This is a genomic window from Amycolatopsis ruanii (assembly GCF_003385175.1).
GTDB lineage: Bacteria > Actinomycetota > Actinomycetes > Mycobacteriales > Pseudonocardiaceae > Amycolatopsis_E > Amycolatopsis_E thermalba.
The window spans coordinates 1-57,340 of record NZ_PQHY01000033.1 but is presented as its reverse complement, the minus strand read 5'-3'; the positions used below and the strand labels follow the sequence as shown (position 1 = coordinate 57,340).

The following is a 57,340-nucleotide window of genomic DNA, read 5'->3' as shown; positions in this document are numbered from 1 at the left end:
CGTCGTCGACTTCGCGTTCGGCACGATGTGGTACCGCCTGCTCAGCCGCCACGCCCCGGTGGACGACCGGCTCGCCGCCGACATCACCGCCGCGATCGCGCGCCTGCTCGCCCGCTAACCTGCGCGGGTGCGATGGCTGTGCGCCGCCCTCCTGCTGATGACACCGCCGCTGCCGGCCCTGCCGAACAGCGCCGAGGTCGAGATGCGGCTCCAGCCCGACGGCTCGCTGTCGGTCGTCGAGGCGATCGACACCTGCGCCCGCACCACCCGCACCATCCCGCTGCGCACGCCGGCCGGAGGCGACCGCGACCGGGTCTACACGCTGCGTGACCTGAGCATCGAGGGCTCCGGCTCGGCCGAGCGGCGCGACGAGGCCGTCACCCTCCGCCTGAACCCCGGCACCTCGATCATCCGGTACACAGTGGACGGTGCCGTCCGGGACGCGGGTGACCGGCTCGAGGTGACCTGGACCCTGGACGGCTGGGACACCGCCCGCACCCTCGTCCGCGCGAGCTTCGCCGCGCCGCGCATCGCGATCGGCGTCCGCTGCACCGGGTGCGCCGCCGCCCAGAACGACCAGACCGGCCTGACCCGCTTCTCCGGTCAGCGCCTGGAGCCGGGCCAGACGCTGGACATCGCGGTCGATCTCCCGCCGGGCACGGTCCCGGCCAACGCCCGCCTGCTGCCCGCGAAGACCCTGGCCGGCGCGTTCGTCCTCACCGCACCCGTCGCCTGGGCGTGGGTCGCCTTCGGGCTCCTGCTCCTCGCCGGGGCGGTGTCGCTCGCGCTCGCCCGCCGTGCCCGCGCGCCGCTGCCCGCCGGGTTCACCGCCGAGCCGTTCGCGACCCCGGACGGCGTCCTGCCCGGGCACATCGCCTTGCTCCGCAACGAGAACCCGGCGGACGTCACCGCCGTCGACCTCGCGGTCCGCGGCTACCTCGGGCCGGACGCCGCACCGGTCCACCCGCCCGACGACCGGCTCACCGCGTTCGAGCGCCGCGTCCTGGCCGGCGAGGATCCCGGGCCAGCCCTGACCGCCGACGCGATCCGCCGCGGCTGGCTCCGCCCGCCCGGCCGCGCACGCCGCGCCGGCATCCGGATCGCCTGCTACGGGCTGTTCCTGACGATCGTGCTCGCGCTGACCACCGGGTACGCGCAACTCGGCGTGATCCTCACCCTCGCCGGGCTCGCCCTGGCGCTCGGCGCGCGGTTCCTCCCCGCGCTCACCCGGCGCGGCCGCACGCTGGACCGCCGCCTGCGCGACCCGGCCGAACTGCTCGCCGGTGAGCGGTTCGTCCCCTACGCGCTCGCCCTCGGACGGCCGGTGCCGGACACCGCGTTCGCTCTCGGTGAATTCCTCGCCGCCCTGCAGGACCGTCGGCGGACCCCGGCCCCGTGATGGCCGTATGGTGGGGCCCATGGCCGAGACCTCCCGCTTCACCCTGCACAACGGCCTGCGCGTAGTGCTCGCGCCGGACCCGACCGCCCCGGTGGTCGGCGTCGCCGTGCACTACGACGTGGGCTTCCGCTCCGAGCCGGAAGGGCGCACCGGGTTCGCCCACCTGTTCGAGCACCTGATGTTCCAGGGCAGCGAAAGCCTGGAGAAGCTCGCGCACTTCAAGCTCGTGCAGTCCAGCGGCGGCACCTTCAACGGGTCGACCCACCCGGACTACACCGACTACTACGAGGTCCTGCCCTCGGCGGCGCTGGAGCGCGCGCTGTTCCTCGAGGCCGACCGCATGCGCGCGCCGAAGCTGACGCGGGAGAACCTCGCCAACCAGATCGACGTGGTCAAGGAGGAGATCCGCCTCAACGTGCTGAACCGGCCCTACGGCGGGTTCCCGTGGATCCTCCTGCCGCCGGTGCTGTACTCGACGTTCCCCAACGCGCACAACGGCTACGGCGACTTCACCGACCTGGAGCAGGCCAGCCTGGACGACTGCGCGGCTTTCTTCGACACCTACTACTCGCCGGCCAACGCGGTGCTCACCGTCGCCGGGCACGTCGAGCCGGACCGGGCCCGCGAGCTGATCGAGAAGCACTTCGGCGACGTGCCGCACCGCCCGGCGCCGCCGAAGCGCTCGTTCGCCGAGCCGCCGCCGTCCGGTGAGGTCCGCGGCCACCACACCGACCCGCACGCGCCGCTGCCCGCGCTCGCCGTCGGGTACCGGTTGCCGGACCCGGTCGGCGAGCTGGACGCCTACCTCGCCAACCTGGTGCTGGCCGGGGTGCTGACCGACGGCGACGGCTCCCGGCTGCAGCAGCGGCTGGTGCACCGCGAACCGCTGGTCACCGACATCGGCGCGGGCGCCGGCCTGTTCGGCCCGTTCGAGGCGCGCGACCCGGACACCTTCTCGATCACCGCCATCCACTCGCCGGACGTCTCCGCGGAGCGGGTGCTGACCGCGATCGACGAGGAGCTGGAGAAGCTGGCGGCCACGCCGCCGGACGCCCAGGAACTGGCCAAGGTGACCGCGCGCTGGAGCGCGAGCCTGCACGCCGAGCACGACCGGCTGATGTCCCGGACGCTGTCGCTCGGCGCGTTCGAACTGCTCTACGGGGACCCGACGCTGGTGTCCCGGCTGCCGGACCGCATGGCGGCCGTCACCAGCGAGGACGTGGCCGCTGCCGCCAAGGCGCTGCGGCCCGACTCGCGCGCGGTCCTGCTCGTCGAGCCCGAAGGGGGAGCGAAGTGACAACCGCCGGACACCGCAGCGCCGAGGAGATCGGCCGCACCGCCACCGGGCCGCGCCCGGTCCCGGAGCTGGGTGCGCAGAAGGCCGCCGCGGACCTGTCCCATGTGGACACCGTGCTGCCCAGCGGCCTGCGCCTGCTCGCGGTCCGCAAGCCGACCGTGCCGCTGGTGGAGCTGCGCCTGCGGATCCCGTTCGGCGGCACCGCGCCGCTGCACGCGGCCACCGCGGAGGTGCTCGCCGAGACGATGCTCACCGGCACCGCCCGGCGCGACCGCATCGAGATCGACACCGAGCTGGCGCTGATCGGCGGCGAGCTGGACACCGTGGTCGACCCGGAGCGGCTGACCATCTCCGGCAACGGCCTGGCCGCCGGCCTGCCGACGCTGCTGGACGTGCTCGCCGACGCGCTCACCGCGGCGTCCTATGTGGACGACGAGGTGGCGCGCGAGTCGGCGCGGCTGGTCGAGCGGCTGGCCGTGTCCCGCACGCAGCCGCGGGTGATCGCCCGCGAGGCGCTGCTCAGGCACGTCTACGGCGACCACCCGGCGACCCGGGAGGTCCCGCAGGCCGCCGATGTCGAGCAGGTCACGCCCGAGGCCGTCCGCGCGCTGCACACCGCCGCGGTGCTGCCGCGTGGTTCGGTGCTGGTGATCGTCGGCGACATCGACCCGGAGAAGATCGCCGGGGACGTCGAGCGCGTGCTGGGCGGCTGGTCGTCGGAGGCGTCCGCGGTGGCGATGCCCGGCCTGCCCGAGGTGACCGGCGGTGACCTGCTGCTGGTGCCGCGGGCCGGGGCGGTGCAGTCGCAGATCCGGCTCATCGCGGAGTCCCTGCCGCGCACCGACCCGCGCTACGCCGCGCTGCAGCTGGCGAACCTGACCTACGGTGGCTACTTCTCCTCGCGGCTGGTGGAGAACATCCGCGAGGACAAGGGTTACACCTACAGCGCGCACTCCGGGTTCGAGTTCACCGGCGCCACCGCGACGGTCGGGGTCGACGCGGACACCGCGAACGAGGTCACCGCGGCCGCGCTGCTGGAGACCCGCTACGAGCTGGGCAGGCTGACGGTCGTGCCGCCGACGGCCGAGGAGGTCGAGTCGGTGCGCCAGTACGCCGTCGGCTCGCTGCTCACCGCGACGTCCTCGCAGGCCGGGCTGGCCAGCCAGCTCGCCGCGCTGACCGCGGCCGGCCTGGGCACGGAGTGGCTGGCCGAGCACCCCGAGCGGGTCGCCGCGGTCACCGTCGACGAGGTCGCGCAGGCCGCGCTGGACTTCTTCGCCCCGACCCGGTTCACCGGCGTCGTGGTGGGTGACGCCGAGACGCTCGCGCCGCAGCTGACCGCGCTCGGGGGCGTCGTCGTGGGGGAGCCCGGGAAGTGACCGTCGCACCGTTCACCCTGGGCCGCCTGCCGACCCTGTCCCGGTCCACTGTGGACCGTCAGGAGATGTTGCGGACCAACCCCGAGCGCCTGCGCACCCGCTGGCCGGACGCGCAGGTGATGCTGCTGGACCAGCAGTTGCGGACGCCGGTGCGCGAGGGGGAGGCGGTGCTGGCGACTCGCAAGGCCCTGGCCTTCGGCGAGGAGCCGCCCGCCGACGCGGTGTTCCTGGGCGAGTGGCAGGGCGTCGACTACTGGGCGCTGCCGGGTGAGCCGGAGGGCGAACCGGAGATCGTCGGGATGCCGGGCAGCTGGGGCGTGCCCGAAGAGGTGCCGCGGGCCGGCGGCGAGCTGTGGGTGACGCTGCGGGCGTACGGCGACCAGCTGGACGACACGGCGGCGGGGCTGTTCACCACGGCGCAGGCGCTGCGGGTGTGGCACCGGCAGGCGCGGTTCTGCGTGCGCGACGGCAGCCCGACGCGGCTGGTGCAGTTCGGGTGGGCGTCGCAGTGCGAGGCGTGCGGCCGCGAGGAGTACCCGCGCACCGACCCGGCGGTGATCTGCCTGGTGCACGACGAGGAGGGCGTCAACGGCGAGCACGTGCTGCTGGCGCGGCAGCCGGTGTGGCCGCCCGGGCGGTACTCGGTGCTGGCCGGGTTCGTCGAGGCCGGTGAGTCGCTCGAAGGCTGTTGCGTGCGGGAGATCCGCGAGGAGGTCGGCGCCGAGGTCCACGACGTGCGCTACCTGGGCAGCCAGCCGTGGCCGTTCCCGCGCTCGATCATGCTCGGCTTCACCGCGAAGGCCGACCCGTCCCGCCCGCTGGTTCCCGCCGACGGCGAGATCGAGGCCGCGCTGTGGGTGCCGCGCGCCGAGGTGCGCGCGGCGTTCGAGGCGAAGGGCGAGCCGGTCCCGATCCTGGACGGGGCGAGCGAGCTGATCCTGCCGGGGAACTCGTCGATCGCGCGCGTGATGCTGGAGGCCTGGGCGTACGCGGACCGCGGCTGAGCCTCAGCCGCGCACCAGGCGTTCGGCGTGGCCGGCCTCGGCCGGTGACACGTCGCTCGCCCGGCTCGCGCGGACCTGCCACCGCTCGGACAGGGCCCGGTCGATCCGGTGCCGGACCTCGCGTTCGGCACCGGGCTCGGCGGCGAACAGCACCCGGACGTGCAGCTCGTCGCCGCGCCGGTCGGCCCGCACGTGGTGCGGGGCCAGCGGACAGGGCGGCTCGTGCTCCCAGTGGCCGCACAACGCCACGGTCACTGCTGCGCCGGGAGCCCGCTCGTCGGCCCCGGGGGCCATCCCGAGCACCGCGTCGTGCGCGAAGACCTGCCGCATGAGACCAGTATGGCCCGGCATCCCGGTCGCGGCTCCGGTTGCCATCTCAGGCGAGCAGCGCCCCCAGCGGCAGGATGATCACGATCGCCACCACGGAGATCACCGTCTCCATGATCGACCAGCTCCGGATCGTCTGGCCGACCGACAGCCCGAAGTACTCCTTGACCAGCCAGAACCCGGCGTCGTTGACGTGCGAGAAGAACAGCGAACCCGCGCCGATCGCGAGCACCAGCAGCGCGGCCTCGGTGGGCGACATGGTGGCCGCCAGCCCGGACACCAGCCCGGCCGCGGACACCGTCGCCACCGTCGCCGAGCCCGTCGCGAGCCGGATCAGCACCGCGGCCAGCCAGCCGAGCAGCAGTGCCGGGATGTTGGCCCCCTCGGCGATCTGCGTGACGACGTTGCCCACGCCCGCGTCGACCAGGATCTGCTTGAACCCGCCGCCCGCGGCGACGATCAGGATGATCCCGGCGATCGGGCCGAGCGAGTCGCCGACCGTCGACGCCAGCCGGTCGCGCGTGAACCCGGCGGCGCGGCCCAGCGTGACCATGCCCAGCAGCACGGCGGCGAGCAGCGCGATCAGCGGGTCGCCGACGAAGTCCAGCACGCGGCGCACCGGGTTGCCGCTGCCGACGAGGATGTCCGCGATCGCCTTGCCCAGCATCAGGACCACCGGCAGCAGGACCGTCACCAGCGTCGCCCCGAAGCTCGGCCGCAGGCGCACGTCCTCGCTGCCGCCGCTGGCCGGGATCAGGTGCTCCGGCGCCTTCGCCTCGGGCACCCACCGCGCGGCGAGCTTGCCGAACACCGGACCCGCGATGATCACGGTCGGGATGGCGACCAGCAGGCCGAGACCGAGCACGATGCCGACGCTCGCGTTCAGCGCACCGGCCGCGGCCAGCGGACCGGGGTGCGGCGGCACCAGGCCGTGCAGCACGGACAGCCCGGCGAGCGCGGGGATGCCGACCAGCATCAGCGGTTTGCCGCTGCGCTTGGCGACCAGCAGCACGACCGGGATCAGCATGACCAGGCCGATCTCGAAGAACATCGGCAGCCCGATCAGGGCGGCGACCAGGGCCATCGCCCACGGCAGCGCCTTCGACGAGGTGCGGGACAGGATCGTGTCGACGATCTGCTCCGCCCCGCCGGAGTCGGCCAGCAGCTTGCCGAGCATCGCGCCCAGCGCGATCAGCAGGCCGACCGACGCGACGGTCGAGCCGACCCCGCTGGAAAAGCTCTTGATCACTTTGTCGACCGGCAGCCCGCCCAGCAGGCCGACCACCAGCGATCCGAAGATCAGGGACAGGAAGGCGTGCATGCGGGCCTTGCTGATCAGCACCACGATCAGGGCGATGCCGACCAGCGTCGCGACGACCAGCCGGGTGTCGGTCCCGGTCCAGGCGGCGGCGAGAGTACTCACGGCTGCTCCTTCGCCAGCTCGGTGAGCGCGCGGTCCACGATCGCCGCGGGGGATTCGAGGATGTCGGCGACCATGCCGCGCTCATCGGTTTCGAGGGGTTCGAGGTCGGCGAGCTGGGAGTCCAGCAGCGACACCGGCATGAAGTGCCCGGTCCGCCCGCGCATCCGCTCCGCCAGGACGTCCCGCGGGCCGTCGAGGTGCAGGAACCACACGTTCCCGCCGGTCCGCAGCACGTCGCGGTAGCGCCGCTTGAGCGCGGACGACGACACCACGCCGCCGGTGCGCTGGTGCTCGGCGATCCACGCCGCGATGGCGTGCAACCAGGGCCACCGGTCGTCGTCGTTCAGGGGATGGCCGGACGACATCTTCTCGATGTTGGCCGGCGGGTGGAAGGCGTCGGCCTCGGCGTATTCGACGCTCAGTCGCTCGGCCAACGCCGAACCCACCGTCGTCTTGCCCGACCCGGCGACACCCATCACGACGATGACCGTCATTGGCTTCGCTCCTCCGACCTCGCTGTCACTCGATCAGTGCAACGCAAAAGTACTACTTATTCAACCCACAAGTACTACTTAATCGAATCAGTGGTCTAGCGTCACCGGCGTGGCCGAGGGAATGCACGAGCGCATGCTCGACGCGGTGGGGACCGCGATCGCCTGTGGGGAACTGCCGCCGGGATCGGTGCTGCGGCTGGAGGAGCTGCAGCAGAGCTACGGCGCCTCGCGGACGGTGGCGCGCGAGGTGGTGCGCGCGCTCGAAGCGATGCGGCTGACCACGAGCAAGCGCCGCGTCGGCGTCACCGTGCGGGACTGCGCCGACTGGAACCACTACGACCCCCGGTTGATCCGCTGGCAGCTGGACAGCGAGCAGCGGCCCATCGCCCTGCGCAACCTGATGGAGCTGCGGTGGGCGGTCGAACCGAGCGCCGCGCGCTTCGCCGCGATCCGCGCGACCCCCGAGGAGCGCGGACGGCTGCGTGCACTGGGTGCCCGGCTGGAGGTCACCGCACACGCCCGGGACCTGCACACGTTCCTCGGGCACGACATCGACTTCCACCACCTGGTGCTCGCGGCGTCGGGTAATCCGATGTTCACGCAGCTGTCCGAGGTGGTGGCGGAGGTGCTGACCGGCCGCACCGAGCACGGCCTGATGCCGCCGGAACCACAGCCCGAGGCCGTCGCGCTGCACCTGGAGGTCGCCCACGCGATCGATTCCGCCGACGCCGACCGGGCCGAACGCGCGATGCGGGACATCATGGTCCAGGCACGCGACGAGGTGGCTTCCCAGTTCCAGTAGTCTCACGCCGGGATTCGACTTCGGGGGGCCACGAGTGAGTGCCGCACGGGCGATCGGACTGCTGCTGGGGGCGGCGGCGGACGGGGTGATCGGCGAGCCGAAGCGCGGCCGGCCGGTCACCGTGTTCACCCGCGCCGTCCGGACCACCGACGCGAACCTGCCCCAGCACCGCCTCGCCGGCGTCGCCTTCGCCGGTGGCCTGGCCGGTTCGGCCGTGGTGGCCGGGCTGCTGGCCGAGCGGTCGGTGCGGCGCAGCCCGGTCCTGCAGGCCCTCGGCACGGCCGTCGCGACCTGGGCGGTCCTCGGCGGCGCCGGTCTCGCCGCCGACGGCACCGAGCTGGCCCGCGGCCTGGAAGAGGGCGAGCTGGACGCGGCCCGCGCGACGCTGTCCGAACTGGACAACCGGCAGACCGGCGGGCTGAACGTGGTGGGTCTGTCCCGGGCGTCGGTGGAGTCGGTCGCCCAGCACACCGCCGATGCCGTCGTCGGGCCGCTGTTCTGGGGCGCGGTCGCCGGGATGCCCGGCCTGCTCGCCGCGCGGACGGTGTCGGTGCTGCGGACCCTGGGTGATCCGACGCGGCCGGCCGGCTGGTTCGCGCGGCGCCTGGACGACCTGGTCAACCTGCTGCCGACGCGGTTCGCGGCCGCGTTGACGGTGTCGAGCGCGCCGGTGGTCGGCGGTTCGGCGGCCGGGGCGTGGCGTGCGTGGCGGCGGGACACCGCGGCCCACCCGAGCCCCAACGCGGGCCGCATGGAGGCGGCGTTCGCGGGCGCGTTGGAGATCCGCCTCGGCGGCCGCACGGTCTACCCGCACGGCGTCGAGGAGCTGCCGGTGCTGGGCGACGGGCGGAACCCGGACGCCGGGCACGTGACCCGTGCGGTCGAGTTGTCCCGGGTGGTGGGGTGGCTGGCCGGGGTCAGTTCCGCCGTGCTGGCTGCTCTGTTCGGTCTGCGTCGCCGGAGTCGTCAGCCCCAGCCCTAGCCCTAGCCTCGTCTTCGGCGAGGATTTCCGCGACCGACTTCCGCTTGCGCTTGTTCTTCTCGGCCATCTCGTTGAGCACGCCGCCGGGTTTCATCTCGCGGACGGTGAAGTACACCAGGCCGGCGATGGCCATGATCCCGAACGCGATCCACTGCAGGGCGTAGGAGAAGAAGGGGCCGGCGTCGGTCTGCGGCAGGGGGAGCGCGTTGAGCACGCCCGGCTGGTCGGAGTCGAGCTGGAAGTAGCCGCCGCGGATGTCCAGGCCGCTCGACCGCGCCACGACGCGCGAGTCGACGCTGTAGCTCTGGAGCTTGCCGTGGGTGGAGGCGTCGGCGAAGGCGTCGCGGGTCTTCGGGTCGTTCTCGTCCGCCCGGATCCGCGCGACGATCGTCACGGTGCCCGCCGGCGGGGCGGCGTAGGGCGGGACCTCGGTGCGGGAGTCCGGCTGGAGGTACCCGCGGTCGACGAGGACGACCTGGCCGTCGGTGGTGCGGAACGGGGTGAGCACCTCGAAGGCGGGCTGCCCCTGAACGGTCCGCAACCGGGCGACGACCTCGTGCTCGGGGAGGTAGGCGCCGGTGATCTCGACGCGGGTCCACTCGGTGTTCGCGTCCGGCGCGGTGCCGGGCGGGAGAACGTCGTTCAACGGGCGCGGGTCGGCGGTGAGAGAGGCCTCGATGGCCCGGTTCTGGGCTTCGCGCTCGTCGTTGCGGGAGAACTGCCACGGAGACAGCAGCGTGAAGCAGGCGAACGCGAACGCGAGCACACCCACCACGAGGGCGAGCCAGCTCGGCCGGAGGAGGAACTTCAGCCGCACAGGTACACGGTAGGCCGTGCCCGGTGGGGGTGGTGTGGGGAGGTCAGCGCAGGGTGTGGCAGGTGACACCGGCTCCGGCCGGTGGGGGCTTCGGGCTCTGCCCCGCATGGGGCGTGCTCCCGCCTGGCGACCCCGGCGAGCCCAGGCGCCCTGCGGGCGCTTCGCGCCGCGCGCCCTGCGGGCGCTTCGCGCCGCGCGCCCTGCGGGCGCTTCGCGCCGCGCGCCCTGCGGGCGCTTCGCGCCGCGCGCCCTGCGGGCGCTTCGCGCCGCGCGCCCTGCGGGCGCTTCGCGCCGCGCGCCCTGCGGGCGCTTCGCGCCGCGCGCCCTGCGGGCGCTTCGCGCCGCGCGCCCTGCGGGCGCTTCGCGCCGCTCAGCCCGCCAGCGTCTCCGCCACCCGGAGCGCCTGCCGCGCGTACCCGGCCCCGAACACAGCGGCGTGCATGAGCAGCGGGAACAGCTGGTGCAGCTCCACGCGCTCCCGCCAGCCGTCGGCCAGCGGGGCGTCCAGATCCTTCGCCTCCTCCTCGTACGCGCCGAGGATGTGCTCCAGCAGCGGCGTCCCGAACAGGCGCAGCATCGCCAGGTCCGTTTCGCGGTGGCCGCCGTGCGCGGCGGGGTCGATCAGCCACACCGCGCCCCGCGCCCAGTGCACGTTGCCGCTCCACGCGTCGCCGTGGAGGCGGGCCGGGTGTTCGGCCGGGCCGCCCAGCTCGGGCAGCCGCGCGCACACCCGCTCGAACACCGCCGCCTGCCCGGCGTCGTACAGGCCCTGGTCCACGCACATCCGCACGTACGGCAGCACGCGGTACGAACCGTAGAACGTCGCCCAGTCGGCGCACGGCTCGTTGCGCATCGGCGCCAGGCCCATCCACGCGTCGGCCGGTCCGCCGGGCGGTGGCGATCCGTACGCGGGCGCGCCCCGCAGGTGCAGGCGCGCCAGGCCGCGTCCGAACGCCTCCGCCGCGGCGGTCTCGGGATACGTCGGCGGGACGTACTCCATGACGATCCACTCGTCGTCGTGCGCGTGGACCTGCGGGACCGGCACGTCGCCGTGCTCCCCGAGCCAGCGCAGCCCGGCGGCCTCGGCGTCGGTCGCGCCCGGGCCGCTGCCCTGCTTGGCGACCAGCACGCCGCGCCCCTCGGTCGTCACCAGGCACACCGCGCCGCCGCTGCGGCGCACCCCGGTGACCGGGACTCCCAGCAGCCGTTCGACGGCTTCGCGAACGCTCATGTCCAGCACCTTTTCGTCTGCCCGCCGCCACGGTATCCGCGCGCGGCGGCAACCGCATGGCCGCAGCTCAGAGCCGCGCCTTCGCCCAGTCCAGCAGCGCGGGGACGGTCCGTTCGACCATCGCGAGGACCTCGGGGAAGCCGTCGTCGCCGCCGTAGTACGGGTCGGGGACCTCGGCACCGTCGGGCGCCTCGGGGTCGAAGGACCGCAGCAGCCGCACCCGTGCGGGGTCGTCCACCATGCGCCGCAGCTCCCGCAGGTGGCCCCGGTCGGCGGCGAGGACCAGCGCGGCGGCCAGGTGATCGCTGTCGACCTGCGCGGCCACGTGCTTGCCGCGGTAGCCGGCCTCGCGCAGCGTGTCGCGGGCGCGCGGGTCGGCCGGTTCGCCGACGTGCCAGGGTCCGGTGCCGGCGCTGGTGACGCGGACCCGGTCGGCGAGCCCGGCTCGCTCCAGGTGCGCGCGGAAGACGATGGCCGCCATCGGGGAGCGGCAGATGTTGCCGGAACAGACGAAGCAGATGTGCAGGCTCGGCTCGGTCACACCCCGCAGTCTGCCCCACGGCACGTGCGAAGATCGCCCCATGCCCGCGCTCGCCGAAGTGATCGCCGCCCTGGAGGACGCCTATCCGCCCGCGCTGGCGGAGAGCTGGGACGCGGTCGGCCTGGTCTGCGGCGACCCCGCTGAGCCGGTCACCGACGTCCTGATCTGCGTCGACCCGGTCGCCGCGACCATCGACGAGGCGATCGAGACCGGTGTGCAGCTGGTCGTCGCGCACCACCCGCTGCTGCTGCGCGGCGTGCACGGCGTGCCGGCCGACACCCCGAAGGGCGCGCTGGTGCACCGGCTCATCCGCGCCGGCGTCGCCCTGTACTGCGCGCACACGAACGCCGACTCGGCGAATCCGGGCGTGTCCGACGCGCTCGCCGAAGCGATCGGCCTGCGCGTGCTCCGCCCGCTCGACCCGCACCCGGACGGCGGCACCGGCCTGGGCCGCATCGGCGAGCTGCCCGAGCCCGAACCGTTCGCCGCGTTCGTGCGCCGGGTCGCCGACGCCCTGCCGCGCACCGAGCCGGGCGTGCTCGGGGCAGGCGACCCGGATCGTCTGATTAGGACGGTCGCGGTGTCCGGCGGGGCCGGCGACGGCTTCCTGGGCGCCGCGACCGCGGCCGGGGTGGACGCCTACGTCACCGCCGACCTGCGCCACCACCCCGCCGGCGAGCACCTGGAGACCGGCGCGGACGCGCCCGCCCTGGTCGGCCTGACCCACTGGGCCAGCGAGTGGCCGTGGTGCGGGCAAGCCTCGGCGGTCCTGCGTGCCGCCTTTGCGGGTAACGTCAACGTGCACGTGTCCGCGCGCCGGACCGATCCGTGGACCATCCGCGCGTAATCCGAGGGAGTACCAGTGAAGGCAGAGCCAGCCGTCCAGCGTCAGCTGCTCGAGCTCGCGAAAGTGGATGCCGAGCTGTCCCGGGTCGAGCACCGCCGCCGCACCATGCCCGAGCTCGCCGAGATCGAGGGCATCCAGAAGACCCTGCGCGAGCTGCGCGACACCGCGATCCGGCACGAGACCGCGGCCTCCGACCTGGACCGCGAGATCGCCCGCCAGGAGAAGGAGATCGAGTCCGTCCGCGCCCGCGAGGACCGCGACCGCAAGCTGATCGACGGCGGCACGCTGCCGTCCAAGCAGGTCGCGGACCTGCAGCACGAGCTGGAGACCCTGGCCCGGCGGCAGAGCGCGCTGGAGGACGACCTGCTGGAGCTGATGGAGCGCCGCGAGGCGCTGGGCCTGGACGTGCAGCGCACCGGCGCCGAGGTGGACAAGACCGAGCAGGCGCTGGCCGACGTGGAGAGCCGCCGCGACGAGACGCTCAAGGACCTGGACACCACGAAGACGCGCCGCGAGGAGGACCGCGCCAAGCTGGTGCCGCGGTTCCCGGAGGGCCTGCTCAAGCTGTACGAGCGGGTCCGCGCGCACAAGGGCATCGGCGCCGCGCTGGTGCGGGCGCGCAAGTGCCTGGCCTGCAACATGGAGTTCGACCGCAACACGGTGTCCGAGCTCAAGGCGGCCGCGGAGGACGAGGTCGTGCAGTGCGAGAACTGCGGCGCGATCCTGGTGCGCACCGTGGAGTCGGGCCTGTGAGAGCGGTCGTCGAGGCCGACGGTGGCTCGCGGGGCAACCCCGGGCCGGCCGGCTACGGCGCCGTCGTCCGCGATGCCGCGACCGGTGAGATCCTGGCCGAGCGCCAGGAGGGGCTGGGCGTGGCGACGAACAACGTCGCCGAGTACTCGGGCCTGATCGCCGGGCTGCGCGCGGCCGCCGAGGCGGGGGCCACCGAGGTCGACGTGCGGATGGACTCCAAGCTGGTGGTCGAGCAGATGTCCGGCCGCTGGAAGATCAAGCACGAGGCCCTGAAGCCGCTCGCCGAGCGGGCGCGCGAGCTGGCCGCCGGGTTCGCGCGGGTGAGCTACCAGTGGATCCCGCGCGCGGAGAACGCGCACGCCGACCGGCTCGCCAACGAGGCGATGGACACCCAGGCCGGCAAGGACCCGGCGCCGGAGCGCACGACGCCGCAGAAGTGGACCGGCGCGCAGGGCACGCCGGTCCGGATGATGCTGCTGCGGCACGGTCAGACCGCGATGTCGGTGGACCGCCGGTATTCCGGCCGCGGTGACGTGCCGCTGACCGAGCACGGCGGGCAGCAGGCCGCGGCGGCCGCGAAGCGCCTGGCCGCGGTGTCCGAGCTGGGCACGGACACCGCGATCGTGGCCTCCCCGCTGACCCGGACGAAGCAGACCGCGCAGGCGGTGGCGGACGCGCTCGGCGCCCGCGTGGAGACCCACCCCGGCCTGCTGGAGACCGATTTCGGCGAGTGGGAGGGGCTCACGTTCGCCGAGGCCGCCCAGCGCGATCCGGAGCTGCACGGCCGCTGGCTGCGCGACCCGTTGGTGCCCGCGCCGGGCGGGGAGAGCTTCGACGCGGTGCACCAGCGGGTCCGCCGGACCCGCGACGAGCTGGTCGAGACCCACGCCGGGAAGACGATCGTCGTGGTCAGCCACGTCACCCCGATCAAGTCCCTGCTGCGGCTGGGTCTGGACGCGGGCCCGTCGCTGCTGTTCCGGCTGCACCTGGACCTGGCGTCGCTGTCGATCGTCGAGTTCTACCCGGACGGCAACGCCTCGGTGCGGCTGGTGAACGACATCTCGCACCTGGCCTGAGCACGCGTCACGGGAGCACCAGCCACAGCGCGACGGTCGCCGCGGCGAGGCTCGCCGGGACCGTCGCCAGGCCGAGCCGGGTGAACTCGCCCAGGCCGGGCGCGTCCCGGCCGAGCACGCGCCGCCACAGCAGCGTCGCCAGCGAGCCGACGTAGGTGGCGTTCGGGCCGATGTTCACGCCCAGCAGCACGGCGAGCAGCACTCCGGGAGCCGGGTGCGGGCCGAGCGCCGCCAGCAGGATCAGCGTCGCCGGGAGGTTGTTCACCAGGTTGGCCAGCGCGGCCGCCACGAACGCCGTGAGCAGCAGCGCGGGCAGGCCGGTCGTCGCCGGCAGCACCGCCCGCAGCGGGCCGCCGAGCAGGTGGTCCGACACCGCCTGGACGACGATCGCGAGACCCAGCACGAACAGGCTGAGCAGCGGGTTCGCCGCGACGACCAGCCGCACCGGGCTCGTCGTCCGCAGCGTCAGCGCCCGGACGGCGAGGACGGCGGCGGCGATCGCGGCCACCCACCCCGGCGCGAGCCCGATCAGCGGACCGGCCCCGAACCCGGCGAGCGTCAGCCCGAGGACGACCAGCGCGAAGACCGGCGCCTCCCGGCCGGCGTCCGCGGGCGGCGCGAACCCGGTCAGGTCGCGCCGGAAGAACCACCGGAAGACCGCCAGCTCGACCGCGATGGTGACCAGCCACGGCACCGCCATCAGCGCGGCGAACCCGGTGAAGGTCAGCCCGGACGCGGCGAAGGCCAGCAGGTTCGTCAGGTTCGAGACGGGCAGCAGCGTCGACGCCGAGTTGGCCAGGTGGGCACACGCGTACACGTGCGGCTTCGGCGGCAGGCCGAGGGTTCTCGTGGTGGCCAGGACGACTGGTGTCAGCAGGACGACCGTCGCGTCGAGGCTCAGCACCGCGGTCGTGCCCGCGGCGGCCGCGAAGGTCAGCGCGAGCAGCCACCGCGTCCTGCCGCGGCAGGCGGTGGCCAGCCGCGCGCCGAGCCACCGGAAGACGCCCTCGCGGTCGGCCAGGTCGGCGAGGACGAGGATCGCCGCGAGGAATCCGAGCGTCGGGGCCATCGCGGTGACCTGTTCCCACGCCTCGCCCGGCGGCACCAGCCCGGCGGCGAGCACGACGAGCGCCGCGGCCACCGCGACCAGCGCCTCCGGCAGACCCCGCGGACGCGCCATGGCGAACCCGAGAACGGCGGCGAGCGCCCCGAGGCTCCCGACCGCCGCGACCATGCCCGCACGCTAGCCCGCCGGCCGATGTTCTCCGGCGGGAGGGCAACCGCCGTCCGCGGCGCGGGAACGGTTACCCTGAGTGGGCGGACGAGTTGGCCGGGCGGTCGCGAGGGGTCACTCCCTCGAGGAAAGTCCGGACTCCGCAGGGCAGGGTGGTTGCTAACCGCAACCCGGGGCGACCCGCGGGACAGTGCCACAGAAAACAGACCGCTCCGGCCGTCACCGGCCGGGGCAAGGGTGAAACGGTGGTGTAAGAGACCACCAGCACCCCGGGTGACCGGGGTGGCTCGGTAAACCCCACCCGGAGCAAGGCCAAGAGGGCGCCGCGAGGCGCCTGCGCAGGCGATCGAGGGCGGCCCGTCCGATGCCTGCGGGTAGGCCGCTCGAGCCTGCCGGCGACGGCAGGCCTAGATGGATGGCCGCCACCGCGGCTTCGCGCCGCGGGACAGGATCCGGCTTACAGGCCAACTCGTCCGCCCCTTTCCCGCCGGCCCGCCGGTGGCCTAGGGTCGGGCGGTGGATCACGCAGAAGCCCGCGGCGTCGCGTTCCGGTGTCACCGGGTGCTCGAACCGCTGCACTCGTTCGTCTACTTCGCGCCCGAGGCGGAGCAAGCGCTCACCGAGGCCGGGTTGCGGCCGGGCCGGATGGGCTACTTCGCCAGCCGCGCCGCGCCGATGGGCACGGTGAGCGCGGGTGTGGTCGCGGCCACCTTCTACAACTTCAACCCGGAGCTGGTCGCCCGGCACATCCCGCGGGCGTGGACGCTGGCCACGCCGGAGCGGATCCTGCCGGCCCGGATGGCGGCGGCGGACGCCGGGCTGTGCCGCGTGCTGGGGGAGGAGCTGATCACCTCGCCGCGGCTGGCCGAGGCGGCGGAGCTGGCCCGCTCGGCGGCGTCGGCCTGCACGGCGGAGGGGCGCCCGTTGTACGCGGGGCACGCGGAGCTGGAGTGGCCGTCCGAGCCGCACCTGGTCCTCTGGCACGCGGCGACGCTGTTGCGTGAGTACCGGGGCGACGGGCACATCGCGGCGCTGGTCGGTCACGGGCTGGGCGGGCTGGCCGCGCTGATCACCTACACGGCGACGGGGAAGGGCTTCCTGGAGCCGGTCGCCAAGACGAGCCGCGGCTGGTCGGACGAGCAGTGGGACGCCGGCGTCGAGGACCTGCGCGCCCAGGGCCTGCTCGACGAGGACGGCCGGCTCACCCCGGAGGGCACTGCGCTGCGCGAGAGCCTCGAGGAGCAGACGAACGCCTCCGCGGTGGCCCCGTGGCGCCACCTGGGCGCCGAGAAGGCCGCGCGACTGCACGAGCTGGGCCGGGAACTGGCCCGCCACGCGGTCGCACACGGCGCCTTCCCGGACGGCATCTTCGCGGCGACGCGGGCCTGAGCTTCGCGCCTGTGGGCACGGAGGTCGCGCCAGCGATGGCACGTGCGACGCCCCGCGGTCGCGCGGAAGCGCGCGCCGCCCGGCTATCGAACGCCCGGCCCCTACCGTGCGGAGCCCGAGTTCTCACGGCGCCGGGCCCGCCGAACGCCCTCAGCCCCAGCCGCGCGGAGCCGGACTTCTCACGTTCGGTGAGGAGGAAAGCGTTCGCCCTTGCCCTGTGTCACCGCCGCTCGCCGCGGAAAGCGCTCGCCGCCTCCGCGCGACCCGGTGGGCCCGCACTGTTCACCTCGCCGCGGTACACCGCGGCACTCCGCACAGCGAGCGCTTACACTCGAGTCCACCCGAAAGTGCGTATCGATCACACATCGTGAGGACGAAACGGCTCCACTTGGGCGCTGGGTGACGGTGTTCGCTGGATCGGATGATCGACTCGCCCGGAGAAGTCGTCACGCCCGGGTACATGGCATGCGGCCGATCGGGTCATGCCACACTGTTGTCCGCGCCATCGAGGAGCGATACCGCGCACCCAGAGTGAAACGGGAATGCGCCTGTGGGTGAGTCCCTACCCACACTAGGAAATCCGGGTGCAGGGGGTTAACCCTGAGCGGTCTTGCCACGATGATGGAGGGCGACGAGTTCAGGAGAAGTGGCCGTACTGTGCCTGGTGTGGATGGACTGCCGTTCGACAGAGAGCGCTTTGACCGTCACAGCTTGTGACGCCATGATGGGCTAGACAGACCGGACGAACTTTCCGACCTCGTGGGCCCGCCCCGCGCTGACCCACCCGACACCCACACTCCTCGCACCTGGGAGTACGCGATGACCATGATGACACTTGTGCAGCACCTGGCGCAGGGCGAGATCAGGACCCGTGGAGTCCAGCAGTGGCTCCTCGACAACATCATTCCCCTGGTCCTGCTCGCCGTCGCGCTGCTGCTGCTCTGGCTCGGTGGCGGCAAGGGCGACAACGCCGGCGTCATGCGCCGCCTGGCCGGTGTGGTGATCGCGCTCGCGATCGTCGGCCTCGCCGTGAGCGGGCTCGGCGTCAACGTCGGCGAATGGATCGCCGGCTTGTTCACCAGCTGACGGCGCGGGGTAGCGCGCGTGCGGATTCGAACCGATGACGAGGTCTACCGGGTCGACGCGGTCTGGCTCGGCCCGCCGAAGGCGACGTTCCCGTGGCGGGCGCGGTACGTGGCCTGGGGTGTCGGCATCCCGGTGTTCCTCGTCGTCCTGGCCGTGGAGCGGCAGCTCGGCTTCGGGTTCGGCTTCTTCTCCACCGCGTGGGCGTTCGTCATCACGATCTTGATCACCCGGATGATCACGGCCAAGATCAGTCACGAGCGTCCGCTCGGTGCGGTCATGACGATGTGGCTGCGCGAGCTGCAGACGCCCCGCGAGAAGACCTCCGGAGAGGGCGGTGCGGTCACGGCCACGAAGATCCGCGTGCGGAACGAGCGGCCGCTGCCCAAGCACAAACGGCACCTCGCCGCGGCGGGGTCGCATCCTCACCACCAGCCAGCACGACCGCGTGGCGCGCGCACTTCGGCGCCACGGTAGGAGGTAGAGGTTGTTCGGAAGCGGCGGACGCCGGAAGGCCGGGAAGTCCGACCCCAGCGGGGCTGCGCAGTGGCCGCCGCAGCCGGGTCGCGCCCCCGGCAAGCAGGGCCGCCGGCTCCCCGGTGAGCAGGCGATACCCAGCTACACCCCGTCGATCTCCCTGCGCACCATCGACGGGCACCTGGTGCGCACCGAGAACGAGGTCTACGCCTGGTACCGGCTGGCGCCGCAGCGGTGGTCGTTCCGGTCGGACTCCCAGCGTCGCGACCTGATCGCCGCGATCGCCGGCCAGTACGCCGAGCTGCAGGGCCGCTGGCTGCACCTGCGCGTCACCACCCGGCCGTACCCGATCCGCATGTGGGCCGAGGCCCACGTGCACAACGCCATCCGCCGCCCGCCGGACGTGCCCGGCGCGCTGTCGTTCGACGACTACCTGATCGGTGAGCAGCAGCAGCTGCTCGGCCGGTCGATGGCGGAGAAAGAGGTCTACATCGGCGTCCAGGTGCAGACCCGGCGCGTCGTCGACCGCGCGGTGGAGCGCGCCGCCCCGCTGCTGCGCCGCATCCTGCCCGAGGCGGTCGACGCCGAGCTGGCCGCGCTGGACTCCGAGGTCGAGCACCTGGACCAGGTGATCGGCTCGTCCGGGCTGGAGGGCCGCCCGGTGCACGCCGAGGAGATGTCCTGGCTGATGCACCGCTCGTGCTCGCTCGGCCTGCCCGCGCCCCGGAATCTGCCCGCCGTGCCCGGCGCGGTGTGGGAGCCGGAGGACCTGGCCAGCTTCACCGACGCGGCGGACTTCCACGCCGAGCCGTACGCGCCGACGCTGACCGTGCGCGGCCGCACCGGGTCCAACGCCGGGGTGCAGCGGCACCTCGCGGTGCTGACCGTGGGCCAGATGCACGGCCTGCAGATCCCCGAGGTCGACGACCCGTGGGTGCAGCACGCGGACCGGCTGCCGGCTTCGGTGGAGTGGTCGGCCCGCATCTACGTGCGCCGCCCCGAGGAGGTGGCCGGCGAGCTGCAGCGCCAGATGAACAAGGTGCGCTCGCAGGTCAAGCACTACACCGACGAGCACGAGCTGGAGCCGCCGCAGTCGCTGGCGCGGCAGGCGACGCGCGTGCTCGAGATCGACGACGAGATGACCTCCGGCTTCACCGCGCTGGCGACCCGCGTGCGGTCGTGGTGGCGGCTGGCGGTGTCCGGCGACACCGAGCGCGAGGCGCTGCGGCTGGCGCAGCAGCTGCTCGACCTGTACAAGCCGAAGATCGCGATCGAGCACCCGGAGGCGCAGTACGCGCTGGCGCGGGAGTTCATCCCGGGTGAGCCGCTGTCGTCCTCGGCGTACATGCGCCGGGGTTCGGTGGTCTGGGCCGCGGCGGCGGTGCCGACGGCGACGGCCGAGGTCGGTGACCGGCGCGGCATCCTGCTCGGCGAGACGGTCACCGCGACCCGGCGCCCGGTCGCCTGGGACCCGTGGATGGCGCAGGAGATCCGCGACGGGTCCGGCCTGACCGCGATGGTCGCCGGTCTCGGTGGCGGCAAGTCGTTCCTCGGCGGCGGCATCGTCTACAAGACCCTGCGCGCCGGGGCGCACTGGACGCTGCTGGACCCGTCCGGCCCGCTGTCCCGGTTGTGCGATCTGCCGGAGATCCGGCCGTACGCGCGGCCCATCAACTTGCTGAATGCACAACCCGGCATCCTCAACCCCTACCGCGTGGTGGCCGAGCCGCTGCTCGAGCACTTCATGGACGAGGAGGACCCGGAGCGGGCGTGGCGGCGCGAGCGGGCGCTGGCCGGCGCGACCCGGCGGCGGCTCGTGCTGGACGTGCTCACCGGGGTGCTGCCGTACGAGGTCGCGCGGATGCCGCAGAGCCGGATCGTGCTGCTGCGGGCGGTGCGCGCCTTCGGCGGCCGGTACGACGCGGACCCGGGCCAGGTGATCGACGCGCTGCGCCGGGACTCCAGCGAGCACCACGAGCACGCGGTGGTGGTGGCGGACTTCCTGGACGAGATGCGTGAGCGCATGTCGCTGCTGATCCCGGAGAACGACGCCGACCCGTACTCGGAGACGCGCGACGACCGGCTGACGGTGCTGACGATGGCCGGGCTGACGCTGCCCAAGGACGGCGTGGGCCGCGAGCACTGGACCGACGCCGAGGCGCTCGGTGTCGAGATGCTGAACCTGGCCGCGTGGCTGACGCAGCGGTCGGTCTACGAAAAGCCCAAGGACCTGCGCAAGGGCGTGTGGATCGACGAGGCGTTCTTCCTGTCCGAGGTGCCGACCGGGCGGGTGCTGATGAACCGGTTCGCGCGTGACTCGCGGAAGTGGAACGTCCGGGTGCTGCTGTCCTCGCAGATCCCGGCGGACTTCCTGAAGATCCAGGGTTTCGTCGCGCTGCTGGACTCGGTGTTCGTCGGGCGCCTCGACGACGACGAGGCGCAGGCCGACGCGCTGCGGCTGCTGAAGGTGCCGGTGGGCGTCGGGTACGAGCAGGTGGTCGCGTCGCTGGGCCGGCGGCCCGGTGCGCAGCGCGGCCTGGAGCGCGACCGCGAGCCGAGGCAGTTCATCTTCGGCGACGGTGCCGGTGGCGTGGAGCGGATCCGGGTGGACTTCTCCGGGCCGCACCTGGCCCACCTGCGCGCGTCCCTGGACACGACGCCGGGTTCGAAGGACGCGCTGCCGGCGGACACGCACGCCCGGGACACCGAACCCCCGCGCGAGGAGCAGCACGTGGCGTCCCCGCCACCGGACGACGAGCTGGAGCCGGACCTGGAGCTGGCCGCGGAACGCGACCTGGGGCTGACGGAGGAGCAAATCCTCGCCGAGGACGTCCCGGGTTCCGGCGACGGCGAGCGGGCGGGCGCGGGCAAGCGCGGCGGCTGGGACGCGGCATGACGCTCGTGACGGTCTTGAGCGTGCTGGCCGTGGCCGGGAGCTGGCACGCCCTGCGAAGGGGCCTGAAGAACCGCGGGAGCCGCCGGAAGAGACCACCCCGCTGGGCGGCCGTGGTGGCGGTCGCCCTGCTGATGGGTTTCCAGACCACGGTCATGGCCCCATCAGCCTCCGCGGCGTCCTGTGGTGAGGCGCCGAACCCCGAGCGGCCTGGTGCCGGTTTGGTGGGCGCTCTCGACCCACCTGCCCGGCACGGCGAGAACGGCAGCGCCTATCTGGACTACAGCTACGCCGGGACGGTCTGGTACGTGTACCAGACCGACTGCGGTCCGCTGTCCGGGATCACCAGCCCGAACACGACCATCGACACCTGGGCCGGCAACCAGCTCTTCAACATCGGCAAGAACATCGTGGGAGCCACCAACTCACTGCACTACACGGTGATGGAGGGCGGGCTCCTCAACCCGATCTACAACGCCGTGAAATCGGGCGCGGAGAAGGTCTACAACAACGTCTACGCGCAGCTCTTCGGTCTGTTCGCGCTGGTGCTCGCCATCATGATGTTCCGCAACATCTGGCGCGGGGACCTGTCCGCGGTGAGCAAACGCGGGCTCTACGCCCTCGGCGCCGTGTGGCTGGCGGCGTCGTCGATGGCGATGTTGCAGTACTTCGATCCCATCGACCGGGCGATCGTACAGACCAGCACCAACATCCAGGCCGGGTTCGTCGACAACTCGGGCGACCGGATCGTGCGCGAAGTCCTGCCCACGGACCTCTACAACCAGGTGATCTACAACAACTGGCTGCGCGGGGAGTTCGGCGCGCCGGACGCGCCGCAGGCGCAGCAGTTCGGGCGTCCGCTGCTCGACGCGCAGGCGTTCACGTGGACCCAGATCCGCAACGGCGACGACGCGAACCAGGGTGTGGTGGACGCGAAGAAGGCCGCGTACAAGAACATCTCCACCCAGCTCGGTCCGGCGACCCAGTACTTCACCGGAGAGGGTGGCAGCCGGACGGGATCCGGGTTCCTCGCACTCGGCCAGAGCCTGGTCTACGCCTTGTTCCAGTTGCTGGCCAAGGCTTCCGTGCTGCTGGCCCAGGTGCTGATCCGGTTGTTCGTCCTGACGGCACCGTTGATCGGCCTGGTGGCCCTGGTCCACCACGACATCCTGCGCCGCGTGGCGCGGTTGCTCGGGGCGGTCGGCTTCAACCTGCTCGTCCTCTCGGTGCTCGCCGGTGTGCACGCCCTGCTGCTGCAGGCCATCTTCGCCGCGGGGAACTCGCTCTCGATCCTCACCCAGATGGTCATGGCGGGGCTGGTGACCGTTCTGCTGTTCCTCGTCGGGCGGCCGGTGCGTCGGCTCTGGCAGATGGTCGAGATGTCCGTCGGCGTGGTCGGGTCCTCCATTCCGGCCCCGAGCGGCGGCCTGTTCAGCCGCTTCCGCAGGAAGCAGGGGCCCACGCCGCAGGACGAGTTCTGGGAGAGCGTCCGCGAGAGCGAGGAGAGCGAGGTCGCCAGCCCGACCGGGTCCGCCGGCCGCGGGCGTCCCGAGGCGACCGTCTTCGCCACCGCCCAGCGTCTCGACGGCGCCGGGGCCATGGCCGCCCGCCCGGCGGCCGCCTGGTCCGGTGCGCCCTGGCCCGGCGGTGGACCGGCGCTGCCCGGACACGCCAGGCCCGGCCTGCCCGCCGGCGGCGGCAACCAGCCCGCCTTCGCCGGTTACGCACCCGACGGCGCGGACCCGGACGCGTTCGTCTACTCCGCCCCGCCGGGCACCACGCGCCGCGCGGACGGCTGGATGCCGCCGGTCGCGCAACGGCCCAGCCGCCGCGTGGACACCTCGCCCGTCTACGACCGCGGCTGGGACGAACCCGACCCCGTCGTCGTCCCGTCGCGCATCTCGCGGCCCGGCATGAGCGCCACCCCCGCCCAGCGGCCGGAACCCCGCCGCGCCGGGCAGGAGCTCGTCGGCGGCAAGCCGGTCCACGTGCTGTACCGCCCCTCCCGCGGGCTCGAGGTGCGCGACGACTCCCGTGACACCGACCGGATCGTGCGGTGATGTAGATGCCGATCCGGACCAACCGCGGCCGCGCCGCCGTCTACCGCCGCATCTGGGGTTTCCCGCTGCGCTCGCCGGCCCAGCTCGTCGGCACCGCCGTCGCGGTGATCGTGCTGATCGTCGCCATCGGCATCGTCGTGCCGCAGTTGCTGGGCAACCCCAACCGTTCCGGGCCGACGCCGGTGCGCATCCAGGACCCCGGCGCCGGCAGCAGCCCGACCAGCGCGGGCTCCTCGCCGGCCCCGATGTCCACCCGCCTCACCGCGCCGCTGCTCCAGCCGACCTCCGCCGCGCCGGACCCGGCGGCCCTGCGGATCGCCAAGCAGTGGGCCACCGCGTGGGCCACCCACCCGGACGGCATCACCAACGCCCAGTGGCTGGACGGCCTGCGTCCACTCACGACGGAGGAGTACCTGCCGGAGATGTCCACTGTGGACCCGGCGAACATCCCGGCGACCAGGGTGACCGGCGAACCCACCGTCACCAAGTCCTACACCAGTTCCGTGGAGGTGCTCGTCCCGACCGACGGCCCGAAACTGTCGATCACCGTGGCGAAGACGCCGTCCGGCTGGCTCGTCACCGGCTACGACCAGGCGAGCTGACCCATGCGGATCGGTGTCCTCGTCGGCGTTCTCGTCGCCGTGCTCTTCGCGGGGGTCGCGACCGTCGGGGTCGTCACCAAGGTCGTGACCGACCAGCAGCAGGCCCAGATGCAGGCCGCGTACACCAACGTCAGCTGCGACGCGGCGATCGGCCCGAGCGTGCCCGGCACCGACCAGGGCGCCGCCCAGGCCGCGAAGCTCAACGACGAGCAGCGGTACATCATCAGCCAGATCATCGAAATCGGCAAACAACGCGGGTTGTCGCCGCGTGCGTGGCAGATCGCGATCCAGGCCGGCATGACCGAGTCCGGCATGCGCAACCTGAACTACGGCGACCGGGACTCGCTGGGCATCTTCCAGATGCGGCCGTCGATGGGCTGGGGCACGCCCGCCCAGCTGCAGGACATCCCGTACCAGATCAACAAGTTCTACAACGTCCTGCTCACCGTGCCGGACTGGGACAAGCAGCGCCCCGGTGCGTCGGCGCAGGACGTCGAGCGGTCGGCGTTCCCCGAGCGCTACCACAAGTGGGAGCAGATGGCAGCCCACCTGGTGGAGAACCTGGGCCAGGTCGCGGACATGGTCGGCTGCGGGCAGAGCGCGGGGCTCGTGCTGCCGCCCAACAACGCCGCGGCCGCCGCGATCCAGTTCGCGCTGGGGGAGCAGGGCAAGCCGTACGTGTGGGGCGCGACCGGGCCGAACTCCTACGACTGCTCCGGCCTGATGCTGCGGGCGTACGAGGCGGCGGGCATCACACTCAGCCGGGTGTCGCGCGACCAGTACAAGAACGGCGCGATGCTTCCGGTGCGTGACGCCCAGCCCGGTGACCTGCTCTTCTGGGCGTATGACCCGTCGAACCCGGCGACCATCCACCACGTCGCGATGTACCTTGGCGACGGGAAGATCGTGGAGGCCCAGCAGACCGGCGTGCCGGTGCACACCCGGAAGGTCTCCTGGAACGAAGACGAGCTTGTGCCGCAGGCAGTCCGGCCCGGCGTGTAGAAGGTGATGCCCCGTGGCGAAGAAGTTCGGTAAGCGCAACAAGAAGCCGGCGCAGCTGGGCGACCTGTTCGGCGCCCCGCCGCCCCCGCCGCGGTCGGGGCCGCCCGCGTCGAGCACGCCCCTGTCCGATTACCTGTCGCAGGGACTGCCGGGTGTGGACGACGGTTACGTCGTGCTGCCGCGTTCGCTGGCGGAGGGGATGTCGCTGCCGTGGCAGCAGCAGATGGCCGCGTTGCTGTCGCAGTTCCACCAGACGCACCGGTCGCTGTCGTGGCCGATCTACCGCACGGTGCCCTCGCGCTACGAGAAGCTCGTCGACCTGGACGAGGAGCAGCTCGCCGAGGTCGGCTACCTGGTCGAGATCGACGCCGACGGGGACATGGTCTACCGGGAGCGCAGCGGGCGGAAGGTCGAGGAGCCGGAGAACACGACCGTCCTGGTGCCCTGCCTGGACCCGATCCCGCCGCGCGGACGGACCAGCCGCGAGGCCGAGGCGCCCGCCCCGGCCGCGGACGCCCCCCGCGCCGCGCCGATGATCATCCCGCCCGCACCGGTGTGGCGGACCACGCCGACGACGCCGTCGCCGGAGGTGCCGCCGCTGCCGGAGCCGCCGAAGAAGCTCGCCGCCCCGCGCACACCCCCCGAGAGCGGCCCAGCGCTGCCCAGCGCACCCGAGGCGGGTGCCGTGGCCGGTCCGGCCGCGGTGCCCGGTGCTGCCGAGAGTGGCTCAGGAAGGGCCAGGGTGCCCGGTGCGCCCGAGGTGGGTTCGGTGGCCGGTGCGCCTGGGGCCGGTCCGGCCACGGTGCCCTGTGCTGCTCCCGCCGGTCCGGTGGCGCCGGGCCCCTCTGGGAGTGGTTCGTCCGCGGCGCCCGGCGCCTCTCCGGCCGGCCCGGTGGCGCCCGGCGCGCCCCAGGCCGGCCCGGCAACCGGGGCTTCTCAGGCAGGGCCGGGAATGCCCGCAACTGGCTCGGGGCCGGCCGTGGCGCCGGCCGGCCCCGCCGCGCCCGGTCCGTCCGGGGCAGCCCCCAACGCGCCGTCGCCCGAGGGTGCCCAGCGGGTCACCAACCCGCAGGCCTGGCGCACGATGGAGCCGCCGGAGGAGCCCCCGCGCTTCACCGAACCGCTGCCCCCGCAACCGCAGCCCACCCCGGCGGCCGGTATTCCGCTGGGCGGCCTCACCAAGCACGATCCGGAGCCGACGCCGCCGCAAGGCACGCCAAGGGTGAACCGCGACTGGTTCGAGCCGGACCAGCCGGAGCACGAGTTCGGCCCGACCGGCCAGCCGACGGAGCTGCCCTACCGCTACCGCCCCTGACCGGGACGTCCCGGCCACAGCCGACCTTCTGGGGGCCGCCGTATCTCCGTCGGCGGTGCGCTGCCCGTTCACGGCACCGGGGCCCGCCCCCGTCCGGAGGGATCGTCGTATCTCCGTCGTCGGTGCGCTGGCCGCTCACAGCACCCCTACTCCGCCCGGAGTAGCCGCCGTACGCCACCAGCCGTGGCTTCGGCGTTCACCGCACCGCCCCAGGGAGCAAACCACCGCACCCCGGCCACCCTTTCCTCCACCCCCCGTTGCACGCCGTACTACTTTGGAGTGAGTAGGCGAGCGTGACTGGGGGTTGACGGTGAGTGAGCACGCCAACTCGGTTTCGGGCGGGGTCGAGGGTGCCGTCGTCCAGGCGGGCTCCGTGCACGGCAACGTGTACATCTCGCAACCGGCGCCGATTCCGGTCGTGCCCCGCCAGCTTTCGCCGCCGCCGGCCGGGTTCGTCGGCCGCGACGCCGAAGTGGCGCGGCTCGACGAACTCCTGGCCGACGGCGGCGTCGTCGTGCTCAAGGGACCCGGCGGCGTCGGCAAGACCGCCCTCGCGTTGTCCTGGCTCGCCCGCGCCTGCAAGCGCTTTCCCGACGGTCAGCTCCACGCCGAACTCGCCCTCCCGACCGGCGAACCGGTGGCGCCGGAGGACGTGCTCGGCCAGTTCCTCCGCGCGCTCCGCGTGCCGGCTCCGCAGGTGCCGGCCGGGCTGGCCGAGCGAACCGCCCTCTACCGGTCGGTGACCACCGGCAAGTCGCTGGCCGTCCTGCTCGACGACGCGGTCTCGGCCGCACAGGTCCGCGTGCTGCTCCCGGTTTCGGGCGTCACGGTGGTGACCACGCGCCGGGCACTGCTCGGTCTCCTCGCCACCGGGGCGCACGTCGTTCCGGTCGGCCCGCTGCCCGCGGAGCCCGCGCTGACACTGCTGGAAGCGCGGATCGGCACCGAGCGGCTGGCGGCCGAGGAAGAGGCCGCGCGCGATCTGGTCGGCTTCTGCGGAGGACTGCCCATCGCGCTGTGCGTCGTGGCCGCCCGGGCCGCCACCAGGCCACGGCGTCCGTTGATCCGGTTGGTGGCCGAACTGGCGGACGAGCGCGCCCGGCTCGACCGACTGTCGGCGGAGGGAGACCTTTCGGTGCGTTCTACTTTGGACGGTGCGTACGACGACCTTCCCGCTGACCTCAGGCGCCTCTACCGCGCCCTGAGCCTGCACCCCGGCGACGGGTTCGGCCCCGAGGTGGTCGCCGCGATGCTCGCCGTCGGCGTGGACACCGCCCAGGACGGGCTGGACGCCCTGGTGGACGCCAGCCTGGCCGAGGAACTGGAGGAGGGCTCCTACCGGCTGCACGATCTCGTCCGGGTGCACGCGCACGGCCTGGCGCTGGCCGAGGACAGTGAGGACGAGCGTGCCGGCCTGGTGCACCGGATCGCCCGCTGGTACGTGTACGCGACCCACCGCGCGAACCGCATGGTGATGCCCGCGCGAGCGATCATCAGTTCCGAACCCGAGCCGGCCGAGTTCGCCTGGCCACGGTGCCTCACCCAACACAGCTCGGCACTGGACTGGCTGGAAGCGCACCGCACCACGCTGCTCGCACTGGCCAAGGAAGCCCTGGGACGTTCGTGGCCGCGGCTGGCCCTCGAACTGGCCGACGCGTTGCAGCCGCTGCTCAAACTGCACAAGCACCGCGCGGACGCCTTCGCCAGCAACGAAATCGCCCTGCGCGCCGCCGAAACCGCGGGAGACCCAGCACTGCGCGACCGCATGCGCAAGCGGTTGGCCCGGGCGCACCTCGCGCGCGGCGAATGGCAGATCGCGCAGGAGCACGCGGCGGATCTCCTGCAAGCCAGCCGAGCCCGTGGCGACCGGCGTGGTGAAGCCGGCGCGCTCAAGACCCTCGGCCTGGTCGCGGTCGAACGCGGTGATCTGGACGACGCGGCCACCTCGTTCCGCGCGACCGCCGAGATCCTGCGTTCACTCGGCCGGAGCCGGGGCGAGGCTCTCGCCTTGATCAACCTGAGCGAGGCGCTCGTGGGGCTCGGCCGGCACGAGGCCGCGATCGAAGAGGCGGGCCGGGCGCGCCGCTTGCTGTCGACGCTCGGCCGGGCGGACCCGTACAACGTCGCGAGAGCTGTCGCCGTCCTCGGGCACGCGCACCTCGCGGCCGGTGACCTCACGCAGGCGCGCCCGCTCCTCGAACACGCCCTGACCGCATTCGCCGAGCTGGGTTCCGATCACGAGCGCGCCCGTGCCCACCAGTTGCTCGCCCAGCTGGCCCGCCGCGTCGGTGACGACGACCAGGCCCGGCGGCACGAAGACCTGGCCCGAACGCTGCTGGCTACGCGAGCGTGGTGATCGGCGGCAGACCCGGCGACCGGCACAGTCCGGCCAGGGCGTCCGCGTCGATCCCCGGCTCCTCGTCCGGCCCGCCGCCGACTTTCCAGCCCGCCGCCGCCGCGGCCAGCCGCAGCGCCCGGCCCGGGTCGCCCGAAGCGAAGTACCCGTGCGTGAAGGTGCCCAGCAAGGTGTCGCCGGCTCCGGCCATGAAACGGACACCACGCGGGCTCACGGATTCCACCCGCCAGATGCGCCGGTTCGTTCTGACGCCGAGCACAGCGCCTTCGGAACCGCAACCGACCAGAACCACTTCCGTGCCGTAGCGGTCCCAGATGGCGCGGATCCAGTTCTCCGGGAGCATCGGCAGCTTCTCGTGCGAACAGGCCAGTACGTGCGCGCTGTGCATCCAGTCGCGGTTGTGCCGGGAACCGATGTCGTCCACCAGGTGCAGATCGGTGACGATCGGGATACCCCGGTCGACGGCGGCGGGGATCAGCGGACGCGTGAACCCGATGTTCGTCAGCACCGCCGCCGTGCAGCCGTCCGCGACAGCCTGCGCGAAGCGCGCCGCGGGATAGGCGAGCCGGGGCGTGCCGCGCAGGTCGGAGGCGCCGCACCGGGTGCCGTTCCGGTCGTAGAGCACCATCGACCGGGGCTGGCTCTCGCAGGGGAGTGTCGTCGTCCCGGCCAGCCCGTGCCGGCGCAGTCCCAGCTCGACCATCCGGCCCAGCAGATCGGTGCCGACGAAGGTGGCCAGGGTGACCCGCTCACCGAGCCGCTGGAGCGTGCGTGCGACGGTCCAGCCGACCCCGGCCAGGCGGAGGCTGATGTCACCGGGATGAGTCGTGCTGGACACCAGCGGGATGGGGAAGGACTCGAACTGGCGCGCCATCCGCCCGGTCACCGCGCCCGCGACGAACATCATGACGTCACCGCCCTGGTGTGCGCTTCCCGAGCGTGCTCGCCCAGCGCCTGCCAACTGATGCGCCCACTGAAGCCGGGCCGGACGATCCGCGGATCGTGCCCGCGCGCGGCGAGCAACGCCCACTGCCCGCACTCGTGCCGGACCGCGACGACCAGGCAGCCGGGATAGCCGGCGAACGCGCTGACCAGCTGCCACGAAGCCCGTGCCAGCGTGGCCGCCTCCAGGAGGATGATGTCCGCGCACTGCAGGACACACCGGCTCGCGGAACCAGCGCGGACGAGCAGCTCGTCAGGCATCGAGGTCTCCTTCCGTGCGCAGGGACGCCGGCGGGACGGCCCGGTGCTTCCCGGGCATCGGGAGCCGCAGCAGGCGGTACATCTCCGCGCGGAGCAACCGGTGCGCCTGCCCAGGCCGGGAGGTCAACCGCCGCGTGACCTGGACGCCCCAGTCCGCCGGGGGTGTCTGGTGCAGTTGCGGCTCGATCGGCTGAAAGCGCCGCAGCCGCGGTGCGTGCCTGCCGACGTACGCCTGCGCTGAGTCGTCGTCCAGCTCGCCGAGCGGGATGTCGGTGTGCAGCACCGGTTTGCCCACCGCGGCGGCGTAGACCGTCGTCGAACCGTGATCGCCGATGACGCGGTCGGCAGCCACCACGACTGCCTTCCAGTCGGCTTCGGGCTCGACGAGCACCAGGCCGGCCGCACGCTCCTCCGCCAGCCAGGCCTTCACCTGGCGTCGCCCGTGCCCGGCCCACGCCGCCGGGTGGAGCATCGCCGCCACCCGGTACCGGTCGGGATCGAGCTGACGCAGCAGGTCACCGAGCAGTCCGGGATGCCGCCCGAACAAGGAATGCGGTCCCCAGGTCGAGGTGACCAGCACCAGTTCCCGGTCGCCGATGCCGAGTTCGCGCCGGTAGCCGTCGCGGTGAGCGACGCTCGCGGCGAGCTGGTCGACACACGGATCACCGGCCACCAGCGCGACTCCGGCCGCTTCGGGGCACTGCTCGGCGAGCACGGCCAGCTGGGCCTCGTGTGACAGCACGATCGACGCCGGCACGACTCGCCCGGCCTTCACCAGGTGCTCGGAGCCGAGACCGTAGACGCTCCGGCGGGCGGCGACACCCGCGGCGGCGAGCGGGGTCTTCTTCGCATACCCGGCGCCGTGCGGCAGGACGAGCACCGGCGCGTGCACGTCGGCGATCCCGCCGTAGGCGGCCGCGAGACCGAGGTCGAACCGTTCCCGGACCGCCTGCTCCCACGGAATCTCCAGCGCGCCGGCGCTGCGCAGCAGGTCACTGACGCCCTCGGTGAAGACGTCCGGCGCCTGCGTGAAGACGGCCTGGACCGCCTGGTCCTCTTCGATCAGGCCGAGCACGTCGAGCAGCCGCTGCCCGGTGACGATCGTGTGCACGACGACGAGGACCGTCCGGCAGCCGCGCCTGGTCACCCAGCGGTCGGCATCCGGCCCCACCGGGACGGCCGACCATTTTCGCTCCACCATGTTCCGCTCCCCTCACGAGACGGTGTGGTCCAGCATCGGGAGGGGCACGACCAAAACAGTTGCAACGCCGGGCAACGCATTGCCGGGCAATGTGCCGCATAACGATGGAGTATCGGAAAGAGGCAGGCTCGCCCGAGCGTTGCCGGTGCGGTGACACTTCTTGAGGAGTGGGCCGCATCCGATGGGTGTGCGGGGGCGAATACCAATGGAATTTCGAATTCTGGGGCCGGTGCGCGTCGCCGCACCGGAGGCGCTCGACGAGCTTCGTTCCGTCAAGCGCCGTGGGCTGCTTTCGATCGTGCTGCTGCAGGCGAATCAGCGCGTGCACGAGGAAAAGCTGTTGAACTGGTTGTGGCGGGACGAGGACGGTAGCGAGAACCTCGCGGAGTTGCGCCGGACCGTCACGAAGGTCCGGCGTGTTCTGAAGCGCACGCCCAGCCGTCCGGAACTGCGGCGGGAAGGCGAATATTACCGACTCGACGTGAACCCCGATCTGGTCGATTTCCACGTCTTCCGGCGGCTCGCGAAAGAGGGGGCCGGCGCCCGGGAAAGACGGGAGCACCGGAAGGCGTTGTCCCTGCTGGAAAGCGCGCTGGAGCTCTGGCCGGAACCCGTGGCGTTCGAGAACGTTCCGCTGTCGTGGGCGCGGCAGGCCAGTGACCGGCTGGTCGAACACGAGCTGGTGCCCGCGTGCCGCGATTACTACGAAACCCACCTCGCGCTCGAACACTACGACGTCGTCGTCTCGCACCTGCGGCAGCGACCCGCGTTGTTGGAGCGCAACGAAACCATCGCGGCCGTCTACGTCCGGGCGCTGGCCGTCGTCGAGGACGCGGACGCCGTGGCGGACTTCCGCGAGCGGTTCGCCGACGGGTTCCGCGAACACTTCGGAGAAGACCCGAGCGAACGCTTCTTCGCGCTCTGCCGTCGGCTGATCGACGAGCAACCGCCGGCTTCGGCGTACGGCCTTCCCGAGCCGCCCTGTCTGCTGCCCCGCGACGTGCCCGACTTCGTCGGGCGGGAGGACCTGCTCACCACTCTCGACGACTGGCTGGTCGCCGACGACGTGCCGGGTGTCGCGGCACTGGACGGCCTGCCCGGATCCGGCAAGACCGCGATCGCGAAGCACTGGGCGCGGACGCGGGCCGAACACTTCGTGCACGGCCAGCTCTACGCCGATCTCGAGGGCTTCGGCCCGGCGCGCCCCCTGGCTCCCTCAGCGGTCCTGGCGCGGTTCCTCGCGGTGCTGGGCGTCCACCAAGCGGATCTGCCGCACGGCGTCGAGGAGCGGGTGATGCTGTTGCGGCACAAGCTGCGTGGCCGCCGGGTGCTCGTCGTCCTCGACAACGTCCGCGACGCGGCGCATGTACGGCCGTTGCTCGACGCCACCGCGCCGTGCTCGGTGCTGGTGACGAGCCGGAACCGCCTGGGGCTCGCCGACTGCCGTCACCTGACGGTCCCCAGCATGGCCCCGCACGAAGCGGTCGCGCTGCTGCACCGCCGGATCCGTGACGGGCGCGCGCGGCACGAAGCCGGTGCGCTGCGAAACCTCGCGCGCCTGTGCGACGGGCTTCCGCTGGGACTGCGGATCGCCGCCGAGTACGTGGCGGCCCGGTCCGACGTCGCGATCGGGGATCTGGTCGGTCAGCTCGGTTCCCGGCAACGACTCCTGGACCTGAGCAGTCCGGGGGACAGCGAGTACCGGACGTTGCGCGCGGTCTTCACGTCGTCGTTCGCGCTCCTGCGGCCGGAGGCGCAGAGGTTGCTGCGTCTGCTCGGGCTGCACCCCAGCGCGTCGATCACCAGCCCGGTGGCGGCGGCGATGGCCGGAACGCCGGTGCCGGACGTCGAGGACGTCTTCGCGGTCCTGCTCGGTGCGCGGCTGGTCGATCAGAAGACCGTGACCGGTTACCGCGTGCACGACCTCGTCCACGCCTACGCGGGCGACAGCGCGCGCCGCTACCTCGGGGAGGCGGAGCGACGCGAGGCACTCGTGCGGATGGTGGAGTTCTACCGGACCACGGTGGACAACGCGGTGCGCACCATCGAGCCGTCGCTGACCGAGGTGCCGGCGATGGCGGTGCCCTCCGGCGTGACGCCGCTCGAGTTCGCCGACCCGGAGGAGGCCCTGGCGTGGTGCACCGAGCAGCGCGCGCAGGTGCTGGCCGTCAGCCGGGTCGCCGCCGACGAAGGTCTGCACGAGCAGGTGTGGCGCATCGTCGGGCGGTTCGCGGAGGTTCTCAAGCGCCACGGTGATCCGCGGGAGGTCGTCGAGGTGCACGAGATGGCTCTGCGGTCGGCCCAGATCGCGGCGTCGCGGCTGGGGGAGGCGATGCTCACGAACAACCTGGGGTCGGCGCTCCTCGGGGTCGACGAGTTCGAGCAGGCGGAGACCGCTTTCCGGCGTGCGCTCCAGCTGAGCCGGGAGCTGGGGGACGATCTCGGGCAGGCCGTCGCGTTGCACAACGCCGGTCACGCGGCGTTCCTGCGTGGGTACCTCGCGCGCGCCGGGCGGCTGTTCACCGAGGGCCTCGAACTCTTCACCCGGCTCGAGCACCGCCTGGGCCGGTGCAAGGCGTACCTGCACCTCGGTGACATCGAGTGGCGGCAAGGCCGTGCCCGCGCGGCTTCGCTCTGCTACCGGCACGCCCTGGCCATCGAGCGCCACCCGGACGTCCTGGCCAAACTGGCCGCGTTCCACCACGAGACCGGGGAGCCGGACGTGGCCGTCGAGTACGGCCGCGAGGCCCTCCGGCTGCACCGGGAGGCGCGGCACGAGCGGGCGGCGTGCGGTGATCTGCTCGTCCTGGCCGAGGCGCTGCACGACCTGGCCGAGCACGAAGAGGCGATGAGTTGCGCGCGGGAGGCGACGAGTCTCGCCGAGAGCTGCGGCGACCTGCGGACGAAAGCCGCGGCGCTGGAGTTGACGGGCGTGTGCGCGGAGGCGCTGGAGGCCCGGGGACGCGCGGCCGAGTTCTGGACGGCCGCGGCGGACCTGTTCGAGGAACTCGGGGACAGCCGGGCCGCGCGGGTCCGTGCCCGGCTGGCGGAGGCGGGCGCTGCCCGGGTGATGCCCGAACAGCGCCGCGCCGGGAATGGGTCAGTTGAGGATCTGCGTGATCTGCCAGCAGGCCAGGACCGCGAGGCCCGCCATTGCGACGGGCTTCGACCGGCCGAGCCTGCTCAGGCTGCGGCCGAGCGCCGCAACAGCGTTCTTGATCATGGCGGTCAGTAGACCACCGAGGCGCGGTATGGAGCGGAGGCGGGCACCGATCCGCGGTAGCTCGATCGTGGATAGGATGGCAGGTTCTTCTACTTGGAATAGCCCTCGGGGCGGAGCGCGTCGCTCGGCGGTGAAGACCGGGTGACAGCGGGGCCGCCGGGTGCGAAGCTCGGAGCATGGCGAAGAGCAAGGATCCCAACCCTGACCAGGGGTGGTATTATAATACCAGGACCGGCGAGGTCGAGCACCTCGAGCGGTCGCGGTCCATCGATCTCCTCGGGCCGTACCCGGACGAGGCCACCGCCCGCCGGGCGCTCGAGATCGCCCGGGAGCGCACCAAGAAGGCCGACGAGGAAGACGCCAAGTGGCGCTGACCGACGAGCAGGAGCCCCGGACCGCGGGGGTCCGGGGCTCCTAGAACACACCGTCAGCAGTCGCGCAGCGCGGGGCTCTGGTTGCGCAGCTGGCCGGCCGCCGAGATGAACTCCCGGTACGCGTCACTGTCCACGGCGGCCGGGCGGAAGGCCGCGACCCGGTGGCAGTTCTGGAACGCCAGCTTCATGCCGAAGTGCCGCTCCAGCCCGCCGCGGATGGCGTCCGAAGCCAGCGCCCGCAGCAGCTGGCCCCGCTCCTTCTCGCTCGGCGGCGGGGTCGCGTGGTCGGCGAACGCGGCGGCGCCGCCCTCGAGGTCCGCGGCCACTTCGCTGATCACCTGCCACGCGTAGGGCAGCGAGTCGCGCACGCAGGCGACGAACTCGGCGTCGCTCACCTCACCGGATTCGGCGCGGGCGAGCAGGTCGGCGGGTACATCGAGGGACATCGTGCTCCTTTCGATTTCTTCCTACGCCCCGGCCAGCGCGGGCGGGCCGGGCACGAACTCGGGGTCCACCTGCGCGGCCAGGTCCAGCCCGGTGCGCTCGGTGCCCCACGACCGGGCGTTGCGCAGGTGGAACTCGACCGCCTGGCGGTGGAACTTCGCCCAATCCCGCGGTGTGGCATCCACAGTGGACTGGATGGTGGCCAGCGCGTCCAGGTTGTGCGGCTCCAGCGCGGTGATCGGCCGGGTCCGGCCGCGCTCGGCGGCCCGCACGTGCGACGACCCGGTCAGCCAGCACAGCAGGTCCGGGCCCAGCTGGTCGCGCAGGAACTCGACGTCCTCGTCGTCGGTGACCTTGTTCCCGACCACCGCGAGCCGCACGCCGAAGTCGCGCGCGTACTCGGCGTACTGCCGGTACACGCCGACGCTGCGCAGCGTCGGCTCGCACACCAGGAACGTCACGTCGAACCGCGTGAACAGGCCGGAGGCGAACGCGTCGGCGCCCGCGGTCATGTCCATCACCACGTACTCGCCTGCGTCGTCGACCAGGTGGTTGAGCAGCAGCTCCGCCGCGCCGACCTTCGAGTGGTAGCAGGCCACGCCGAGGTCGTCCTCGGTGAACTGCCCGGTCACGCCCAGCCGGACCCCGGCGACCTCGCGGAAGCACGCCGCGAAGACCGGGTTGTCCTCGAACGGCCGCACCAGTCGCGATCCGCGCCCGGGCGGGGTCGTCTTGATCATCGCGTCGGCGCCGGCGATCCGCGGGTTGTCGCCACGCAGCCAGTCCTTGATCAGCGGGAGGTGCTCGCCGAGCGTCGGCAGCGCCGCCGCCTCCTCGGCGGACGCGCCCAGCGCGACGGCCAGGTGCTGGTTGATGTCGGCGTCGATGGCCAGGACGGGGTGGCCGGAACCGGTGAGATAAGCGGCGAACAGCGAGGTCAGCGTCGTCTTCCCGCTTCCGCCCTTGCCGACAAAGGCGACTTTCACAGTGGGGGCACCCTTCATCCAGTTGAAAACGATATCGCTTTTCGGTGGTGTGCGGGCAAGATACACCCGTCCGGCTCAACCCCGAACGGGCGACCGAACCGGCGATACCGGGTTAGGGTCTAGGTGTGCACCACGTCGTGACCAGCACGAACTCGGCGGACGGCGGGTTCGCCCGGCTGCGCGCCGAGTTCGAGCTGCCGGAGGACTTCGACCCGGCTGTCCTGGCCGAGGCCGAGAGCGTCGTGATGGACCCGTCCGAGTTCGCCGCCGACCGCGCCGACGCGACCGACCTGCCCCTGGTCACGCTCGATCCGCCGGGCGCGAAGGACCTCGACCAGGCCATCCTGATCGAACGGCGCGCACGCGGCTTCCGGGTGCACTACGCGATCGCCGACCTCGCCGCGTTCGTCACGCCGGACGGCCCGATCGACCGCGAGGCGCGCCGCCGCGGCCAGACCCTCTACCTGCCCGACGGCACCGTGCCGCTGCACCCGCCGGTGCTGTCCGAGGGCGCCGCGAGCCTGTTGCCCCGCGAGGTCCGGCCCGCCGTGCTGTGGACCCTGGACCTCGGCCGCGGCGGTGAACTCACGCACGCCACCGTGCGCCGCGCGCTCGTCCGCTCCACCGAGCAACTCGACTACGCGACCGAGGACCCGGCCGCGCCGCACCCGTCGATCGCCGCCCTGCCCGAGCTGGGCACGCTCCGCCGCGAACTGGCCGTCCGCGGCGGCGCGGTCGAACCGCAGCTGCCGGACCGGATCATCGGCGCGAACGGCGGCGACTGGGTGCTCGGCATGCGGCCGCGCACCAGACTGGAGGCCTGGAACGCCGAGATCTCCCTGCTCACCGGCATGGCCGCGGCGGAGATGATGATCGGCGCGAAGATCGGCCTGCTGCGCACCCTGCCCGAGCCGGACGCCGAAACGCTCGACTGGCTGCGTGGCGCGGCCGGCGCGCTGGGCATCGACTGGCCGGCGGGGACCAGCGTCGCCGAGTTGCTCGCCGGGCTCGACCCGGCGCAACCGGAGTCGATGGCCTTCTACACCGACACCACCCGCCTGCTGCGCGGCGCCGGCTACACCACCTTCGACGGCGAGCTGCCCGAGGTCGTCACCCACGCCGGCATCGGCGCCCCGTACGCGCACGTCACCGCGCCCATCCGGCGGCTGGCGGACCGGTTCGCCGCCGAGGTCTGCCTCGCCGTCAGCGCGGGCGAGCCGGTCCCGGCGTGGGCCCGCGCGGCGCTGACCGAGCTGCCCGGCCTGATGAACGCCTCCGACCTGCTCGCCGCGCGGGTCGAGAAGGCGTGCCTGGACCAGGTCGAGGCGTGGATGCTGGCCGACCGCGTCGGCGACACGTTCGAGGCGGTCGTGCTGCGGGCGGAGGAGAACCGCGCGGAGATCCTGCTGGCCGACCCGCCGGTGATGGCGCGGTGCGCGGGGGAGAACCTGCCGGAAGGCCGCCGCATCACGGTCCGGCTCACCGCGGTGGACGTCGACAAGCGGAAGGTGTCGTTCGAGCGGGCATGAGCGACTGGACCGACGAGGAGCGCGACCTGGCGCGGCGCGTGCGGGACGGCCACGCGGTGGTCGTCAACGTGCGGAAGTCCGGACCGCACGAGCACCTCGTGCCGTGGCTCGTGGCGCACGACCTGATCACCTACATCGGCCACCGGGGCAACCGGCACGCTTGGCCCGAGTCCCCGTTCGCGAACCCGTTCGTCAAGGAGGCCAAGCAGGACCGCGCCGCCATGGTGCGGCACTACCGCGAGTACCTGAACGGGCGGCCGGACCTGCTGGCCCGGCTGGACGAACTGGCGGGGCGGGCGCTGGGATGCTGGTGCGCGCCGGAACCCTGCCACGGCGACGTCCTGCTGGAACACCTCGAAGGAGACCGATGACGCTGTTCGACGACCTCGGCGCGGACGTGCCGCTGCGTGGTGTGCCCCAGCGCGTGGTCTCGCTGGTCCCGGCTCTGACGGAAGCGGTCGAGGAGAGCGCGCCCGGCCGCATCGTCGGCGCCACCGACTACTGCACGCACCCGGACCGCCTGGAGGTGTCGCGGGTGGGCGGGTCGAAGTACCCGAAGGTCGACGACGTCCTGGCGCTGCGCCCGGACCTCGTGCTGGCCAACTCCGAGGAGAACCGGCCGGAGGACGTGGAACGCCTGCGCGCCAACGGGGTTCCGGTGTGGGTGATGGAGGCGCCGGCGACCGTCCCGCACGCGCTGGCGTCGTTGCGCCGCCTGCTGGCCCAGGCGCTGGAAGTGTCCGAACCGGACTGGCTGGTCACCGCCGAGGAGCTGTGGCGGGAGGCGAAACCCGAGCGCGCCCGGGCGGTCGTCCCGGTCTGGCGCAAGCCGTGGATCGTGCTCGGCCGGGACACCTTCGGCGGCGACGTGCTGCACCGGCTGGGCATCGTGAACGTCTACGCCGACCACGAAGATCGTTATCCCCGGCCGAAGATCGACGAGCTGCGGGCGCGGTTCACCGAGGGCGGGGCCGATCTGCTGGTGCTGCCCGACGAGCCGTACCTGTTCACCGACACCGACGGCCCGGAGGCGTTCCCGGACGTGCCGTTCGTGCTGATCTCCGGCCGTTACCTCACCTGGTACGGACCGTCCCTGGTGGACGCCCACCGCGAGCTGTCCGCGGCGTTCAGCGCTTGGTGACCAGCAGGGCGATCGGCGCGTCACCGCAGCGGAGCAGCACCGTGTCCGCGTCGTGCACCGGCGGCGCGCCGGAGTTCCACCAGGACGCGATGTCCGGATCCCGCACCAGCGAACCGGTCGCCTGGCGGGCGGTGTTCGCGGCGATCACCCGGCCCTGCGCGTTGATCACGGCGGCCCGGCCGTCGACGCGGCGCAGCTTGGGCAGCAGCAGCCGCTCGAACTGGTGCACGAACACGTCCGCCCCGACGACCCCGGCGAACGCGCCGTCCCGCAGCACCGGGACGGTGAAGGTCAGCGTGTACTCGTCGGTGCACAGGTAGTCGACGTAGGGGCCGGTGATGTGGCGGCGGCCGGAGTCGCGCGGCACGGTGAACCACGACTGCCGCGTGTAGTCCAGGAAGTGGTCGCTGGCCGGGTCGAGGCTGATGAACAGCTGCGCGGGCGGCCCGCCGGGCGTGCACGTCCACCATTCGAAGCCGAAGCGCTGGTCGGCCAGTGCGTCCGGGGCGGCGATGAACCCGGCCCCCACGATCCGCTCGCCCAGCGCCGCGATCACGTCCGGGCGCAGCGCGTCCAGGTCGGCGGCGCGGACCGGGCCGGGTCTGCCGAGGATCGCGGTGGCCGCGGCGACGGCGGGCGCCAGCCGCTCGAAGACGCCCTCGACGATGCCGGACACCTCTTCGGCGATGTCCTCGCCGGCCAGCGTGTCGTTCACGATGCCGCCCCTGGTGTAGTCGAGGTGTCGAAGCTTAGGACCCGAGTAGGTCAAGATGCACCTCACCCAATCGGTCGATGGTGTCCAGGATGTGCTGCTCGGTCAGCTTGCGGGCCAATTCGCCGTCGGCCTGGGCGATCGCCGCGGCGATCGCCCGGTGCTCGGTGCACGCCGTCACCGGATCGTGGTGCCCGAGCGGCAGCCACAGCAACGCGCCCTGTTCGCTCTGCAACCGGATCTCCTGGTGGGTGAGCCGCGGGGACTGGGACGCGGCGGCGACCTCCAGGTGGAACTGCCGCTCGGCGCGGGCGGCCGCGGTGCCGACCGCACCGTCCAGGTCCTCGGCGGCGAGCTGGACGCGGGCGATGTCCTCGGTGGAACTGCGTTCGGCGGCCAGCCGGGCGGCGGCGCCCGCGATCGCGACGTAGTCGTCGCCGATGTCCCGCAGTTCGCTCAGCGAGACCTCGCGCAGCCGCGCCCGCCAGGTCTCGTCGTTCTCCTCCGGCGGCGCGCAGACGAAGCTGCCGCCGCCGCGACCCCGCTTCGTCTGCACCAGACCCTGCTGCCGCAGGGCCACCAGCGCCTCCCGCACGGTCACGGTGGACACCCCGAACTGCTCGGCGAGCTCGGCCTCGCTCGGCAGTTGCTCCTGGTCGGCGAGGACACCCAGCGTGATCGCGTCCACCAGCCGCCGGGCGACGAGCTCGGCCCGCCCGGTCTGGTCCAGGGGCGCGAACAGTACTGATCGCGCGCTGGGGGACGTCAACGGCCTTCGCATCGGGCTCCTTCTTTCGGGTACCGCCGCGAACAATCCTGCCTCAAAGCCTTGTCCTATGAAATATGGTCTTATATGTTTTCCGGCCATCGGGGTACCGACCCGCACCGTCCCCGCCGAGCCAGGAGCCTGCCCGTGCACCAGCTGAAGCACTTCATCGACGGCGAACTCGCGGATTCCGCTGACGGAGCCGTCGCCGAGATCATCGATCCGGTCACCGGCCGGCCGTACTGCACCGCGCCCGTCGGCGGCCCGCAGGACGTGGACCGTGCCCTGCGCGCCGCGGCCCGGGCCTTCGAGCAGTGGCGCGAAACCACGCCCGGCGACCGCCAGGTCGCGCTGCTGAAGATCGCCGACGCCGTCGAGCGGCGGGCCGAGGAGATCGTCCGCGCCGAGTCGGCCGACACCGGCAAACCGCTGGCCGTCACCACGGCCGAGGAGATCCCGGTGATCATCGACCAGTTGCGGTTCTTCGCCGGGGTCGCCCGCGCCCTGGAGGGCCGCGCCGCGGGCGAGTACCTCACCGGGCACACGTCCTACGTCAGGCGTGAGCCGATCGGGGTGTGCGCCCAGGTGACGCCGTGGAACTACCCGCTGATGATGGCGATCTGGAAGATCGCGCCCGCGCTGGCGGCTGGGAACACCGTCGTGCTCAAACCCGCCGACACCACCCCGGCGTCCACCGTGCTCCTCGCCGAGATCGCCGCCGAGTTCCTGCCGCCGGGCGTGCTCAACGTCGTCTGCGGCGACCGGGCCACCGGCCGGACGCTGGTCGAGCACGACATCCCGGCGATGGTGTCGATCACCGGCTCGGTCCGCGCCGGCATCGAGGTCGCCGGCTCCGCGGCCGCCGACCTCAAGCGCGTCCACCTGGAACTCGGTGGCAAGGCGCCGGTGATCGTCTTCCCCGACGCCGACCTGGAGAACGCGGCCGAGACCATCGCGGGCGCCGGGTTCTTCAACGCCGGCCAGGACTGCACCGCCGCCACCCGGGTCCTGGTCCACGAGGACGTGCACGACGAGTTCGTGGCCGCGCTGACCCGGCACGCGGAGGCGACCAAGACCGGGCTGCCCGACGACCCGGACGTGCTCTACGGGCCGCTGAACAGCGCCGGTCACCTCGCGAAGGTCACCGGGTTCATCGAGCGGCTGCCCGCGCACGCGACCGTCCACACCGGAGGCAAGCGCGCCCGCGACGAGGGCTACTTCTTCGAGCCGACCGTGGTTTCCGGCGTCCGGCAGGACGACGAGATCTCGCAGAACGAGGTGTTCGGCCCGGTCATCACCGTGCAGCGGTTCGCCGGCGACGACGAGGCGCTGGCCGCGGCCAACGGCGTCGAGTACGGGCTCGCGTCGTCGATCTGGACCGCCGACCACAGCCGCGCGATGCGCCTGTCCGCCAAGCTCGACTTCGGCTGCGTGTGGATCAACACGCACATCCCGCTGGTGGCCGAGATGCCGCACGGCGGGTTCAAGAAGTCCGGCTACGGCAAGGACCTCTCGCTGTACGGCCTGGAGGACTACACCCGCGTGAAGCACGTCATGACGGCCTGGGGAGCGCAGTGATCGACATGTCGCCCAACCAAGCACCCGCACTGGCCGAGAAGACCGCCCCGGCCGGGACCACGAGCGCGATCCGCCTGCGCGGCCTGCGCAAGGAGTTCGGGTCCGTCGTCGCCGTCGAGGGCGTCGACCTGGACATCGCGCAGGGCGAGTTCTTCTCGATGCTCGGACCGTCCGGCTCGGGCAAGACCACCGTGCTGCGCATGATCGCCGGGTTCGAGCTGCCCACGTCCGGGACGGTCGAACTGGCCGGCCGCGACGTCACCCGGCTGGCGCCGTTCGAACGGGACGTCAACACGGTGTTCCAGGACTACGCGCTGTTCCCGCACATGACCGTGCAGCAGAACGTCGAGTACGGGCTGCGGGTCAAGAAGGTGCCCCGCGCGCAGCGCCGCGAACGCGCCCGCGAGGCGCTGCGGACCGTCCACTTGGAAGGGTTCGAGGGCCGCAAACCCACGCAGCTGTCCGGCGGGCAGCGGCAACGCGTCGCGCTCGCCCGCGCGCTGGTCAACCGCCCCAAGGTGCTGCTGCTCGACGAACCGCTGGGCGCGCTGGACCTGAAACTGCGGCACGCCATGCAGACCGAGCTGAAGCAGATCCAGCGCGACGTCGGCATCACATTCATCTTCGTCACGCACGACCAGGACGAGGCGCTGACGATGAGCGACCGGATCGCCGTGTTCAACACCGGCGGGATCGAGCAGGTCGGCACGCCGAGCGAGGTGTACGAGAAGCCGGCCACGGCGTTCGTCGCCGGGTTCGTCGGCACGTCGAACCTGCTGTCCGGCGACAGCGCCGAAGCCGTGCTCGGCACGCGCGGCGTGTTCAGCATCCGGCCGGAGAAGATCCGCATCGACCCCGACCTGTCGCAACCGGCCGCCGCGGGCGAGGTCTCCGCGACCGGCACCGTCACCAGCACGTCCTACGCCGGCGCCACGGTTCGCTACGTGGTGGCGCTCGACGTCGGCGGGCAGCTCTCGGTGGTCCGGCAGAACGCCGGCGCACCCCTCGAACTTGCCGACAACCGCGTCCGTCTCGCCTGGCGGCAAGAGCACAACTTCCGCATCACCGAGTAAGGAGCCAACCAGATGCGCAACAGCCGGACCCTGCGCTTGATCGCGGGGCTGATGTGTGCGGGGACCGCCGTGGCGGCCTGCGGCACGTCGAGCACTTCGTCCAGCCCGTCCAGCACGGGCGGGCAGGGGTTCACGCCGCCCAAGCTCGAAGCCCTCTCCCAGCTCGGTCAGCCCGAGGGCGCGCTGAACATCCTGGCCTGGCCCGGTTACGCGGAGAACGGGTCCAACGACCCGAACGTCGACTGGGTCACCCCGTTCGAGCAGGCCACCGGGTGCAAGGTCAACGTCAAGACCTTCGGCACCTCCGACGAGGCCGTCAGCCTCATGAAGACCGGCCAGTACGACGTCATTTCCGCCTCCGGTGACGCCTCGCTGCGGCTCATCGCCGCCGGCGACACCGAACCGGTCAACACCAGCCTCATCCCGAACTACGCCGACGTCTACGACTTCCTCAAGAACAAGCCGTGGAACAGCGTGAACAACGTGTCCTACGGCGTGCCGCACGGCTGGGGCGCCAACGTCCTGACCTACCGCACCGACCACGTCAACCCGGCACCGACGTCGTGGTCGGTGGTGTTCGACGCGAACTCGCCCTACAAGGGCAAGGTCACCGCGTACGACTCGCCGATCTACATCGCCGACGCCGCGCTCTACCTGATGAAGACCAAGCCGGAACTGGGCATCAAGAACCCCTACGCCCTGGACGACAAGCAGTTCCAGGCCGCGGTCGACCTGCTCAAGCAGCAGCGCCCGCTGGTGTCGGAGTACTGGTCGGACTACCTCAAGGAAAGCCAGGCGCTGAAGAACGGCGACGCCGTCATCGGCACCGCGTGGCAGGTGACGGTCAACCTGACCAAGTCCGAGGGCGCGCCGGTGGAGTCCACGCTGCCGGTCGAGGGTGCCACCGGCTGGTCGGACACCTGGATGGTCTCCACGAAGTCGCCGCACAAGACCTGCGCCTACAAGTGGCTCGACCACATCGTTTCCCCGCAGGCCAACGCGAAGGTCGCCGAGTACTTCGGCGAGGCCCCGGCCAACCCGAAGGCGTGCGCGCTGACCGCGGACGCGAAGCACTGCGAGACCTACCACGCCGGTGACGCCGCCTACGCCAGCCAGATCTGGTACTGGACCACGCCGATCGCGCAGTGCGTCGACGGCCGCACCGACGTCAAGTGCAAGGACTACGGCGAGTGGACTCGCGCGTGGACGGAGATCAAGGGCTGACATGAGCATCGCCGCCAGTGTGTCGGGATTCCTCTACCGCAAACCCAGGCTGCGGCTGGGCATGCTGCTCAGCGCGCCGCTGCTCTGGCTCGGCCTGGCCTACCTCGGCGCACTGGCGGCGTTGTTCGTCACCGCCTTCTGGCACACCGACACGTTCACCGGCCAGGTCGTCACCGAGTGGTCGCTGGACAACTTCGCGACCCTGTTCACCGACGAGGTCTACCGCACGATCACCTTCCGCACGCTCGGGATCGCGGTGGCGGTGACGGTGATCGACGCCGTCATCGCCTTCCCGATGGCCTTCTACATGGCCAAGTTCGCCTCGCCGCGGGCGCAGCGGATCCTGGTGATCGCGGTGATGACGCCGCTGTGGGCCAGCTACCTGGTCAAGGCGTACTCGTGGCGGGTCATGCTGTCGGGCAACGGGCTGGCCGGGTGGCTCTTCGGCACCACCCCCGGCTACGGCCTGACCGCCACCATCCTCACGCTGTCCTACCTGTGGCTGCCGTACATGATCCTGCCGATCTACGCGGGACTGGACCGGTTGCCGAACTCGCTGGTGGAGGCGTCGAGCGACCTGGGTGGACGGTCGTGGCGGACGTTCCGCACGGTGGTGCTGCCGCTGACCTTCCCCGCGATCGTGGCCGGGTCGATCTTCACCTTCTCGCTGACGCTCGGCGACTACATCACGGTCAAGATCGTCGGCGGCGCCAACCAGATGCTCGGCAACGTCGTCTACGACAACATCGGCGCGGCGAACAACCTCCCGTTCGCGGCGACGGTCGCGACGGTGCCGGTCGTGATCATGCTCGTCTACCTCGCCGCGGTGCGCCGGACCGGCGCGCTGGACAACCTCTAGGCGGTTCCCGATGATGCTGTCCAAGAAGACCAAGTACGTCCTGCTCGCCGCGCTGGTGCTCGGGCTCGCCGTGATCTACGTGCCGCTGCTGGTGGTGCTGCTGAACTCGGTCAACAGCGACACCACGTTCGGCTGGCCGCCATCCGGGTTCACGCTGGAGTGGTGGGGCCGCGCGGCGCAGAACGAGGGCGTGTTGCGGGCGCTGCTGACCAGCCTGCAGGCGGGACTGGCGGCCACCGCGATCGCGCTGGTGCTCGGCATGATGGCGGCGTTCGCGCTCCAGCGGTACCGGTTCTTCGGCAAGGACACGGTGTCGCTGCTGATCATCCTGCCGATCGCGCTGCCCGGCATCGTCACCGGCATCGCGCTGAACAACGCGTTCCGCACGATCCTGGGCATCGACCTCGGCCTGTTCACCGCGATCGTCGCGCACGCCACGTTCTGCATCGTGGTGGTGTTCAACAACGTCGTCGCCCGGCTGCGGCGGATGGGCGGCAACCTCGAAGAGGCGTCGATGGACCTCGGCGCCGACGGCGTCACCACGTTCCGGCTGGTCACGTTCCCGATGCTGCGGTCGGCGCTGCTGGCAGGCGGGCTGCTGGCGTTCGCGTTGTCGTTCGACGAGATCATCGTGACCACGTTCACCCTCGGTGCCGGGCTGCAGACGCTGCCGATCTGGATCCTGGACAACCTGTTCCGGCCCAACCAGGCGCCGGTGGTCAACGTGGTCGCCGCGGTGCTGATCGTCGTGTCGACCGTGCCGGTGTACCTCGCGCAGCGGCTGTCCGGAGACACGGCCAGCGGCGGGCGGCTCTAGCGCCTCGGGTATTTTCAGCGGACGGTTTCCGGCGGTCGGAAAAGAGGTCCGCGATGTCCGCTGTCACGTATTTCGAGGCGATTGTCGTCGGCGCTGTGCAGGGTGTGTCGGAATTGTTTCCGGTGTCCAGCCTCGGGCACAGCATCCTGATTCCGGCCTGGCTGGGCGGTTCGTGGGCGCGCGACCTGAGCATGGGCGGGGAGTCGCCGTACCTGGCCGTGCTGGTCGCGATGCACGTCGCGACCGCTCTCGCGCTGGTGGTCTTCTACCGGCGGGACTGGGCGCGCATCGTGCGCGGGCTGTGGACGTCGGTGCGCGACCGGCGGGTGTCCGATCCGGATCAGCGGCTGGCGTGGCTGCTGGTGCTGGCGACGATCCCGGTCGGCGTGGCCGGGTTGCTACTGGAGCGTGCGCTGCGTGACGTGCTGGGCAAACCGGTGCCGACCGCGGTGTTCCTGGCGCTCAACGGGATCGTGCTGCTGGCGCTGGAGCGGTCGGCGCGTGCCGCGCGGCGGCCGGTCCCGGTCGCGCCGGTGCCCGAGCCGACTGAGGTGACGCGGGACTTTTCGGCGGAGATCACGATGCCGATCCGGATCGTCCGCGCCGAGGAAGCGGCCGACCGCCGCCTGGCCCGGCTCGGAGTGGGTGAGGCGGTGCTGATCGGGGCGGCGCAGATCCTGGCGCTGTTCCCGGGCATCAGCCGGTCGGGCATCACGATGGTGGCGGGCCTCCGGCGGGGCCTGTCCCACGAGGACGCCGCGCGGTTCGCGTTCCTGCTGGCCACGCCGGTGATCCTGGCCGCTGGCGTGCTGAAGCTGCCGTCCCTGTTCACCCCGGCGAACTCCGCGTCACTGGGACCCGCGCTGGTGGGCAGTCTGGTGGCGGGCGTGGCGGCGTATCTGGCGCTGCGATTCCTGACCCGTTATTTCGAAACCCGGACATTGACCCCGTTCGCGATTTATTGCGTGGTCGCCGGATTGGGCAGTCTGGCGTATTTCCTGGCGTGAATGCGGCCCGGTCTGCCGCCCTTCGCGGGAGGACGGCAGACCGGGCCAGGGTTGCGCCGCGCCGCGGCCGCGCGTTGCTGCTGCCCGCCGCGCGTTGCCGTCACCCGCGCACGTTGCCGTCACCCGCGCACGTTGCTGCTTCCCGCCTCGGGTTGTCGTCACCCGCGCACGTTGCTGCTTCCCGCCTCGGGTTGTCGTCACCCGCGCGCGTTGCTGCTTCCCGCCGCGCGTTGCTGCTTCCCGCCGCACGTTGCCGTCACCCGCGCGCGTTGCTGCCACCCGCGCATGTTGCCGCCACCCCGCATTGCCGCCACCCGCGCAGGGTCGCTCTGCCGCCACCCGGCGTGCCCGCGCTGCGCCGAGCCCGTCTTGCCGCGCCGTCTGGGCCTGCCGCGCCCGCCCGCGCCTGCGGCCCTCGCGCTCCGGGCCGTCAGTGATCAGTGGAAGGCGTGCTCGGCAGCCGGGAACTCGCCGCGGCGGACCTCGTCCGCGAAGGCGGTCGCCGCGCCGGACAGGGCGCCCGCGAGGTCGGCGTACCGCTTGACGAAGCGCGGCGCCTTGCCGCGGCGCAGACCGGCCATGTCCTGCCACACCAGCACCTGCGCGTCGCAGTCCGGGCCGGCGCCGATGCCGACCGTCGGGATCTTCAGCTCGTGCGTGACCTGCTTCGCGACCTCGGCCGGCACCATCTCCATGACCACGGCGAACGCCCCGGCCTCCTGGAGCGCGAGGGCGTCGGCGATCAGTTCCGCGCCCGCCTCGCCGCGGCCCTGGACCCGGTAGCCGCCGAGGTTGTGCTCGCTCTGCGGCGTGAAACCGATGTGGCCCATGACGGGTACGCCGGCGCCGGTGAGGGCCTCGACGTGCGGTGCGAAGCGGCGGCCGCCTTCGAGCTTGACGGCGTGGGCGCGCCCTTCCTTCATGAACCGGACGGCGGTGGCCAGCGCCTGCTCGGGCGAGAGCTGGTAGGAGCCGAACGGCAGGTCCGCGACGACGAGCGCACGTTTCGTGGCGCGCGTGACGGCGCGGACGAGCGGCAGCAGCTCGTCGACGGTCACCGGGAGTGAGGTCTCGTAGCCGAAGACGTTGTTGGCGGCCGAGTCGCCGACGAGGAGCACCGGGATGCCCGCCTCGTCGAACAGTTCGGCCGTGTACATGTCGTAGGTGGTGAGCATGGGCCACGGCTCGCCGCGGCGCTTGAGTTCCTGCAGGTGGGGGATGCGGACCTTCTTCACGGGGCCGCCGGAAGCCGGGCCGGAGCCGTACGGGGCCGCGGTCTCGCCGCTGTTGGTGGACATCTTCGTCGACCGTCCTTCCCTCGAGGCCCTCGTCGGGTCCCCGGGTCGTGGATCTGGGAAACCCAGCGTGACACCGGGGAACAACGGAGCCCAAGCCCCTGCGATGAGCTTCACACGACGGTGATCCAGGCCCCGGCAGGCGACGCGGAGCCGCGGACGCGTGGCCGAAGGGACACACCCGAACTCGCGGGTGACGGCCAGACCGGCCCGAAACGGCGAGACACCGAGCGTTTCGGCGAGGGAGAGGAGGGCGCCAGCGGCCGCTTCCCGCGCAAGGATGGCCCTCCGCACCCAGGCAACGATGGCCCGGTCTGCGTGCCCTCTGGGGGCGCCTCGGGTGCCGCGCGAGGGCGTCCCGGTCTGCGTGCCCGCTGCGGGGGTGGTGGGTTGGTGCGGTGGCGCCTCGGGTGCTGGGCGAAGGCGTCGCGGCCTGTGTCCCCCCGCGGGGCGGTAGGGCTTTCGTTCGGTGGTGGCCTGGCTGCTGGTGATGGCGTCCCGTTCGGCGTGCCCGATGCGGGACCGGCTGGGGCTGGCGAGCTCGGCTCGAGCGTTGCCTCTGGCTGGCGAGCCGGCTCCCGCGCGGAACCCATCAGCTCGTCAGCAGGTGCTGTCCCGGGCCGAGGGCGTTTGCGCCCACCGCGCGGAGCAGGGCCCACATCGTCGCCTGGTTGGCGGTCACCACGGGCTTGCCCAGCTCCTTCTCGAGCGGAGCGATGACCTCGTAGGTGGGCAGCCCGGTGCAGCTCACGAACACCGCGTCGGCCGCGGGGGTGTCGCCCTCGCGGATCAGGTCGGTCACCTCGTCGGGCTGGACGTCGGGGACCTCGTCGGCCGTCAGGGCGAAACCGGTGATCCTGGTGATCTCGAAGCCGTGCGCCGTCAGATACGCGTGCAGGCGCCTGCCGACCGCGGGCGCGTACGGGTGCACGACCGCCAGACGTCGGGCGCCGATGCTCCGCAGGGCATCGACGACCGCGCTGGACGTGGTCATCGCCCGGGGCGCGCCGAACGCCTCCATGGCCTCGCGCAGGGCGCGTTCGCCCGCGTCGCCGCCCACGAAGCTGCACGCCGTGCAGGCGTAGGCGATCGCCGCCACGCCGGTGCCGCACAGGGCCCGGACCGGGGCGGTGAGGTACGCGGGGTCGGCCAGCGCGGACACCATCGTCAGGTTGTCGTCGGCCGGGGCCTCGGCGGTCCGGCGCACCTCCAGCCCGACCCCTTCGGGCAGCCAGCGGCGGATCTCGTCGTCCCGGGTGAAGTCGAACGACGCGACCACACCGACGCGCAAGGTGTCCATGACGCCGGATACCCGCGCGGCAACGCAAGAACCGTCAAGACCCTGGCTTCAACACATACGGAAACCCTGATCCACACTCCTCTCGACACGGCCTGGGCTGCCCTACGGGACCGGGGTGCGCTCCACGAACGCCTCGCCCCCCGGCTTCGTCATCGGCACACGCCTCGACGGCACCGCTCGGATCGTCACCTCCTCCCCGGCACGCCGGCCGAGCTCACCGGTGCTTTGATGGAGCAAGGCACCGCCGTCATCAAGAACACGTTGGCGGCACCGGTCGGCCTGAGGGGACACCATGACAGCACTCGGTTACGCGCTCTTCGACACCGCGATCGGCCACTGCGGCATCGCCTGGGGCGAGCACGGTGTGACCGGCGTCCGCCTGCCCGACGGCGCCCCCGCGACCACGCGCGCCCACCTGCAGGCAGCCTTCCCCGAAGCCACCGAATCGACGCCCCCGGCGGAGATCCAGGCCGCGATCGACGAGATCACCGCCCTCCTGCGCGGCGAGCGCCGGGACCTCCTCGGGATCGTCCTCGACTACGAGGGCGTGCCGGAGTTCAACCGCCGCGTGTACGAGATCGCGCGGACCATCCTGCCCGGACGGACCCTCACCTACGGCGACATCGCCCACCGGCTCGGCATGCCGGGGTCGGCGCAGGCCGTCGGCCAGGCCCTGGGACACAACCCGTTCCCGATCGTCGTGCCGTGTCACCGGGTGCTGGCGGCCGGGCGCCGGATGGGTGGCTTCTCCGCACGCGGTGGCGTGGAGACCAAGCGGCAGATGCTCATCATCGAAGGCGCCGACGTCCAGCCGACTCTGTTCTGACGCGAGAGGGGGATCGCGCCCGACCGGGAGCCGGCGGCCGGCGTGGCGGCTGTTGTTCAGGAGGGCCTCCTCTGGGCAGGGTGCGGACGGACACGGGCTCTTCGCGTCGGAGGGAACAGGACGGGGCGACCCGAGCGGCGGCGCCCTCAACCGCTCGGTTGCCACGGGGCCAGCCACGGCCTGACCGGCCACCCCTCCACCGCGGCCATGAGTGGCACGGCTGTCGCGCCGTCGATGTGCTCCCGGAGGATGTCCGCGTGCCCGGCGTGCCGCGCGGTCTCCTGGATCAGGTGCAGCAGCACCCATCGCACCGGCCACGCGTCGGCGTCGTCCGGGAACCACGGCACGCCCCGCGGCGCCGGCACCGGTTGCCCGAGATCCTCGATCCCGCCGACGATCTCCTCGGTCTCCCTGGCCACCGAGTCGTAGGCGGCCAGCACGCCGGACAGGCTCTCCCGCTCACCGAGCCGGAAGCCCGCCAAGGCATCCCGGCCCGCGGACGCCGGAATTTCCCGTCGTGGCAACGGTTTCTCCCGGTGCAGCACCGCGGCCATCCATCTCCGCTCGGTGCTCGTCACGTGCTTGATCAACCCGCCGACGCTCAACGCGCTCCGCGTGGGCGTCAGCCGCGCCTGCTCGTCGCTCAGACCGTGCGCTGCCAGCCGCAGGACATGGCGCTGCTGCGCGAGAAAGGTGAGCAGGCCGTCGCGCTCGTCGGCCACCGGACGGACATTCCCAGCCATGACAACAGTTCCTTCCAGGAGGGTCATGGGGGAATGATGGCATCCGGGTCCGACAGTTTCCGGCCTCAGAACTCCCCTTCACGCCAGCAGTTCGTGATGGGCAGCCGTCGATCTCGCCCGAAAGCCTTGAAAGTTGTCTTCGTACCGATCGGGTACTGGCGGCGTTTGTACTCCGCACGGTCGACCATCCGGATCACCCGATCGATCGTTTCCGGCGAAAACCCGGCCTCCACCAACGAACCGTAACCCCGATCGCCTTCGACGTAGTCGTCGAGGATGGCGTCCAGCAACCCGTAGTCCGGCAGGGAATCCGTGTCCAGCTGACCCGGTCGCAGCTCGGCCGACGGCGGCTTCGCGATCGAGTTCTCCGGGATCGGCGGCACCTCACCCCGCTTCTCGGCCGAGGCGTTGCGCCACCGCGCCAGCGCCCACACGTGTGTCTTGAACACGTCCTTGAGCGGCGCAAAACCGCCCACCGCGTCCCCGTACATCGTCGAGTACCCGACCGCCAGCTCGGTCTTGTTCCCGGTCGCCAGCACCAGATGACCCTCCTGATTGGACAGTGACATCAGGAGCATGCCGCGCACCCGCGCCTGGATGTTCTCCTCCGCCAGGCCGGACAACCCCAGCCGGTCCACGTAGATCCGCACCATGTCCTCGACCGGTTCCACCCGGAAGTGGCACCCCAGCCGCCGTGCCAGCTCCGCCGCGTCGTCCCGCGAATGCCCCGACGAGTACCGCGACGGCATCGACACCCCGTGCACCGAATCCGCCCCCAGCGCATCCACCGCCAGCGCCGCCGTCGCCGCCGAGTCGATCCCGCCGGAGAGCCCCAGCACCACCGAGCGGAACCCGTTCTTGTGCACGTAGTCCCGCAGCCCGACGACCAGCGCCGACCACACCTCCGCCTCGTCGGACAACGGCTTGCTCACCGCCGCGGCCAAGGGTTCGTACGCCGGCACCGGATCCGCGGACAGCACCCGCCGCCGCACCTCGAGCCCCTCGTACGTCCCCGGCGCACACCCCACCGCGTCCACGAAGAGATCCACCACCAGCAGGTGCTCCACGAACTGCGGCGCCCGCGCGAGCACCGACCCGTCCGCGCCGACCACGAACGAGTCGCCGTCGAACACCAGGTCGTCCTGCCCGCCGACCTGGTTCGAGTAGACCAGGGGCGCACCGGCCTCCGTGGCCCGCCGCGCGACCAGCGGCAGCCGGATGTCGTCCTTCGATCGCTCGTACGGCGACGCGTTCGGCGACACCACCACGCCGACCCCGGCCGCTCCGAGCGCGGACACCGGCCCGCCCTCCTGCCAGAGGTCCTCGCAGATCACCATGCCGATGTCGACGCCGTGGAACCGCAGCACGTCCAGCGTCCGCCCCGCCTCGAACCACCGCTGCTCGTCGAACACGCCGTAGTTGGGCAGGTGGTGCTTGAACTGCCGCGCGACGACCTCGCCCCGCCACAGGGCCGCCGCCGCGTTGCGCGGGCCGACGGCGTCCACGTCGAGGTAGCCCACGTACACGAGCAGCTCGCCACAACCCGCGTCAGCCAGCGAAGCAGCCAACGCCCGCAACGCAGCGCGCGACGCCTCCGCGAACGTCCCCCGCAACGCGAGATCCTCGACCGGGTACCCGGTCAGCGACATCTCGGGGAACACCACGACGTGCGCCCCCGCCTCGGCGGCCTTGCGGGTCCACGTCACGGTCTGCGCCGCGTTGCCCGTGAGGTCGCCGACGGTCGGGTTCACTTGGGCCAGCGCGATCCGGAGCATGACCCCATTGTCGGTCACACCCCGGCGGACGGCTCAGTTCTTCTTGCGCCGCAACAGGCTGCGCACCTGCCGCAGCGTCTCCTCGAACCCCGCGTCGAACGGCGCGTCGTGCACCAGGTACGTCCACGTCGAGCTGGCCCGCCGCACGCCCGAGGCCGCCAGGTCGATGCCGTCCGCGCTGATCTCCGCCTCCGCGAGCGTCTCGGCGGACCGCTCCTGGATCCTCGGCACGATCTTGCGGAACTCCGGGATCGCGATGCGGTGGAACTCGTCCAGCGGCGTCTCCCGCGCCAGCGCGCGCAGGTGGATGCTCTCCCGCACGTCGGTCAGGAACGCGAGGTGGTCCGACCACAGCTGGTCCAGGTGGTACAGCATGATCTCGCGGCACACCTGCTTCGCCGTCTCCTCGCCGGCCTTCTCGACCAGCTCGTCGTACCGCTTCTCGCCCTCCAGCGCCTCCGCGGCCGCGTCGGTGCGCAGCAGCTTGTCGCGGTACTCCAGCAGTTCGCGCCGCTGGTGCTCGATCAGCCGCGTGTAGCGCCAGGTGTTGCGGTGGATCTCCAGGTCGACGCCCTCGGCGACGCGCTGCGCGTGGTCGATGTGGCGCTTGGCCGCCGGATCGGTGATCTCGCCCGAGTCGTCCGCGTCGATGCCATCGGGCACGTCCGGCGCGTTCGAGGTGACCAGCTCGTCGTTCAGGCTCGCGAAGAACACCGCGCTGCCCGGGTCGCCCTGACGGCCCGACCGGCCACGCAGCTGACCGTCGAGGCGGCTCGACGGGTACCGCGCGGTGCCGATGACGTGCAGACCGCCCAGCTCGGCGACGCGTTCGCGGTCCTTGCCGTCCGCGCCGCCCAGCCGGATGTCGGTGCCGCGGCCGGCCATCTGGGTGGACACGGTGATCGCGCCGTACTTGCCGGCTTCGGCGATGATCGCGGCTTCCTCGGCGTCGTTGCGCGCGTTGAGCACCACGCACGGCAGGTCGGCCTTCGCCAGTTTCTCGGCCAGCTCCTCCGATTCGGCGACGTCCTGGGTGCCGACCAGGATCGGCCGCCCGGTCTCGTGCACCTCGCGGATCTCCGTCACGATCGCCCGCAGCTTGTGCGACGGCGAGGCGAAGATCCGGTCGTCGAGGTCCTCGCGGATGTTCGGCTTGTTCGGCGGGATGACCGCCACCTCGAGCCGGTAGAACTCACGCAGCTGCTCGGCGACCGCGACCGCGGTGCCGGTCATGCCGGCGACCTGCGGATACCGGGCGATGAGGGCCTGCACGGTGATCGAGTCCAGGATCTCGCCGCGGTCGGTGGGCGCGACCTGCTCCTTCGCCTCGACCGCGGCCTGCAGGCCGTCCGGCCAGCGCTGCAGCTCGGCGACCCGGCCGCGGGAGGCGTTGATCAGCTCGACCTTGCCGTCGCGCACCAGGTAGTCGACGTCGCGGGTGAGCAGCGCGTGCGCGTGCAGGGCGACGTTGACCGCCGCGAGCCGCTCGGAGCCGGACTCGCTGTAGAGGTCGACGCCGCCGAGGGCCTTCTCCACGACCGACGCGCCGGCCGTGGTCAGCCACGCGTTGCGGCCGTCGGTGTCGGTCTCGTAGTGCAGGCCCAGCCGCAGCCGCCGGACCACGTTGGCGACTTCGGTGTCGGCGATCGCCTGGTCGACCGAACCGGCCATCACCAGCGGGACCCGCGCCTCGTCGACGAGCACCGAGTCGGCCTCGTCGACGATCGCGACCTCCGGGTCGGGCTGGACGACGTCCTCGGCGCGCGTGACGAGCCGGTCGCGCAGCATGTCGAACCCGATCTCGCTGACCGCGCCGTAGGTGACCTCGGCGTCGTACGCCGTGCGCCGCTCCTCGCGGGTGAGGCTGCCGTCGACCCAGCCGACGGTGACGCCGAGCAGGTCGTACACCGGTTTCATCCACTCGCCGTCGCGGCGCGCCAGGTAGTCGTTGACGGAGATGACGTGCACGCGCTTGCCCTGCAGCGCGTACCCCGCCGCGGCCAGCGCGCCGGCCAGCGTCTTGCCCTCACCGGTCTGCATCTGCACCACGTGCCCGGACAGCAGGCCCATCGTGCCGAGCAGCTGCACGTCGAACGCGCGCTCGTCCAGCGCCCGCCGCGCGGCTTCCCGGCCGAGGGCGCACAGCTCCACCAGCTGCGGGTCGCCGATCTCGGCCTCCAGGCGGAGCTTGCCCGCGCGCTCGGTCAGCTCGGTGTCGCTCAACGCCTCCAGCTCGGGTTCGAGCGCCTCGATGTCCGGCAGCAGTGCCTCGTACTTGGTCAGCTCGACGCTGCCCGGCCGCTCGATGAGCTTGCGAAGCCGCTTGCCCATTCGGCTGATCAGTGCTGGCACCCGTGGTCTCCTGTCCTTCTCGCGCGCAACCCACCAGCCAACGAGGTGGCGGTGCACCTGTGTTCCCACTCAGGATGGCACGATCACGACGTGCGCCTCCTTCAGCGAGCCAGGTTGTCCTCCGTACGCGCCGCCGTCCTCGGCGCCTGCCTGCTGGTGCCGGTCGCGGCCTGCACCTCGCCGGAGCCGTCGCCTGCTCCGGCGCCGACGGTGACCACCGAGTCGGCGGGGCCGGCCGGCGTGGTGCCCGCGGGGCTGGACAGGTTCTACGCACAGCCGTTGACCTGGGGCGACTGCGAACCTTACGCGACTTCCGACGACATCCGATCCGCTTTCGGCAGGACTGGCCTCCAGTGCGCCCGGCTGACGGTGCCGCTGGACTACGGCAAACCGGACGGCGACACGATCACGATCGGCGTGCTCCGGCACAAGGCGACCGGAAACCGCATCGGCTCGCTCGTGATCAACCCGGGCGGCCCGGGCGCGTCCGGCATGTACGCGGCCGCGGGGCTCTCGTCCCAGGTCGCGAACACCGACATCGGCAAGCGCTTCGACCTCGTCGGCTTCGACCCGCGCGGGATCGGCGCCAGCGAGCCCGACGTCACCTGCCTGACCGACGCCGAGCGCGACGAGCAGCGCGCCGAGGACCTGGAGGCCGACGGCTCGCCGGCCGGCGTGGCCCGCCAGGACGCCGAGTCGAAGGAGTTCGCCGACAAGTGCGCCGAGCGCACCCAGTTCGGCACCGCGATGCTGGCGAACCTGGGCACCCGCGACGTCGTCAAGGACATGGACGTCCTGCGGTCCGCGCTCGGCGAGGAGAAGCTGACCTACCTCGGCTACTCCTACGGCACCCGGATCGGCTACACCTACGCCGAGGCGTTCCCGCGGAACGTGCGGGCGATGGTGCTCGACGGCGCGCTGGACCCGAGCCAGGACGAGGTCGAGTCGCTGGTCGCGCAGGGCCAGGGCTTCGGCGTGGCGTTCAACGACTTCGCCAGGTGGTGCGCCGCCCGCCGCGACTGCGCGCTCGGGACGAACCCGGCGGCCGCCACGCAGGCGTTCCAGAACCTGGTGCGGCCGTTGATCGACAACCCGGTGCGCCTGCGCGACGGCCGGGTCCTCAGCTACGACGACGCCACCCTGGGCGCGATCCAGGCGCTGTACTCGCAGCAGCTGTGGACGGTGCTGAACGCCGGGCTCAACGAGCTGAAGAGCGGCCAGGGCACCACGCTGATGGCACTGGCCGACCAGTACAACGAGCGCGACAGCAGCGGCCGCTACGCCAACACGCAGGACGCCTTCACCGCGATCCGCTGCGTCGACGACCCGCCGGTGACCGATCGCCGCGAGATCCTCGAGGCGGAGAACCGCTACGACCAGGTGGCGCCCTTCCTCGACGACGGCAGGCCGAACGGCGCGGCGCTGGACCCGTGCGCGTACTGGCCGGTGCCCAACACCTCGCAGCCGCACGAGCCGAACGTCGCCGGCGTGCCGCCGGTCCTGGTGATCTCGACCACCAACGATCCGGCCACTCCCTACCAGGCGGGGGTGAACCTCGCGAAGGCGATGAAGGGCGCGCTGCTGACGTTCGAGGGCACCCAGCACACCGTCTTCCTGCAGGGAATCTCGTGCGTGGACGACATCGGCAGCGACTACCTGATCAACGGGACGCTCCCGGCGGACGGCACGCGCTGTACCTCTCAGTGACCGGACTGGCACGATGTGGGAGATGCGTTTCTCCCGCTGCCGGACGCTGATCACCGCGGGCCTGCTGGCCGGCGCGCTGACCGCGTGCACCCCGCAGGCCACCGCACCGCCGCCGTCACCCTCCCCGGTGGCGGACACCCACGCGCTGGACCGCTTCTACGACCAGAAGCTCGCGTGGGGCGACTGTGCCGCGTATGCGACGGGGCAGCCGAGCCAGGACGCGTTCCGCACGCCGGGCGTCGAGTGCGCCCGGCTGACCGTGCCGCTGGACTACGCCAACCCGCGCGGCGAGACGATCACCATCGGCGTGCTGCGGCACGAGGCGCTCGACCCGGCCAACCGGATCGGCTCGCTCGTGATGAACCCGGGCGGGCCGGGCGGGTCCGGCATGGAGGCGGCCGCGAAGCTGGTGCCGACGGTGT

General features: G+C 72.3%; 51 protein-coding genes, 1 other RNA gene and 1 pseudogene (1 of these 53 cut by a window edge). 34 read left to right on the top strand and 19 right to left on the bottom strand.

The features are described from left to right. The 5 genes in view from D0D28_RS19125 to nudC are tightly spaced (at most 19 nt apart) and all read left to right on the top strand, a layout consistent with a single transcriptional unit that may run on beyond the window. Positions 1 to 118 carry the 3' end of a TetR/AcrR family transcriptional regulator gene (locus tag D0D28_RS19125; RefSeq protein ID WP_094006798.1) on the top strand. Its footprint begins 452 nt before the window's first position, so only the last 118 of its 570 coding nucleotides appear in the window; its start codon lies beyond the left edge, outside the window; its stop codon occupies positions 116 to 118. Between the two features lie 9 nt (positions 119 to 127). Continuing rightward, entirely contained in the window at positions 128 to 1,399 is a 1,272-nt protein-coding gene (locus tag D0D28_RS19120; protein ID WP_116111501.1) for a DUF2207 domain-containing protein, read from the top strand. A 19-nt stretch (positions 1,400 to 1,418) separates the two neighbouring features. Beyond that, on the top strand, positions 1,419 to 2,696 hold the full coding sequence (locus tag D0D28_RS19115) for a M16 family metallopeptidase (protein WP_116111500.1): 1,278 nt from the start codon (positions 1,419 to 1,421) through the stop codon (positions 2,694 to 2,696). After that, positions 2,693 to 4,075: a M16 family metallopeptidase gene (locus D0D28_RS19110; protein WP_116111499.1), complete on the top strand. Its 1,383-nt coding sequence runs from the start codon at positions 2,693 to 2,695 to the stop codon at positions 4,073 to 4,075. Before D0D28_RS19115 ends, D0D28_RS19110 begins: the two co-directional genes overlap by 4 nt. Beyond that, positions 4,072 to 5,079, top strand: coding sequence for an NAD(+) diphosphatase (nudC, locus tag D0D28_RS19105; protein WP_116111498.1), 1,008 nt, complete (start codon positions 4,072 to 4,074; stop codon positions 5,077 to 5,079). Before D0D28_RS19110 ends, nudC begins: the two co-directional genes overlap by 4 nt. 3 nt (positions 5,080 to 5,082) lie before the next feature. Here nudC and D0D28_RS19100 read toward each other — a convergent pair whose 3' ends face one another. The 3 genes from D0D28_RS19100 to D0D28_RS19090 are packed head-to-tail and all read right to left on the bottom strand — an operon-like array spanning position 5,083 to position 7,323. Next, entirely contained in the window at positions 5,083 to 5,409 is a 327-nt protein-coding gene (locus D0D28_RS19100; protein WP_094006793.1) for a hypothetical protein, read from the bottom strand. 46 nt (positions 5,410 to 5,455) lie between these two features. Further along, positions 5,456 to 6,829 (bottom strand): gluconate:H+ symporter, encoded by a 1,374-nt coding sequence (locus D0D28_RS19095; protein WP_116111497.1) that lies wholly within the window; start codon positions 6,827 to 6,829, stop codon positions 5,456 to 5,458. Then, positions 6,826 to 7,323, bottom strand: coding sequence for a gluconokinase (locus tag D0D28_RS19090; RefSeq protein WP_116111496.1), 498 nt, complete (start codon positions 7,321 to 7,323; stop codon positions 6,826 to 6,828). Before D0D28_RS19090 ends, D0D28_RS19095 begins: the two co-directional genes overlap by 4 nt. Positions 7,324 to 7,456: 133 nt before the next feature. Here D0D28_RS19090 and D0D28_RS19085 point away from each other — a divergent pair, with 133 nt between their 5' ends. After that, entirely contained in the window at positions 7,457 to 8,125 is a 669-nt protein-coding gene (locus D0D28_RS19085) for a FadR/GntR family transcriptional regulator (RefSeq protein ID WP_094006855.1), read from the top strand. A 34-nt stretch (positions 8,126 to 8,159) separates the two neighbouring features. After that, complete coding sequence (locus D0D28_RS19080) at positions 8,160 to 9,107, top strand: cobalamin biosynthesis protein CobD/CbiB (protein ID WP_116111495.1); 948 nt, start codon at positions 8,160 to 8,162, stop codon at positions 9,105 to 9,107. Here D0D28_RS19080 and D0D28_RS19075 read toward each other — a convergent pair. The 3 genes from D0D28_RS19075 to D0D28_RS19065 form a co-directional block, all read right to left on the bottom strand. Then, positions 9,043 to 9,924, bottom strand: coding sequence for an SURF1 family cytochrome oxidase biogenesis protein (locus D0D28_RS19075; protein ID WP_116111494.1), 882 nt, complete (start codon positions 9,922 to 9,924; stop codon positions 9,043 to 9,045). The genes D0D28_RS19080 and D0D28_RS19075 overlap by 65 nt on opposite strands. A gap of 370 nt (positions 9,925 to 10,294) precedes the next feature. Further along, positions 10,295 to 11,155, bottom strand: coding sequence for a fructosamine kinase family protein (locus D0D28_RS19070; protein WP_205413300.1), 861 nt, complete (start codon positions 11,153 to 11,155; stop codon positions 10,295 to 10,297). A 67-nt stretch (positions 11,156 to 11,222) separates the two neighbouring features. After that, positions 11,223 to 11,738, bottom strand: coding sequence for a low molecular weight protein-tyrosine-phosphatase (locus tag D0D28_RS19065; RefSeq protein ID WP_162831118.1), 516 nt, complete (start codon positions 11,736 to 11,738; stop codon positions 11,223 to 11,225). Here D0D28_RS19065 and D0D28_RS19060 point away from each other — a divergent pair. From D0D28_RS19060 to D0D28_RS19050, 3 genes are read left to right on the top strand one after another with little or no spacing between them, the layout of a single operon-like run. After that, a complete protein-coding gene (locus tag D0D28_RS19060; protein ID WP_094006781.1) occupies positions 11,737 to 12,543 on the top strand; it encodes a Nif3-like dinuclear metal center hexameric protein in 807 nt (268 codons plus the stop codon). The two genes, D0D28_RS19065 and D0D28_RS19060, sit on opposite strands and share 2 nt — an antisense overlap. Before the next feature lie 15 nt (positions 12,544 to 12,558). Next, the gene (locus tag D0D28_RS19055; RefSeq protein WP_094006780.1) at positions 12,559 to 13,296 is read left to right on the top strand and encodes a zinc ribbon domain-containing protein; all 738 of its coding nucleotides are present in this window, start codon (positions 12,559 to 12,561) and stop codon (positions 13,294 to 13,296) included. After that, positions 13,293 to 14,372: a bifunctional RNase H/acid phosphatase gene (locus D0D28_RS19050; protein WP_116111491.1), complete on the top strand. Its 1,080-nt coding sequence runs from the start codon at positions 13,293 to 13,295 to the stop codon at positions 14,370 to 14,372. The genes D0D28_RS19055 and D0D28_RS19050 overlap by 4 nt, the downstream gene beginning before the upstream one ends. Positions 14,373 to 14,379: 7 nt before the next feature. Here D0D28_RS19050 and D0D28_RS19045 read toward each other — a convergent pair whose 3' ends face one another. Beyond that, the gene (locus D0D28_RS19045) at positions 14,380 to 15,606 is read right to left on the bottom strand and encodes an SLC13 family permease (RefSeq protein ID WP_116111490.1); all 1,227 of its coding nucleotides are present in this window, start codon (positions 15,604 to 15,606) and stop codon (positions 14,380 to 14,382) included. Between the two features lie 88 nt (positions 15,607 to 15,694). On the opposite strand from D0D28_RS19045, the gene rnpB reads away from it, so the two are divergent. From rnpB to D0D28_RS18995, 10 genes are all read left to right on the top strand, one after another. Further along, positions 15,695 to 16,082, top strand: an RNA gene (gene rnpB / locus D0D28_RS19040) — RNase P RNA component class A. Between the two features lie 40 nt (positions 16,083 to 16,122). Continuing rightward, positions 16,123 to 16,995 (top strand): SCO6745 family protein, encoded by an 873-nt coding sequence (locus tag D0D28_RS19035; RefSeq protein ID WP_205413299.1) that lies wholly within the window; start codon positions 16,123 to 16,125, stop codon positions 16,993 to 16,995. A gap of 819 nt (positions 16,996 to 17,814) precedes the next feature. Then, positions 17,815 to 18,081: a hypothetical protein gene (locus D0D28_RS19030; RefSeq protein WP_094006776.1), complete on the top strand. Its 267-nt coding sequence runs from the start codon at positions 17,815 to 17,817 to the stop codon at positions 18,079 to 18,081. 18 nt (positions 18,082 to 18,099) lie between these two features. Further along, positions 18,100 to 18,555, top strand: a complete 456-nt coding sequence (locus D0D28_RS19025; protein WP_094006775.1) for a hypothetical protein — start codon at positions 18,100 to 18,102, stop codon at positions 18,553 to 18,555. Positions 18,556 to 18,565: 10 nt separating this feature from the next. Beyond that, a complete protein-coding gene (locus D0D28_RS19020) occupies positions 18,566 to 21,451 on the top strand; it encodes an ATP-binding protein (protein WP_116111488.1) in 2,886 nt (961 codons plus the stop codon). After that, the gene (locus D0D28_RS19015) at positions 21,448 to 23,508 is read left to right on the top strand and encodes a hypothetical protein (protein ID WP_094006773.1); all 2,061 of its coding nucleotides are present in this window, start codon (positions 21,448 to 21,450) and stop codon (positions 23,506 to 23,508) included. The genes D0D28_RS19020 and D0D28_RS19015 overlap by 4 nt, the downstream gene beginning before the upstream one ends. A 5-nt stretch (positions 23,509 to 23,513) precedes the next feature. Continuing rightward, a complete protein-coding gene (locus D0D28_RS19010; protein ID WP_116111487.1) occupies positions 23,514 to 24,110 on the top strand; it encodes a hypothetical protein in 597 nt (198 codons plus the stop codon). A gap of 3 nt (positions 24,111 to 24,113) precedes the next feature. Beyond that, positions 24,114 to 25,112, top strand: a complete 999-nt coding sequence (locus tag D0D28_RS19005; RefSeq protein WP_094006771.1) for a C40 family peptidase — start codon at positions 24,114 to 24,116, stop codon at positions 25,110 to 25,112. A gap of 13 nt (positions 25,113 to 25,125) precedes the next feature. After that, the gene (locus D0D28_RS19000) at positions 25,126 to 26,427 is read left to right on the top strand and encodes a hypothetical protein (protein ID WP_116111486.1); all 1,302 of its coding nucleotides are present in this window, start codon (positions 25,126 to 25,128) and stop codon (positions 26,425 to 26,427) included. 310 nt (positions 26,428 to 26,737) lie between these two features. Further along, positions 26,738 to 28,783 carry a tetratricopeptide repeat protein gene (locus D0D28_RS18995; RefSeq protein ID WP_162831117.1) on the top strand — a complete coding sequence of 682 codons (2,046 nt, stop codon included), beginning with the start codon at positions 26,738 to 26,740 and terminating at the stop codon, positions 28,781 to 28,783. Here D0D28_RS18995 and D0D28_RS18990 read toward each other — a convergent pair. From D0D28_RS18990 to D0D28_RS18980, 3 genes are read right to left on the bottom strand one after another with little or no spacing between them, the layout of a single operon-like run. Beyond that, a complete protein-coding gene (locus D0D28_RS18990) occupies positions 28,767 to 29,690 on the bottom strand; it encodes a carbohydrate kinase family protein (protein WP_116111484.1) in 924 nt (307 codons plus the stop codon). The genes D0D28_RS18995 and D0D28_RS18990 overlap by 17 nt on opposite strands. After that, the gene (locus D0D28_RS18985) at positions 29,687 to 29,986 is read right to left on the bottom strand and encodes a hypothetical protein (protein ID WP_116111483.1); all 300 of its coding nucleotides are present in this window, start codon (positions 29,984 to 29,986) and stop codon (positions 29,687 to 29,689) included. Before D0D28_RS18985 ends, D0D28_RS18990 begins: the two co-directional genes overlap by 4 nt. Further along, on the bottom strand, positions 29,979 to 31,187 hold the full coding sequence (locus tag D0D28_RS18980) for a hypothetical protein (protein WP_162831116.1): 1,209 nt from the start codon (positions 31,185 to 31,187) through the stop codon (positions 29,979 to 29,981). The genes D0D28_RS18985 and D0D28_RS18980 overlap by 8 nt, the downstream gene beginning before the upstream one ends. A gap of 229 nt (positions 31,188 to 31,416) precedes the next feature. Between D0D28_RS18980 and D0D28_RS18975 the strand changes: the two genes are divergently transcribed. Next, on the top strand, positions 31,417 to 34,422 hold the full coding sequence (locus D0D28_RS18975; protein ID WP_162831115.1) for an ATP-binding protein: 3,006 nt from the start codon (positions 31,417 to 31,419) through the stop codon (positions 34,420 to 34,422). 164 nt (positions 34,423 to 34,586) lie between these two features. Continuing rightward, positions 34,587 to 34,784, top strand: a complete 198-nt coding sequence (locus tag D0D28_RS18970) for a hypothetical protein (RefSeq protein ID WP_094006765.1) — start codon at positions 34,587 to 34,589, stop codon at positions 34,782 to 34,784. Positions 34,785 to 34,837: 53 nt separating this feature from the next. On the opposite strand, the gene D0D28_RS18965 is transcribed toward D0D28_RS18970, so the two are convergent. Both D0D28_RS18965 and D0D28_RS18960 read right to left on the bottom strand, forming a co-directional pair. Beyond that, a complete protein-coding gene (locus D0D28_RS18965; RefSeq protein ID WP_116111480.1) occupies positions 34,838 to 35,230 on the bottom strand; it encodes an SCO5389 family protein in 393 nt (130 codons plus the stop codon). A gap of 21 nt (positions 35,231 to 35,251) precedes the next feature. Continuing rightward, positions 35,252 to 36,214, bottom strand: a complete 963-nt coding sequence (locus D0D28_RS18960) for an ATP-binding protein (RefSeq protein ID WP_116111479.1) — start codon at positions 36,212 to 36,214, stop codon at positions 35,252 to 35,254. A 125-nt stretch (positions 36,215 to 36,339) separates the two neighbouring features. Here D0D28_RS18960 and D0D28_RS18955 point away from each other — a divergent pair, with 125 nt between their 5' ends. From D0D28_RS18955 to D0D28_RS18945, 3 genes are read left to right on the top strand one after another with little or no spacing between them, the layout of a single operon-like run. Next, entirely contained in the window at positions 36,340 to 37,743 is a 1,404-nt protein-coding gene (locus D0D28_RS18955) for an RNB domain-containing ribonuclease (RefSeq protein WP_116111478.1), read from the top strand. Then, positions 37,740 to 38,114 (top strand): DUF4326 domain-containing protein, encoded by a 375-nt coding sequence (locus D0D28_RS18950; RefSeq protein ID WP_116111477.1) that lies wholly within the window; start codon positions 37,740 to 37,742, stop codon positions 38,112 to 38,114. Before D0D28_RS18955 ends, D0D28_RS18950 begins: the two co-directional genes overlap by 4 nt. After that, the gene (locus D0D28_RS18945; protein ID WP_094006760.1) at positions 38,111 to 38,884 is read left to right on the top strand and encodes a helical backbone metal receptor; all 774 of its coding nucleotides are present in this window, start codon (positions 38,111 to 38,113) and stop codon (positions 38,882 to 38,884) included. The genes D0D28_RS18950 and D0D28_RS18945 overlap by 4 nt, the downstream gene beginning before the upstream one ends. Here the strand turns inward: D0D28_RS18945 and D0D28_RS18940 are convergent. After that, positions 38,871 to 39,599: a cache domain-containing protein gene (locus D0D28_RS18940; RefSeq protein WP_094006759.1), complete on the bottom strand. Its 729-nt coding sequence runs from the start codon at positions 39,597 to 39,599 to the stop codon at positions 38,871 to 38,873. The genes D0D28_RS18945 and D0D28_RS18940 overlap by 14 nt on opposite strands. A gap of 34 nt (positions 39,600 to 39,633) precedes the next feature. Next, complete coding sequence (locus tag D0D28_RS18935) at positions 39,634 to 40,377, bottom strand: FadR/GntR family transcriptional regulator (RefSeq protein ID WP_167481501.1); 744 nt, start codon at positions 40,375 to 40,377, stop codon at positions 39,634 to 39,636. A 132-nt stretch (positions 40,378 to 40,509) separates the two neighbouring features. On the opposite strand from D0D28_RS18935, the gene D0D28_RS18930 reads away from it, so the two are divergent. The 6 genes from D0D28_RS18930 to D0D28_RS18905 are packed head-to-tail and all read left to right on the top strand — an operon-like array spanning position 40,510 to position 46,920. Further along, positions 40,510 to 41,940 carry a gamma-aminobutyraldehyde dehydrogenase gene (locus tag D0D28_RS18930; RefSeq protein WP_094006757.1) on the top strand — a complete coding sequence of 477 codons (1,431 nt, stop codon included), beginning with the start codon at positions 40,510 to 40,512 and terminating at the stop codon, positions 41,938 to 41,940. Positions 41,941 to 41,945: 5 nt separating this feature from the next. After that, complete coding sequence (locus D0D28_RS18925) at positions 41,946 to 43,013, top strand: ABC transporter ATP-binding protein (RefSeq protein WP_094006788.1); 1,068 nt, start codon at positions 41,946 to 41,948, stop codon at positions 43,011 to 43,013. A gap of 12 nt (positions 43,014 to 43,025) precedes the next feature. Further along, a complete protein-coding gene (locus tag D0D28_RS18920; protein WP_094006756.1) occupies positions 43,026 to 44,237 on the top strand; it encodes an ABC transporter substrate-binding protein in 1,212 nt (403 codons plus the stop codon). Between the two features lies 1 nt (position 44,238). Next, positions 44,239 to 45,096 carry an ABC transporter permease gene (locus D0D28_RS18915; RefSeq protein ID WP_162830562.1) on the top strand — a complete coding sequence of 286 codons (858 nt, stop codon included), beginning with the start codon at positions 44,239 to 44,241 and terminating at the stop codon, positions 45,094 to 45,096. A gap of 10 nt (positions 45,097 to 45,106) precedes the next feature. Further along, positions 45,107 to 45,913, top strand: coding sequence for an ABC transporter permease (locus tag D0D28_RS18910; protein WP_116111476.1), 807 nt, complete (start codon positions 45,107 to 45,109; stop codon positions 45,911 to 45,913). A gap of 53 nt (positions 45,914 to 45,966) precedes the next feature. Beyond that, the gene (locus tag D0D28_RS18905) at positions 45,967 to 46,920 is read left to right on the top strand and encodes an undecaprenyl-diphosphate phosphatase (RefSeq protein WP_116111475.1); all 954 of its coding nucleotides are present in this window, start codon (positions 45,967 to 45,969) and stop codon (positions 46,918 to 46,920) included. Between the two features lie 437 nt (positions 46,921 to 47,357). Here D0D28_RS18905 and panB read toward each other — a convergent pair whose 3' ends face one another. Together panB and D0D28_RS18895 are read right to left on the bottom strand one after the other, a co-directional pair. After that, the gene (gene panB, locus D0D28_RS18900) at positions 47,358 to 48,218 is read right to left on the bottom strand and encodes a 3-methyl-2-oxobutanoate hydroxymethyltransferase (protein ID WP_116111474.1); all 861 of its coding nucleotides are present in this window, start codon (positions 48,216 to 48,218) and stop codon (positions 47,358 to 47,360) included. Positions 48,219 to 48,807: 589 nt separating this feature from the next. Then, positions 48,808 to 49,515 (bottom strand): maleate cis-trans isomerase family protein, encoded by a 708-nt coding sequence (locus D0D28_RS18895; protein WP_116111473.1) that lies wholly within the window; start codon positions 49,513 to 49,515, stop codon positions 48,808 to 48,810. 292 nt (positions 49,516 to 49,807) lie between these two features. Here D0D28_RS18895 and D0D28_RS18885 point away from each other — a divergent pair, with 292 nt between their 5' ends. Beyond that, positions 49,808 to 50,341: a methylated-DNA--[protein]-cysteine S-methyltransferase gene (locus tag D0D28_RS18885; protein WP_094006750.1), complete on the top strand. Its 534-nt coding sequence runs from the start codon at positions 49,808 to 49,810 to the stop codon at positions 50,339 to 50,341. A gap of 146 nt (positions 50,342 to 50,487) precedes the next feature. Here D0D28_RS18885 and D0D28_RS18880 read toward each other — a convergent pair whose 3' ends face one another. The 3 genes from D0D28_RS18880 to secA2 form a co-directional block, all read right to left on the bottom strand. After that, on the bottom strand, positions 50,488 to 51,084 hold the full coding sequence (locus tag D0D28_RS18880; protein WP_116111471.1) for a DinB family protein: 597 nt from the start codon (positions 51,082 to 51,084) through the stop codon (positions 50,488 to 50,490). Positions 51,085 to 51,149: 65 nt separating this feature from the next. Next, a complete protein-coding gene (locus D0D28_RS18875; RefSeq protein ID WP_094006748.1) occupies positions 51,150 to 52,859 on the bottom strand; it encodes an NAD+ synthase in 1,710 nt (569 codons plus the stop codon). Between the two features lie 33 nt (positions 52,860 to 52,892). Then, positions 52,893 to 55,211: an accessory Sec system translocase SecA2 gene (gene secA2, locus D0D28_RS18870; protein ID WP_116111470.1), complete on the bottom strand. Its 2,319-nt coding sequence runs from the start codon at positions 55,209 to 55,211 to the stop codon at positions 52,893 to 52,895. A 114-nt stretch (positions 55,212 to 55,325) separates the two neighbouring features. On the opposite strand from secA2, the gene D0D28_RS18865 reads away from it, so the two are divergent. Then, a complete protein-coding gene (locus D0D28_RS18865) occupies positions 55,326 to 56,918 on the top strand; it encodes an alpha/beta hydrolase (protein WP_240323266.1) in 1,593 nt (530 codons plus the stop codon). A 22-nt stretch (positions 56,919 to 56,940) separates the two neighbouring features. After that, positions 56,941 to 57,340 (top strand): annotated as a pseudogene (locus D0D28_RS18860) (alpha/beta hydrolase); the annotation flags it as partial.

Coding starts and splice junctions, on each gene's coding strand:
- D0D28_RS19115 (WP_116111500.1), top strand. CDS start 1,419: ATGGCCGAGACCTCCCGCTTCACCCTGCACAACGGCCTGCGCGTAGTG.
- D0D28_RS19100 (WP_094006793.1), bottom strand. CDS start 5,409: ATGCGGCAGGTCTTCGCGCACGACGCGGTGCTCGGGATGGCCCCCGGG.
- D0D28_RS19090 (WP_116111496.1), bottom strand. CDS start 7,323: ATGACGGTCATCGTCGTGATGGGTGTCGCCGGGTCGGGCAAGACGACG.
- D0D28_RS19085 (WP_094006855.1), top strand. CDS start 7,457: ATGCTCGACGCGGTGGGGACCGCGATCGCCTGTGGGGAACTGCCGCCG.
- D0D28_RS19070 (WP_205413300.1), bottom strand. CDS start 11,155: ATGAGCGTTCGCGAAGCCGTCGAACGGCTGCTGGGAGTCCCGGTCACC.
- D0D28_RS19060 (WP_094006781.1), top strand. CDS start 11,737: ATGCCCGCGCTCGCCGAAGTGATCGCCGCCCTGGAGGACGCCTATCCG.
- D0D28_RS19065 (WP_162831118.1), bottom strand. CDS start 11,738: ATGGGGCGATCTTCGCACGTGCCGTGGGGCAGACTGCGGGGTGTGACC.
- D0D28_RS19045 (WP_116111490.1), bottom strand. CDS start 15,606: ATGGTCGCGGCGGTCGGGAGCCTCGGGGCGCTCGCCGCCGTTCTCGGG.
- D0D28_RS19030 (WP_094006776.1), top strand. CDS start 17,815: ATGACCATGATGACACTTGTGCAGCACCTGGCGCAGGGCGAGATCAGG.
- D0D28_RS19015 (WP_094006773.1), top strand. CDS start 21,448: ATGACGCTCGTGACGGTCTTGAGCGTGCTGGCCGTGGCCGGGAGCTGG.
- D0D28_RS19010 (WP_116111487.1), top strand. CDS start 23,514: ATGCCGATCCGGACCAACCGCGGCCGCGCCGCCGTCTACCGCCGCATC.
- D0D28_RS19005 (WP_094006771.1), top strand. CDS start 24,114: ATGCGGATCGGTGTCCTCGTCGGCGTTCTCGTCGCCGTGCTCTTCGCG.
- D0D28_RS18990 (WP_116111484.1), bottom strand. CDS start 29,690: ATGATGTTCGTCGCGGGCGCGGTGACCGGGCGGATGGCGCGCCAGTTC.
- D0D28_RS18985 (WP_116111483.1), bottom strand. CDS start 29,986: ATGCCTGACGAGCTGCTCGTCCGCGCTGGTTCCGCGAGCCGGTGTGTC.
- D0D28_RS18980 (WP_162831116.1), bottom strand. CDS start 31,187: ATGGTGGAGCGAAAATGGTCGGCCGTCCCGGTGGGGCCGGATGCCGAC.
- D0D28_RS18970 (WP_094006765.1), top strand. CDS start 34,587: ATGGCGAAGAGCAAGGATCCCAACCCTGACCAGGGGTGGTATTATAAT.
- D0D28_RS18965 (WP_116111480.1), bottom strand. CDS start 35,230: ATGTCCCTCGATGTACCCGCCGACCTGCTCGCCCGCGCCGAATCCGGT.
- D0D28_RS18950 (WP_116111477.1), top strand. CDS start 37,740: ATGAGCGACTGGACCGACGAGGAGCGCGACCTGGCGCGGCGCGTGCGG.
- D0D28_RS18945 (WP_094006760.1), top strand. CDS start 38,111: ATGACGCTGTTCGACGACCTCGGCGCGGACGTGCCGCTGCGTGGTGTG.
- D0D28_RS18935 (WP_167481501.1), bottom strand. CDS start 40,377: ATGCGAAGGCCGTTGACGTCCCCCAGCGCGCGATCAGTACTGTTCGCG.
- D0D28_RS18925 (WP_094006788.1), top strand. CDS start 41,946: ATGTCGCCCAACCAAGCACCCGCACTGGCCGAGAAGACCGCCCCGGCC.
- D0D28_RS18920 (WP_094006756.1), top strand. CDS start 43,026: ATGCGCAACAGCCGGACCCTGCGCTTGATCGCGGGGCTGATGTGTGCG.
- D0D28_RS18915 (WP_162830562.1), top strand. CDS start 44,239: ATGAGCATCGCCGCCAGTGTGTCGGGATTCCTCTACCGCAAACCCAGG.
- D0D28_RS18910 (WP_116111476.1), top strand. CDS start 45,107: ATGATGCTGTCCAAGAAGACCAAGTACGTCCTGCTCGCCGCGCTGGTG.
- D0D28_RS18905 (WP_116111475.1), top strand. CDS start 45,967: ATGTCCGCTGTCACGTATTTCGAGGCGATTGTCGTCGGCGCTGTGCAG.
- panB (WP_116111474.1), bottom strand. CDS start 48,218: ATGTCCACCAACAGCGGCGAGACCGCGGCCCCGTACGGCTCCGGCCCG.
- D0D28_RS18895 (WP_116111473.1), bottom strand. CDS start 49,515: ATGGACACCTTGCGCGTCGGTGTGGTCGCGTCGTTCGACTTCACCCGG.
- D0D28_RS18885 (WP_094006750.1), top strand. CDS start 49,808: ATGACAGCACTCGGTTACGCGCTCTTCGACACCGCGATCGGCCACTGC.
- D0D28_RS18880 (WP_116111471.1), bottom strand. CDS start 51,084: ATGGCTGGGAATGTCCGTCCGGTGGCCGACGAGCGCGACGGCCTGCTC.
- D0D28_RS18875 (WP_094006748.1), bottom strand. CDS start 52,859: ATGCTCCGGATCGCGCTGGCCCAAGTGAACCCGACCGTCGGCGACCTC.